The sequence below is a fragment of the Thalassospira sp. MCCC 1A01148 genome, from assembly GCF_001613795.1.
Classification (GTDB): Bacteria; Pseudomonadota; Alphaproteobacteria; order Rhodospirillales; family Thalassospiraceae; genus Thalassospira.
Genome location: NZ_LPVZ01000020.1, coordinates 806,498 through 864,168 on the forward strand (window position 1 = coordinate 806,498; position 57,671 = coordinate 864,168).

The following is a 57,671-nucleotide window of genomic DNA, read 5'->3' on the forward strand; positions in this document are numbered from 1 at the left end:
TAATTTCGAGCTGGACATAGGTCTGGTAAAAGGCGCTGTAGCCTTTTGATCCAATCGAAAACACCAGAACGAACAGGGCCAGAAGCGCGATACCGATCGCAACCAGGCCATACATTTTAAAGCGGCGTTCAGCGGCGTAACGTTTTTTGATTTGACGCGCAATCTTCGGACTATCCCAGTCAACCGGCTTACGCAGATTGTCAGAGATCACCTTGGCCGCAGCTCTGTCTTCCATAAGAGATGCCATATCAGTCATATTTCTCGCGATACTTCTGAACAACCTTAAGGGCAAATACGTTCAAGCCCAAGGTGACAAGGAAAAGAACCAGCCCCAACGCAAAGGCCGAAAGGGTTTTTGCACTGTCAAACTCCTGATCCCCGACCAGAAGGGTCACGATCTGCACGGTAACGGTCGTAACAGCCTGAAGCGGGTTTGCCGTCATGTTTGCCGCAAGACCAGCCGCCATCACCACAATCATGGTTTCACCAATCGCACGAGACACTGCCAGCAGAACCGCACCGACAATACCCGGAAGTGCGGCCGGGAAAATCACGTTGCGGATGGTTTCGGATTTGGTTGCGCCCAAACCGTAAGAACCATCGCGCAGGGATTTCGGCACCTGCGACATGACGTCATCAGACAGTGACGAAACAAACGGAATGATCATCACACCCATGACAAGACCAGCCGCCAACGCGCTTTCGGAGCTGACATCAAGACCAAGGATCGCCCCGTTATCACGCAGGAACGGAGCCACGGTCAGCGCAGCAAAGAAGCCATAAACAACCGTCGGCACACCCGCGAGAATTTCAAGTGCGGGCTTGGCCACCGCGCGGAATTTCGGCGATGCATATTCGCCCATATAAATTGCCGAAAACAGGCCGATCGGAACGGCCACGCACATGGCAATCAGGGTAATCAGAAGCGTGCCGACAAAGAGCGGGATCGCACCAAAGGCCCCCTCAGAGGCAACCTGATCGGCACGAATGGCAGTTTGCGGGCTCCATTCCAGACCAAACAGGAACTCAAGCGGGTTGATCTTGGTAAAGAAGTGCAGTGCTTCGAACAGTAGCGAAAAGACGATGCCGACGGTCGACAGGATCGCAATCGCCGAGCAGGCAATCATCACATAGCGCGCGATGCGTTCGATATTGTTGCGCGCCCGCATGTCTGCGGTGATTTTGCGATATGACAGCGACAGGCCAAGCACAGCGCCGCTCAGCATCACGACGACAAGAGCGGCATTGGCAATCGTCTGAATGTTGGCAAGACGGCGACCGGCATCAACAATTTCCGGTTCGACCGTCAGATGCTGACCATTTCCGTCAGCAATCAGTGAAATAGAGTTAAGCGCAAGCGACAGGCGACCGGAGTCACTGACAATTTCCTGTGGTAGATCTGAAACGATCAGGGCTTCGATCACTGATCCCTGAAAACAATACCAGATCAAAAGCAAAAACAGCGCGGGAAGCCCGCACCAGGCTGCTGTATAGGCCCCGTAGTGAACCGGCAAGGAATGAAGATTGCTGTGTCGGCCGCCCGAGAGCGCTACGGCCCGCTGGCGTCCAAAATAAAAGGACAGCGCGCAAAGTGCGGCAACCGCGAGCAACAGGAAAGACAGGGACATTATATTAGATCCGTTCGCCAGATGAGCCTGCAAAGGTCAGTTCGTGAGGCCAATAGGACAGAAACAATAAACAAATCAAGCAATGATCAGGCTCAGAACCCATGAATTTGGTTTTTATGGTTAACCTGATTTGTGCGGATACGCGGAGCAAAGCCGCAGGAAGATTAATATCTTGCAAGGTTTTACGACAAAGTAGCCCGTGCAAATCAGGTTAATCCGAAGGACAGGCGTTATATTTGCAAACTCCGACGTCAAACCCCTTGGCCGGGATACCAACCCGCCCCGCGGGATTTTCCTTGGATTTTACAAATATAACGTCTGCCATTCAAATCAAATTCATGGGTTCTGAACCTGAAGAAACCGGTGGCAGAAAAGGCTGCCACCGGTTGAAAGATCGCGTTACATGCTCAGCGGCGAAAGGTTCATCGCTACGTTGCGTACGGCTTCACGCTCTGCTGCATCCATCGGGATGAGACCGCGGTCAGCAAGGTAACCTTCGTCACCCCAAGCTTTGTCGGCGGTGAATTCAGCCAGATATTCCTTGATGCCCGGGATGGTGCCAACGTGCGCGTTCTTCACGTAGAAGTACAGCGAACGGGAAACCGGGTAATCACCAGCAGAGATTGCTTCGAAGGTCGGAGCAACACCGGCAATCATGGAGCCCTGGAGCTTGTCGCCGTTCTGGTCAAGGAAGGAGAAGCCGAAGATGCCAAGGGCATCGTGGTTTGCTTCAAGCTTCTGAACGATCAGGTTGTCGTTCTCGCCTGCTTCAACATAACCACCGTCTTCACGAACGCCAGCACAGACAGCTTTGAACTGGTCTTTGTTGGTTTCTTCAAGAGCGGCGATAACCGGGAACTCTTCGCAAGCTTCTTCGAGTACCAGCTCGGTGAAGGCGTCACGGGTACCGGAGGTCGGCGGCGGGCCGAGAACTTCGATTTTAACGTCCGGCAGGCTCGGGTCGATTTCCGACCAGGTGGTGTAGAAGTTGTCTACGAGCGACTTGCCGTCTTTGGACGGAACGGTTTTTGCCAGAGCAAGGAAGATCTGCTCTTTGGTCAGGTCAAGCTGCGGGGCAGCGTTGGAGTTCGACAGAACAATACCGTCGTAACCAACTTTAACTTCGGTAACTTCCGAAATGCCGTTTGCAGCGCATTTTTCAACTTCGGACTTCTTGATGCGACGCGAAGCGTTGGTGATGTCCGGGTGCTGTTCGCCAACACCGGCACAGAACAGCTTCAGACCACCGCCAGAACCGGTCGATTCAATAACCGGCGTCTTGAAAGAGGTGGTTTTACCGAATTCTTCTGCAACCGCAGTTGCAAACGGGAAGACGGTGGACGAACCAACGATACGAATCTGGTCGCGTGCTTCGGCAGCGCCAGCAAAGGCAACGCTCATCAGCGCCGCAACAGCAAGAGTCTTCTTCATCATAAATTCCCCAATGGTTGTTCCACTTCGGAACGGTGCAACGATCTGCGAGGCGGACTCTAACGCTGGGTGCTTACGGTATTGTGTCGCTTTTGTTAACGTTATGTGACAACGTATCAGAGCGGTAAAAACCGACACAAAATTCATTTTAAATCAACGTCTTAACATTAAACAACGTGCGCTTGAAAATACCGAATTTTCGTTCCAACACGGCAAAACACACATTGTTTGCGACAGGCTGTAACAAAAACTGTCACATTTCCCGAAACCATGGCTCGGGGCACGGGTTTTGGCGCTGAATTGGGGGCAATTGCCAGCAAGTCCTTTACATGGCGCCATTTCCACGCAACTGTTGGGCATAAGGGATACATACTTGCCGCGCGCGTGCGCAGCCAAAACAGGAGCAAAACATGAGCAACGCCTCACTCGATGAGATTCAGGAACTGATCCAGAAGTTATCTGGTGAACTCGGAGATATGTCAGAGGCCGCTTCGCGCCATATTGATGATCTGCATATCGCGGTGAACAACGTGGCATCGCATGTTCTCGCCATTGAGGCGGTCCTGTCGCTGGTCGCAAAGAAAGTCGATATCGACGAAGCCGAAGCCCTTAAATGGATTCGTGACAAGACAGCTGCCTATGCCGAAGACGCCAGCGAAAGTTCCGCTGCCGAAGGCATTGCGCAAAGCCTGCTTGGCAAGGAAGAAGAATAAGCGACCATCCCCCGTCATCCGAACGTGGTGGTCAGAAATCAAAAGGACGGCAGAGGGTTTTCCACTGCCGTCCTTTGTGTTTTTTGATCCTGAAGTACCGGGCCTAACCGGCAAGCTCACCCACGGGCATCCGGTCGCGCAGTTTTTCCGGTACCGGGCCGCCCGCCGCCCAATCAAGCAATTGCACAGTGTGCAGAACCTTGAGGTCGTCGGTTTCGATCTGCACCATGCAGCCGATATTACCGGTGGCGACCAGATCAGGCTGGGTCGCACGGATATTGCCGCGTTTGCGCTCCTGAAGCTGGCCTGCGATTTCGGGCTGCAACAGGTTATAAACCCCGGCAGAACCACAGCACAGATGACCTTCGGCAATTTCGGCAACTTCAAAACCGGCCTGTTTAAGAAGATCGCGTGGCGGACGGGTGATCTTCTGGCCATGCTGCATCGAACACGCCGAATGGTAGGCAACACGCGGGTTCCCGTGGCTGGCACCGGCAAAGACCGCGTCATCAATATCAAGGCTTGCCAGATATTCGGTAATATCCTTGGCAAGGGCCGAGACCGTGGCTGCCTTGCCGGCATAGGCCGGGTCATGGCGTAGCATATGGCCGTAATCCTTGATTGTGGTGCCACAGCCCGATGCGGTAATCACGACTGCATCAAGCCCCTCGCCCTCAAGCTCATTGGTCCAGGCATCAATATTGCCCTTGGCCTGGGCATGCGATTGTTCTTCCTTGCCCATGTGATGGACAAGCGATCCGCAACAACCAGCGCCCTTGGCGACCACCACCTCGATCCCAAGACGGGTGAGTAGACGAACCGTCGATTCGTTGATTTCGGTTTCAAGCACCTGCTGCGCACAGCCGATCAGGATTGCAACGCGGCCTTTGCGTTCGCCAATCGCCGGGATCACCTGTGGTTTATCAACCCAGCTTGGCGGTGGCATATGACGTGCCCCCATCTTGACCATGCCCTTGAGCCGACCGGGCATCAAACGTGCAAACGGTGCGGCAAATTTCGCCCCGATCAGCGACATCCGAAACAGGGTCGGGTTGGGCACAACAATCGACAGCAGCTTGCGCAACAAGCGATCACCCAGCGGGCGCTCATAGTTTTCTTCGATATGGGCGCGCGCATTATCGATCAGGTGCATGTAATCAACACCAGATGGACATGTGGTTGTACAGGAAAGACATGACAGGCAGCGATCAAGATGTTTGACCACCTTTTCGGTCGCCGGTTTGTCATTTTCCAGCATGTCCTTGATCAGGTAAATGCGGCCACGCGGGCTATCAAGTTCATCACCCAGGGTCACAAATGTCGGGCAGGTCGCGGTGCAGAAACCGCAATGCACGCATTTGCGCAGGATCTGTTCACTTTCGGCAATCGCCGGATTTTCAAGCTGGGCTGGGGTGAAGTTGGTTTGCATTACACGCCCTCCCCGTTCTGTGAAACGGGTGCTATGCGCCCCGGATTAAGGATGCCATGCGGATCGAAGTTTTCCTTGATCCGGGCATTGATGCGCGCAAGAGCCGGGTTTTCAGGTTGGAAGACTGCGATGCTTTGGCGCATATCGTCTGGTGCACGGACCAGATCGGCCTGCCCGCCCGCCGACGTCACCACATCGCGGATCGTACCGGCCATGCCATCGGGCGCATCAGAACCGGAAAGCTGCAACCAGACCCGGCCACCAGCCCAATCCATCATCGTGCGTCCGCCGGTTTTTTCCATCAGGTCTGCACAGATATTCCCGCCGCTTGCCGGGGGAACCGACACGCGCCAAAGAATACTGCCTGCGTTTTGAGATGCAGCAAACGGAACCACATCGGCAACAACACGCCAGATATTATGGCTGTGACTTTCCGGGACTTCGTGACATTCGCCAAAATCGGCCAATGCACGACACAACGCATCGGCCCGCCAGGCAACAGAGGGATGGGGTCCTTCGATCCGCAACGCCACAAGGCCACTGCCATATTCACCAGCAAGCGGCACATCAAGGTGCGGCGCGTCTTCGGGCGCGATCCAGGCGGCGGCCGAAACTTCGTTTTCACTGCGCATGGCCAGTGTCATGGCCTTACCAGCAGCCCGCGGGTCACTGCACGCAACAATCACAGTGGCCGATGTCTCATCATTTGGCATGACCTTAAGCGTCACGGTATGCATGACGCCAAGGGTGCCAAACGAGCCAGACATCAGTTTCGAAAGATCAAACCCGGTAACGTTTTTCATCACCCGACCGCCGGACTTAAAGTCCTCTGCCCGGCCAGAAACAGCTTCGAAGCCAAGAACATGATCCCGTGCAGAGCCGACCTTGATCCGGCGCGGTCCACCAAGGTTGCAGGCCACCAGTCCGCCGATGGTTCCGGCATTCGGGCCGCTTGCGCCATTAAGCAAGGCAGGAAAATTGCCTGGCTCGAAATGGAATTGCTGGTTCTTTTCGGCAAGGGCGGCCTTGATGTCGGAAAGAGGTGTTCCGGCGCGTGCGGAAATCACCAGTTCTTCGGGCTGATAAAACAGAATGCCCGACAGTTTGGAGCAGTCCAGCACCGCATTGGTCTGAACGCTGTGCCCATAGGCGCGTTTGCTGCCTGATCCGATGATTTCAAGCGGGGTCTCTGATCCAAGCGCCCAACCGACTGCGTCGCGCAGCTGATCCGGCGTGGTGGGGGAAAGTACGTCCACCATAACTCTCTCTTTTCCTCTCCTGAGCCTGATCCATCGGATTTGCGGGAGCCGATTGGCAGGCCTTTGTTTTGTCTTGTTTGCTTCTTTTATTAGTGCGCTGTGCCTAGAAGCGCGGGATATCCGGGAATTTGTCGGCCACCGCCTTGGCATGCAGGGTTTTAAGCTCCCCACAGCCATGCAAGGTCGGGAATACCTTGCCGGGGTTGAGCAACTGGTCCTCGTCAAAGGCCATTTTGATGCGTTCCTGATGCTTCATGTCATCACTTGTGAACATCTCGCCCATCAGGTCACGCTTTTCGACGCCGATGCCATGTTCACCCGACAGCACACCGCCGACCGCGACACAAAGCTTGAGGATGTCGGCCCCGAATGCCTCGGCCTTTTCAAGGTCGCCCGGCTTGTTGGCATCAAACATGATCAGCGGGTGCAAATTGCCGTCACCGGCATGGAAGACATTGGCAACACCAAGCCCATGCTGTCTGGACAGATCCTGCATACCCGTCAGGACTTCGGACAGGCGGCCACGCGGAATGGTGCCATCCATGCACATGTAATCCGGTGAAATGCGGCCAATCGCCGGGAAGGCGTTTTTGCGGCCTGACCAGAACAGCAGGCGCTCTTCTTCGCTTTCGGAAATGCGCGAATAGACCGCCCCGCAATCCTTGGCGATCTTGCCGACCCGATCAATCAGGTAATCGACTTCGACCTGCGGGCCATCAAGTTCGACCAGAAGAAGCGCCTCGACATCAAGTGGATAGCCGGCCTGAACGAATTCCTCGGTCGCCTTGATTGCCGGGGCATCCATCATTTCAAGACCGCCCGGAATGATCCCGGCGGCAATGATGGCGGCAACGCAATTGCCGCCTTCTTCAGATGAATTAAAGCCCAGCAGAAGCGCCCGCGCGGTTTCGGGTTTGCGTAGGATGCGAACGGTTACTTCGGTCACGATACCAAGCAACCCTTCGGACCCGGTAACGATGCCAAGCAGGTCATAGCCCGCCTGATCAAGGCCCTTGCCACCGATGCGCAGGATGTCACCTTCGATGGTGACCATTTCGACACCCAACACATTGTTGGTGGTAAGCCCGTATTTTAGGCAATGCACCCCGCCGGAATTTTCGGCGATATTCCCCCCGATGGAGCACGCGATCTGGCTTGATGGATCGGGAGCGTAATAAAAACCTTCGTGTTCGACCGCGCGCGTGATGCCAAGGTTGGTGACACCGGGCTGCACGACGGCGGCCCGGTTGTCCCAGTCGATATCAAGCACGCGATTGAATTTCATCATACTAATGGTAATCGCATCGGCCATCGGCAACGCTCCACCGGACAAACCGGTACCGGCACCGCGCGGAACGACACGGATCTTATTTGTATGACAATATCTCAGGATGGCTGCGACCTGCGCGGTATTTTCCGGCAGGACAACGATCATCGGCAATTGCCGATAAGCCATCAACCCGTCGCATTCATAGGGCCTGAGCTGATCATCATCGACAATAACCCCGCCCGGTGTCGGGATGATGTCCCGCATGGCCGCGATAATGTCCTTGCGACGTGCAAGAGTGTTCTGATCAGGCTCAGGCATCCTAAGCATCGGTTGTTTACTCCGTCAATTCGACCAGCAAATCCTTGCTGTCGACCTGTGTACCGGCAGGGGCGTGGATTTTGGCCACGGTGCCGTCCTTTTCCGCGTGAACCGCGGTCTCCATTTTCATCGCCTCAAGCGAGCACATGACATCGCCCGCCTTGACCTTCTGGCCTTCGGAAACGTGAACTTCGACCACAAGGCCCGGCATCGGAGCGGGAACATGCAAGCCATTGCCGTCTTCGGCCTTTGGTTTTGCCTTGCCCGACGCTGCCAGAGTCTTATCGGCGACCTTTACCGTGCGCGGCTGACCGTTCAGTTCGAAGAACACGGTACGGTTGCCTTCCTCGTCACCGGCTTCCGAAGTTGTCAGATAGCGGATGACAAGGGTCTTGCCCTTTTCCAGATCGACCGAAATTTCATCGTTCTGGTTCATCCCGTAGAAGAAGACCGGGGTTGGCAGAACCGAAACGTCGGCGTTGTGGCTGCGATGTTCGGCGTAATCAAGGAACACCTTGGGATACATCACATAGGATGCAACCTCGGCATCGCTGATATTGCGATGGGTCTTTTTCTCGATTTCCTTGCGGGTGGCTTCGAAATCAATCGGCGGCAATGACTTGCCCGGACGATCTGTCAGGGCTTCGCCACCTTTAAGCACCTTGCGCTGCAGGGCGGGCGGGAAACCGCCGACCGGCTGACCGATTTCACCACGGAAGAAGGAAATAACACTGTCCGGGAAGGCGATGTCCTTTTTGGGATCAAGAATGTCTTCCTCAGACAAACCGGACGTCACCATCATCAGCGCCATATCACCAACGACCTTGGAGCTTGGCGTGACCTTGACGACATCGCCAAACATCTTGTTGACCGCAGCATACGCCTTGGACACTTCGGGCCAGCGATCCTCGATCCCGAGGGCCCGGGCCTGCTGACGCAGGTTGGTGTACTGGCCACCCGGCATTTCATGGACATAAACGTCCGATGTGCCGCTGCGAATGTCGCTTTCGAAACCGGCATAGTAACGGCGGACCTGTTCCCAATAGGTCGAGACTTCCTTGAGCGCCTCGGTCTTAAGGCCCGGATCGCGCGGCTGACCGATATAGTTATTGGCGATCGAGCCCAGATTTGGCTGCGATGTCAGACCCGACATGGAATCCATGGCCGCATCGACCGCATCAACACCGGCATCAATGGCGGCAATCACGGTTGCCGCCGAGATACCGCTGGTGTCGTGGGTGTGGAAGTGGATCGGGATATTGACCGTGTCCTTGAGTGCGGTCACCAGTTCGGTCGCAGCCGCCGGACGCAAGACACCCGCCATATCCTTAAGACCGAGAATATGGGCACCGGCAGCTTCAAGTTCGCGGGCCATATTCACATAGTAATCAAGGTTATATTTCGGGCGGTCCTTGTCATAGATATCGCCGGTGTAACAGATGGTCGCTTCGCAGAGCTTGTCGGTTTTAAGAACCGACTCCATCGCGACCTTCATGTTTTCAACCCAGTTGAGGCTATCAAACACGCGGAAAACATCCATGCCGTGTTCAGCCGCCTGCTTGACGAAGTAATCCACGGCATTGTCGGGATAGTTGGTATAGCCAACTGCGTTGGAGGCGCGCAGCAGCATCTGGGTCAGGATATTGGGCACACGTTCGCGCAATTTGACCAGACGATCCCACGGGTCTTCCTTAAGGAAGCGCATGGCAACGTCAAAGGTCGCCCCACCCCAGCATTCAAGCGAAAACAGTTCCGGCAGACCATGCGCGTAATAGGGCGCAATTTCGAGCATGTCATAGGTGCGCATGCGGGTCGCCAGCAAGGATTGATGGGCATCACGCATGGTGGTGTCGGTCATCAGGACGCGTTCCTGATCCTTCATCCAGCGCGAGAAACCCTCTGGCCCCAATTGATCAAGCTTTTGCTTGGTGCCCGGGCGAATTTCGCCAAGATCAATCGATTTTGGCATCACCGGATCATGCAGATTGGTCGGAACAACCCGGCCTTCGACTTCGGGGTTGCCATTGACCGCAACCTCGCCGATGAAGCGCAGCAGGCGGGTGGCACGGTCACGACGGCGCACGAACTTGAACAGATCGGGCGTTTCGTCAATGAAACGGGTCGTGTATTCACCGGCCCGGAATTTCGGGTGATTGATCAGGTTTTCAAGGAAGGCAAGGTTGGTCGCAACACCGCGAATACGGAATTCGCGAAGGGCCCTGTCCATGCGATCCACCGCTTCGCGCGGGGTGCTGCCCCATGCGGTGACCTTTTCAAGCATACTGTCATAGAACGGTGTAATCACCGCCCCGGAATAGGCCGTGCCACCATCAAGACGAATGCCAAAGCCGTTGGCACCACGGTAAACCTTGATGATCCCGTAATCGGGGACAAAGTTGTTTTCCGGGTTTTCGGTGGTGATACGGCACTGAAGCGCATGATCACGCAGCTTGATCTTGTCCTGCCAGGGGATACCGGTTTCGGACGGGAAACCGATGCGCCCACCCTGCGCGATCAGGATTTGTGCCTTGACCAAATCAAAGCCGGTCACGCATTCGGTGACGGTATGTTCGACCTGAATGCGGGGATTGACCTCGATGAAATAGAATTTGGATGTATCAACATCCATAAGGAACTCGACCGTCCCGGCATTGACGTAGTTGGCCGCCTTGCCAAGGCGGATCGCTGCATCACAGATTTCCTTGCGCTGATCATCATCGAGATAGGGTGCGGGCGCACGTTCAACGACTTTCTGGTTGCGGCGCTGAACGGAACAGTCACGCTCATAGAGATGAACAAGGGTGCCGTGGGTATCACCAAGAAGCTGAACCTCGACATGGCGGGCACGGCGGATCAGTTTTTCAAAGTAAACTTCACCATTGCCAAAGGCGGCCTCGGCCTCGCGGCGGGCGGCCAGCACCTGCGCTGACAGATCCTTGCCGTTTTCGATAACCCGCATACCACGGCCACCACCGCCCCAGCTGGCTTTCAGCATCAGCGGATAGCCGATATCCTCGGCGATGCGGGTAACTTCGGCCATGTCTTCGGGAAGCGCGCTTGAGGCGGGCATGACCGGCACACCGGCACTTTCGGCCAGATTACGCGCAGAAACCTTGTTGCCCAAGGTGCGCATGACTTCTGAATCCGGACCGATAAACTGAATGCCGGCTTCGGCACAGGCATCGGCGAATTCGGGATTTTCCGACAGGAAGCCATAGCCCGGATGGATCGCATCGACATCGGCATCGCGCGCGACACGCAGGATGTCCTCGATATCGAGATAGGCGCGAATGGGTTTATTACCCTTGCCCACCGTGTAGCTTTCATCAGCCTTGAAACGGTGAAGGGCAAAACGGTCTTCGTCAGAGAAAATCGCAACTGTGCGAATGCCAAGTTCGTTGGCAGCTCGCAAAACACGAATCGCAATTTCGCCACGGTTGGCGACCAGAAGTTTACGGATACGCTTTGGTGCTGAACGCGTCATGGACACCGGGCTCCTAACACATTTTCCTGACAGGAGCGTGCCTGTGCGCGCCTGCCAAAACCAAGTGAAACGCCACGATATGGTCCTTGAATGCGTCGCGGTGCGGGATGCCTGCAACGCCATATCTTTTGTGGCGATACGGGATGCCAGCACGCAGAGATCTTGTGCAATGCATCCAGAGCTTTCGGCGCCCGGTGGGCAGGCGACGGTTCTGGTATATGCGCATTGCCCTCTCCCTGTCAAAGCATGATCTCATGAATTGGTAATACCAATTTTCAGATATCCCGACCAGTTTCTTTTCACCATACGGAACACGCCACTGATCCTCTTCAATCACAGCGACCAGAAAACCGCGATCTTTCAGCGACTTTTGGCGCGAATATGCTATTGTCCGCCCTCGGAAAAACTGGAAATCCCGAAACGGTTATGCCCATGCCGAAGCTCAATCTTCGACTAAAGTTTTTGCTGCTCTCGATCCTGCCGCTGGTTCTTGCAGCTTCTGCAATCTCGTGGCTGGTCTTTGCCCAGGCCGAACGTCTGGCCGAAGCCGAGATCAGGACGTTTGAACGCAACATCCTGCAGGCCCGCAAGGATGAGCTGAAAAGCTATCTTGAGCTGGCGATGGCATCCATTGACCACATCTATTCGGTGGCAAGCCCACTGGATGCGGTATCCAAGGAACGCGTGAAGGCCATCATCGAAGACCTGAGCTATGGCGAGGACGGGTATTTCTTTATCTATGACCGCGATGGCACAGCGCTTGTTGAACCGCCCCAGCCGTGGCGCGTCGGGCGGACCTATTGGAACCTGCGTGATATCAACGGCAACACGGTTATTCAGGGCCTGATCTTCAATGCGGAAAAGGGTGGCGATTTCATGCGCCACGTCTGGGAAAAGCCATCGACTGGGGAGCCGACCGAAAAGATCACCTATTCGCTGATGCTTGATAAATGGGACTGGATGATCGGAACGGGGATTTACATCGACGATATCGCCGAACAGGTCACCGAGATCGAGGCCGAAGTTTCCACCCATATCCGCGAAACCACCATTTCGATCATCGGGGTGACCATTCTGGCGGTGTTACTCGTTGGCATTTCCGGCACGGTTGTCACCCTGTCGGAACGCAAGCTGGCCGACTCAAAGCTTAAGGAACTGACGCATCGGGTTGTTGATGTGCAAGAACAGGAACGCCTTCGGGTATCGCGCGAACTGCATGACGGCATCAGCCAGATACTGGTTTCCGTCAAATATTCGGTTGAAACCGCGATTGCGCGGATTACGCAAAAACGCGACAACGCCATGGAACCGATGGAAAAGGCGGCCAAACGATTACAGGACGCCATTCATGAAGTCCGGCGCATTTCACGCGATCTGCGTCCGGCGGTTCTTGATGACCTTGGCCTGAAACCTGCAATCGAAAGCATGTGCGCGGAGCTGCAAGACCGTTCGGGCATCCTGATCGAAGTAAAGTGTGAAAACATTGATGGGCAGCTTGATATCGGCAAGAAAACCACGCTGTATCGCGTGCTGCAGGAGACACTTACCAATATCGAACGCCATGCCGATGCCACGGTGGTCAAAATCACCATCAAACGCGAAGGCCAAAGCATCGTGATGCGCATTTCCGATAACGGCGTCGGGTTTGAGACCAACCGGTATATCCGAAACCGTGATCCGAGGGCGGGCATTGGTCTGCGCAACATGCGCGAACGCATGGAATTTCATGGCGGCGGGCTTGCGGTGCGCTCTGAACCCGATGATGGCACCAAAATTACTGCATTTATTCCCGCTACCAGCCAGAATGCCCTACCCGATGACGCAATCAGCGGTTAATCTGGCCACAGCAGGGTCATGACCCTACACCCGACAGCCACGCGACAGGAACACGTTCGATCCATGACCAATGTCACCAATGCCAAAGAAGTTTATTCCACAGATCGGCCATTGCGGATTTTGCTTTGTGACGATCACGCGCTTGTAATGGACGGCATCCGGTCGCGTCTGGAATGCTTTGAGCATATCAATATCGTTGGCGAAGCTGGCACCGGTGCGGAAGCATTGACCATGGCGGACGACCTTCACCCCGACATCGTCCTGATGGACATTTCAATGCCGGTGATGAACGGCCTTGAAGCGGCAGAAAAGTTCCGTGAAACCCTGCCGGGCACCAAGGTTGTTATCCTGTCGATGCATGAAAACCCGGAATATCTGCGCACGGCACAACAGGCCGGTGCCAAGGGCTTTATCCTTAAAGACGTGTCATCCAATGACATGGTGCGCGCAATCGAAACCGTGGCCAATGGTGGCGAGGCATTCAGTTCGACATTTGATCGCATCACCGATGGCGAAGATACCGCCAGTGATGGTGTGCCGCTGACGTCGCGCGAACGCACGGTTTTGCGCCTTCTGGCAAAAGGGGCCAGCAACAAACATGTGGCACGCGAACTTGATATCAGTGTTCGGACCGTGGAAACACATCGGCGCAACATAAAACGCAAGCTTGATATTGATAGTTCGGCAGGCCTTGTGCGCTATGCGATTGAAAAAGGTTTGGTGACGCTGGATTCCACCAGCTAAGACCGCCGTTCCGAGCATGCCGTTAAACCGGTCAGGCATCTCTATGCAATGATTTCACATTCTGCTACGGTACATTACGCTAAGGTTTGGATTGATTAAACTTTTCAATGTTTACCGTGGTCGGGTTTGATCCCGCATTCAAGATCAGCCCGTTTTCATGGGTGGAAAGCGTGAACCATACAACAAGCTACACATTCCGACCCGAGCTTGCGCGATGCCGCGAATGCGGTGTGCGGAAGTTTGCCCTGTTCAACAACCTGACGGACGAGGATTTCAAACTTGTCCATATGCCGGTTGAAGACATCGCATTGCCAAGGCGCAACACGCTTTACAATGCCGGTGATCAGGCGCAATCGATCTATACCCTGCGTTCTGGCCTGATCAAACTTGTGCATTACCTGCCTGATGGCAATCAGCGGGTTGTGCGGCTTGTAAAGCCAGGCGGCACCATCGGGCTTGAGGCGCTGGTCAGTGATTGCTTCACCCATCACGCAGAAGCCCTGCAAGAAAGCAAGCTTTGCCGTATTCCAATTGCGGTGATCGAAAAGCTTGATAATGAAAGTCCGCGTTTGCACAAGCAGGTGCTTAATCGCTGGCATCAGGCGGTGATGGAATCGGATAACTGGTTAACCCAGATGTCGACCGGTACAGCGCGCGAACGGGTGGCACGTCTTTGCCTGTTTCTGCATGACGATGTGACGAGTACCTGCACCCTTCCCGGGCGCGAAGATATCGGCGCGATGCTTGGCATCACAACTGAAACAGCCAGCCGAATTATTGCCGATTTCAGGCGTCATGACCTGCTTGAGTTTAAATCCCGCAATATCTTTGTGCTTAACCTGCCTGAATTGCGCGAAGTTGCCGGCGTTGATGGGGCGCACGTATCTGACAGTGCAAACTAAGCTGTCTTTCGGAACTATCGCATCGCGTCCTGCAAGGTCGTTTGAAATGCCGAATTCGGGCCACACGCCAGTGACAGCTTCTTGTATTCGGCCGGGGTGTCGATCCGCTCGTGCAGTTGGCTACTGCGCCGACGAATGTCATTAAGTCGCCTTTTGAAACCCCGACTATATTCCGAAATCAGCCGCCGCATGGCACGCTGCGCATTTTCGGCGGGCATCGGAAACATGGCGCCGACTTTTCTGACAACATCATCAACCAGATCATCAAGCGATGCCCGAATATCGGCCTCCATGCCCTGATTGATTTTGACGTGTTCACCTTCGTGGGCATAGACGACATCATATTCACAGGTGCCGCGTTCCAGTTCGGAGGCGATATAGACAAGATGTTTGACCACATTGACCTTGGGACTGACCCTTACTGGATCAAGGCAATAACGCCCTGCGCCGACTTCGCGCGGTTCAAAGCGCATATCAAATGACGCTTGTACTTCATATTCGGTCAAGCCGGTGACGAGATAGCTAGCATTGCCGCCCGCACGGCTATTTAGCCAGCGCACGGAGCGATGCCGATCAAGCATCGGGTCCATATGGTTGAATTCAAGAAAGGCTTCGGGGGCACTGATCGGCGCACAACTGCCTTGCGCGCGCAAGGAACCTGGAACTGCCAGCACGGCCAGAACGGCCAAAAGCACACACAGGATATGACGGTACTTGATCCGATCATGCTGTTGCCCGAACACTGGCAAACACTTTCTCCCGGTCTCATGAAAACGCTGCGTACAAAACAGATCGCACGCAGCGTCGTTGGTTCCTGTGTTTACGTCTGAAAATCAGACGTGGCTCACATGGTCGGCACAATCAACACAAAGCGGTGTGGTCGGATCGAACTCCAATCGCTTGGCGGCAATTGGTTCGCCGCAATTGTGGCAATGACCGTATTCGTCATCATCCATGCGCTTGAGGGTTTTTTCTATGCGCTCCAACTCGACCGTGCGACGACGTTCCTGTTCAAGGTGCATTTCCTGATTTTGCAGGGCATCCATCCGCGACAGACGACCGACAGCCTGCTGATCAAGTTCGACCGGCTTGCGATAATCTTCTGAATGCGTCGAATGCGACAGAATTTCGGTCCGTCTGTCTTCCAGGCGGGCGCGCAATTTCGCAAGGTCAATGTCTGTTCGATCCGTCATTCGAAACCTCGTTATGGGTTGTTGTTCTTGACTATCAATATGGGTGCAAAAATCCCTGTTTCGCCAATGCATAGATCAAATTATTCAAATATTTTGGCCGATCACGTGCAATTCCCGCAGGCATCAACGAGTTTTTCCAGCGCTGCCTTGGCCTCGTCATCATCCAGACCTTCGGATTTGATCTTTTTCTGGATTTTGCAGCAAAGTGCTGGCCCATCCGGGAACGGCTTGTCGGTCCAGAAGGGCGCGGTTGTGCCAAAATATCCCGCCTGATCAAGGAACGAGACTCCATAGTAATAGGCCGCCCCGACCGAGTTATAAAAAGTGGGATCATCAATAAACCCGCCATCAGGCGTCATGGATTTGGTCAGGCACCAGTGCAGCACCAATGCAATGTCCCTGGACGCCGCATTTTGGGTGGTGCCATCGACCTTTGACCAGCCAAGGTCGAAAATCTTGGTGACGTCATAATTATTGTGATTGTTGAAATCACCGTTGTGCTTCCAGCCAAACGGGTATGCATCATCGCGGATCGCAAGTGTGGTGTCAAAAATCTGGGTCCATAGATCGACCTTGCCGTGCTGATAGGAAATATTGTGAAAGGTCAGACTAAGATCACTGCTTTTGAGAACGCCTTGATCCTTTGTATCAAACCAGCCGCCCCAATAACCGCTTTGATCATCCTGCCAATCATCAAGCCATGTTTTGTAAGCAGAGATGTAATCATCCGTCAGATCAAAACCCTTAACATTGGCTTTGAAGTAATCGCGGATTTCGCTTTTGAAACACATCTGTGACAGAGCGGCCGTAACCGCACCAAGGGCATCACGACGATCAAGGCCATCATCGAAAATTTTTGACGTTTTCTGCCCGTCAAGCCAGGCAACCATTTTGTCGGGCGTTGCAATTGGCGCCATGAATGCAAACGGGTATTCGGGCGCTTGCCCGGCATCGGCCAGGGTATTGACCGCGTCAATCATGGCATCGACTTTCAGGAACCATTGGTCATAACAAGGCCCCCAGGAACCGTCGGTTGCCACCTGTTTTTCGGCCCACGCCTGATCCGGATTTTTCAGGGAACTGGCAAAGTCATCAAGTTTGGAATCAAGCTTTTCCCAGTCGGCGGTGTATTGCAGCAGCCATTTGCATTCGATCATTTTTTGATCGGAGGCCGCCATGCTGTTACCGGTTTTCTGGATCGCGATCAGCTTTTCCTGCAGGGGAGAGAGCTTTGCGGCATAGGCTTTTTGTTGCGCGATATAGGCGGGATCAAAAGTGCAAAACTGTTCTGTAATCAGCTTACTGAAATCTGTCAAAGCCCGCCCCCGGATGCTTACCACTGTGGTTTCTGCACAGAACCATGACAAAAACCACAGGATATCCAAAGCATTATCGACACACCGCCTGGATCGCGGAAACCACCATAGATCGCGCAGACGGATAGAGGGCGCACTGGAAACTAATCATCAAGCAGCCAGTTGCGGATCACGCGCAGCGCCTGATCAGGGTCGGTTTCAACAATTTTCGCCGCCACATTGGCTTTCTTGCGGTCGATCATGCCTTCAATGCCGGCCACACTGAAACCGTCCGCATCAGAAACGACAGGAAGAGCCGCTGCGTCCCGCGCCGTTCCGCGCAACCTTTCACGCAAACCCGGATCCGATCCCGATTCGTAACGCGGGATCGGCGCGGCAGGCTTCGGCCCCGGCAAAAACGATGGCCCATCCTTGGTTTGATCGGGGTTGTCAGAGTGCGTCATTGGCAAAACTTTCGTAGCACATCATCGCGACGCCTATCATACCGCGCTTTGCACTAGGATCAAAAACTCAGTCGTTCGTATATGTTTTATCTCAACACAGGCTTATTATATTAGACTTAAAGAAACTTTGATTAACAGTGACTTGCGTTGTTAGGCTGTAGTTTGAGCAATTCAAAATGAGCAATGCCGGCACCCGGTATCATTCAGTAACCATCACATATTTGACGCGCCGTAATTCGCCAAGAGATACGACATCATATAAGATGGCAGAGGCTTTTCAGCCGTGCAGGGTGTCGCAGAGATACAAAAAATACCTGTTTGCGAATTTTGTACTTTAACAAGTCCTGTTGTCTAACTAATTTGAAAGGCATAACCTACCTCACCTTTCGGGTAGCAAAAACGATACGTTAGAACAAAGCGCACAAAATCACGGGGGCACAGATTTTTGTGAGGCACCATACATTTATATTGATTGTTGCACTGGCCGCGCTGCTGACGAACATCAGCGACACCCACGCTATGGAATTCGGTGAGGCCCCCGAACTTGCCAAGCAAGTTGAAGACGGGACTCTGCCGCCAGTAAAAGACCGTCTGCCGAAAACACCAATGATTGTCACCCCCAATGACCGGGTTGGCACCTATGGCGGAACGTGGCAAATGGCACAGCGCAACAAGCGGGACCATGCCCTTTTGATCCGAAATATCGGATACGAGCCGCTTCTGCGCTGGACCCCGCAATGGTCATCGACCATTCCGAATGTGGCCCTGTCCTTTCAACCAAGCAGCGATGCTACAGAGTTCTTTTTCCGCCTGCGCCCCGGTATGCGCTGGTCTGATGGCGCGCCATTTACCGCAGCCGACATCGTTTTCTGGTATGAAGACATCCTCAACAATCCCGCATTCGCGGATTCTGTTCCGGAATGGCTGACATCTGGTGGCAATACGGTACAGATTGATGCAATTGATCCGCACACCGTCGCGTTTCGGTTCAGCAAGCCATATGGCCTGTTTCCAACTGCACTGGCCCGCCCCGAAGGCGTAGAGCCGGTAAGCTATCCGGCGCATTTTCTCAAACCGCTTTTGCCGAAATACAACCCCAATGCCGACGCCACGGCCAAAGAAATGGGCTATGCCGGGTGGGAAGAACGCTTTGTTGACGTGTTTGGTCAACCCGGCACGATTGACGACCCGTCACGCTGGAACAATCCGGATGTCCCGACCCTGAATGCATGGGTCCTAACCGGCGTCTATGGCAAGGATGATCCGCTGGTCGCCAAACGCAATCCTTACTACTGGAAAATTGATCCGACTGGCCGCCAGCTCCCCTATATCGACAGGGTGTCGATGACGCTTGTGCCGTCAAAAAGTGCTGCAGGCGATGCGGCAATCTCTGGCAAGGTCAACATGCAGGAACGTCATGTCAGCAAACACGCCGATGAGGTGCTTGCACGCAACACGGATTTGCTGCCTTTCACACTGGTGGAAAGTGACATGAACATCATGACCTTGTCGCTCAATCTGAATGACAAGGACCTGGTGCTGCGCAAGATCTTCCAAAGCAAGGATTTCCGTATTGCCCTGTCCCATGCGATAGACCGCTACGCCGTGATTGACCGCTTTGTTCCCGGTGCCCTGCCCCATCAGGCGGCACCACGACCGGAAAGTCCGCAATACCACACGGTTCTGGCACGGCAGTTCATGGCGCACGATGTTGAGCTTGCCCAGCACTTCCTGGCAAAAGCAGGCCTGACAGCCAAAACTGCGGACGGAATTCTGAAGCGTCCGGATGGCAAGCCGCTTTCGTTTACGATTGATACGGAGGGCGCGGAACGATTTGAAATGCTTAATGCGGTTACGCGCTATTGGCGTGACCTTGGGATTGACGTAACCGCGCGGAACCTGCCACGTGACGAGTTCGTCGCCTTGCGCGAACGCAATGAGCATCATGCCAGTGCCTGGGGCGGCGATGGCGGTCTGGACGCGATGGTGATCCCGATCAACTATCTGCCGATTTCTTCCGAATCGTCCTGGTATGCAACCGGCTGGGCAAATTGGTACCTCAATCCGGAAAGTCCCAATGCTGTTACGCCACCAGATGCCGTTCGCACCCAGTTTGACCTGTATGACCAGCTCAAAGCCACAGCAAACGCCGAAAAACAGAATCAACTAATGCGTGATATTCTCGACATCAGTGCCGATCAGTTTTACGTTATGGGAATCGCTTTGCCGCCGAACCGAAAAGGCGTGGTGGCCCGGAACTTCCATAACGTTCCAAAGGTCATGCCTGCTGCCTGGAGTTACGCGACACCAGCGCCCACAAACCCAAGTCAGTATTTTATTCTCGGCGAATAAAATCCGCGCACAAAATGCATCATTCTGAATGGGAGCCGAAATCATTTGAGGACGCTGTTTGACCGATTGATCGGCAGTCTGGTTTTCAAGATCGCACTTGCAATCATCGTTGTGGAAACCATTCTTCTGGGCCTGTTTGGTGGCTACTATGTGCAGTATTTCGGGGCTGAAATTGATCGCCGCATCGCCGAACAGATCAGCACGCCCGGACGGCTTATTCAGCATGAACAACTCAAAGTATCCATTCTGAGCGATCCCGAGCAGATGAAACTTCTGCTGGGTCCGCACCTGCAGCAGGCTTTGGCCGTTGGCTTTGACGGCACAATTTATCATTCTACCGATCCGCTCAAGATCGGCACATCGGTCAGCTCATTGCCGGATTTCCCGGAGGATCAATTAAGTCCGGGCATGACCGAACAGGTCCTGATGACGGTCGATGATCCGACTGGCACCAGCATGGTCAGCATCACGCCGATCTTCAATCTGAATGCCAATCAGCCCTTCATGTATGTCTATCTCAAGGTGTCGACAAAAGGCCTTGAAGAAAGCCAGCGACAGATGCAATCGGTGCTGCTGATCGGGTCGGCACTGTGCCTTTTGCTGACGTCCGGGTTGATTTTCCTGTTTACCCAGCAAACGGTGCTGAAACGTCTGATCACCGCGGCACAATTTGTGAACAAGATCCAGATCGGCAAACTCAGTTCACGGCTGACGCCCATGGGACGTGACGAAATCGGGATTCTCGAACGCGGCCTGAATGCCATGGCCGAAAGCCTTGAACGTCGCACCCAGCAGCATCAAGCCGCCCAGGACGCCCTTCGCGACAGTGAAGAACGGTTTCGTGACTTCACCCTGTCCTCGGCCGACTGGTACTGGGAAATGGACAGCGATTTCAAAATCGCTTTTGCCTCCTATAAGTTTTATCAACTTATCGAAGAGATCAACGGCACCCCGCAGGGGCAGTCCTTTGACAAACTGGGGCTTCAGCCCGAGCACCCTCAAGGCTGGCAACAGCTTAATCAGCACCTGAACAAACATACTGCCTTCTACAACATCGAGTTTTCCTGGATATCGCGAGACGGCGAAAAGCAGTTCGGCCGTATCAATGGTGTTCCGGTCTTTGCCCTGGATGGCAGTTTTAACGGCTATCGCGGGACGGGCAGCAACATCACCGACCAAAAGCGTGCTGCCGAAGAACAGCAGGCGCTGCAACGCCAGCTTGCCACATCGCAGAAACTCGAAGCCGTTGGCCAGATGGCAGGCGGTGTCGCCCATGAATTTAATAACTGCCTTGCCGGGATTTTGAGTTTTGCCGAAGTGGCGCGCGCCAAAATCGATAATCCTGAGCGGGTCAAAGAATATATCGATCACGTCATCTCGTTGGGTGAACGGGCAACCGGGGTTGCCGACCAGCTCTTGATGTTCTCGCGCCGCAGGATCGACCAACCCAAGAACGTTCGTGTCGAAGGCATCTTTTCAGAGATGGAAAAGTTGCTGGTGACCTTACTTGAACATCGGATTGATCTGCAAATCTGGTCAGATGAACCCAATCTTCATACAAGGGTAGACCCGACACAGCTTTCTGCCTGTATCCTCAATCTTGCCATCAATGCACGTGATGCGATGCCGAATGGCGGAACACTTCAGATATCATGCAGCAAGGCAGATGTTCCGCCAATTGCCCAGCGTGGCATTGATGAAGGCGACGACATCTATCCACCCGAGGCAGAAGGACAGTATGTCGTTATCACCATTCAGGATACCGGAACCGGTATCCCCGCAGATGTGATCGACCATATTTTCGAGCCCTTCTTCTCGACCAAGGAACCGGGTAAAGGCACAGGCCTTGGGCTTTCCATCGTCCATAGCTGGGTCGAAGAGGCACATGGCTTTATCAATCTGGAAAGCATCGAGGGCGAAGGCACGACCTTTTCCATCTACCTGCCCCGCTCCGAGCCCGATACTGAACCAGTGCACGAAGTTGCCGAAATCGGTGAATTTCCCGGCAATGGCGAACGTGTTCTGATTGTTGATGACGAACATGCGCTGCGCACAACCGCACAAATCATCCTCGACGATGCGGGGTACAAGACCGAGACCGCCAAGAGCACAGAAGAAGCCTTGACGATTCTTAGCCAAAACGTCGACGACGCACCGTTTGACGTTATTCTGACCGATGTCGTATTGCCCGGACGGAGCGGACCACAGCTGGTTATTGAAGCGCTGCGGCAAAGCCCGCACTATGGCGTGGTTTTTGTGTCGGGTTATCCGGCCCGTTCGCGCATGGAGCTCGAGAACCTTCTTGGCAATTATGTTTTTGTCAAAAAGCCGTTCCGGCCGGGACAACTGCAAAAAGCCATTCAGGATGCGCTTAAGCTGGCATCCAGTCGCGCAAAGACAACCTAACGTGCGGCAATTGTATTCGAGTCCCAACCCTGACGACCGCGAAACGATGCAAATTTCGCCGAAGGGTTAAAAAAATCTTACCCGTCTATATTAGCTAAAATGCTTGCAAAACAGGCGATTGACGAGCTGCGCTTTGCTGTGACACTGGATAGTGTGACAACCGTCACTTATATCACTATCAGATGCTCATACCGTGAGTGACAGACAGATGATAACCATCCCGGCGAAACAAGGGCACAGCCCTTCCGGACAAGTGATGAGGTCAGGATGATCGGCTCAGTTCAAGGTTCAGGACTTGGTTCAGCAGCACAGGCTGTGAATGACGCAATTACGCCCAAAGGTGGTGCAGACCCGTCTCTGCCTTTCGCAGCCGCAGAAGGCGCGATCAACAAGGCAACGGGACTTGCAAAGGTCATCGGTTCGATCGTGACCGAGCATCAGCCGCTTGAAACCAGTGGCAACCGTGGCACCAAAGTTAATATCCTAACGTGATTTTTCCCTCTCGTTAGCTTCCTCCGGGGTGGTCTTGTACGACCACCCTTTTTTCTGTCTGGATCATGCACGCCGCAATTGATTTGGCGAAAACCGCCCTGTTGCCCGATCATGACAAAGGTCGATCCACGTGATAGTGTAAATGTCACTTTCAAATGTGGATGATCACATGGCGACCAACAGAATTGGGACCGGCTCTTCGCAAACAGGCCTACAGGACGCACGCGCGCGTCCGCAAGGTGCCATTGCGTCGCGTGGCCGGGTTGGAACCAATTCCGATCAGCCATCCTCTGACAGCTTCATCGCATCCCAGCTTGCCCGCCTGCGCAACCTGATTGCCACTGATCAGATTGACCACAACGCCCGGCGCGGGACCTATTTGAACATTTTGTTGTAACCGGCAACGCTGCATCGCGTCCCGTCATGTCGGTCCTGTCGGGAACGCATGGGCGTAACGTCGATATTTGCGCGGCATTTCACCCACAAACCCCGCAAAGAAAAAAGCCCCGTACCGAAGTACGGGGCGAGTTCATTTGTCCAGGTGTGTTGGACAAGGGAGCTTGCGCAAAAGCGTGAGGGATCACGCAGTTGCCTGGTTTTCGCTCTCGGAGCGAATGGGGTGTTCCAGCTTGTCGACGATTTCTTTTGGCACGATCTGCCAGAAGTTGCCGCGTTCACGGTCCCAGTTATCGAGGATCGTGCGCGCAAAACCACTTTCGGTTTCGTTCACATGCTCTTCGATCAGAGAACGGCAATGTTCGTCCCAATGCTGGGTTTCAATGCGCTGATACAGAATGGAGCCATCATTAACGACATCGGCAAAAGTGCCTTCGGTGTCATAGATGAACGCCATACCGCCGGTCATGCCGGCACCGAAGTTTTCACCAACGGAACCAAGAATGACAGCCGTGCCGCCGGTCATGTATTCACAACCGTTCGAGCCACAGCCTTCGACCACAACGGTCGCGCCGGAGTTACGCACACAGAAACGTTCACCGGCCTGACCCGCAGCAAACAGCTTGCCCGAGGTCGCACCATACAAAATGGTGTTGCCGATGATGGTATTTTCGTTGGTCTTAAGCGAGCTACTTGGCCGCGGACGCAGAACAATCGTTCCGCCCGACAGCCCCTTGCCGACATAGTCGTTGGCATCGCCCTGTACTTCGATCTTGAGCCCCTGCACGGCAAAGGCACCAAGCGACTGACCAGCTGATCCGCGCAGACGGACATGCAGATGGCCCGGTTTCAGGCCGGTCATGCCGTATTTCTGCGTAATCAGTGACGACATCCGGGTCCCAATCGCGCGCTGGGTGTTCTGGATGTTGTACTGCAGCTGCATCTTTTCGCCGTCTTCAAGAAGCGGACGGGCATCCTTGATCATCTGGGCATCAAGGGTGTCCGGCACTTCGTTGCGGCCTTCGATGGTGCAGAAACGTGCATGGTCACCGGCATCGGCCTGTGCCAGAAGCGGGTTAAGGTCAAGGTCAACAAGGTCTTTGGCGCCACGATGAACCTGATGGAGCAGGTCCGAACGGCCAATGACCTCTTCAAGACGGGTATAGCCAAGCTCGGCCAGAACGTCTTTGACTTCCTCTGCCATGAAGGTGAACAGGTTGACCAGCTTGTCTGCGGTGCCGACAAACTTGGCACGCAGCGCCGGATCCTGGGTACAAACACCGACCGGGCATGTGTTGGAATGGCACTGACGGACCATGATGCAACCAAGCGCAATCAGGGATGCGGTGCCGATACCGAATTCCTCGGCACCAAGCATCGCGCCCATCACGATGTCACGGCCGGTTTTGAAACCACCGTCAACGCGCAGCTTGACCTTGTCACGCAGGTTGTTGAGCGTCAGAACCTGGTTGACTTCCGACAGGCCCATTTCCCATGGCACGCCAGCATATTTGATCGAGGTCTGCGGGCTTGCACCCGTACCGCCGTCATACCCGGAAATCAGGATCACGTCGGCTTTTGCCTTGGCAACGCCAGCAGCAATCGTACCGACACCCGAACGCGATACCAGCTTCACGCAAACACGGCAGCGCGGGTTGATCTGTTTAAGGTCATAGATCAGCTGGGCCAGATCTTCGATCGAGTAAATGTCATGGTGCGGCGGCGGCGAAATCAGGGTCACACCCGGCGTTGCATGACGCAGCTGGGCGATTTCGACCGTGACCTTGAAGCCCGGCAACTGACCGCCCTCGCCCGGTTTTGCACCCTGGGCAACCTTGATCTGGATTTCCTCGCAGTTGTTCAGGTATTCGGCCGTCACACCGAAACGACCGGATGCAACCTGCTTGATCGAGGAACGTGCATTGTCACCGTTCGCACGCGGACGGAAACGTTCACGCGACTCACCACCTTCACCGGAGTTCGATTTCGCGCCGATGCGGTTCATCGCAATCGCAAGCGCTTCGTGTGCCTCGGTCGACAGCGCACCATGGGACATGCCCGGGGTGACGAAACGTTTGCGGATTTCGGTGATGCTTTCGACCTGATCCTGACGCACGCTTTCGCGGTCAGAACGGAAATCAAGCAGATCACGCAGATGCAGCGGTTCACGCGAACGCAGACCTTCGGAGAATTTCTTGAAGGAATGATAGCTGCCCGTCGTGACGGCAGACTGCAACGTATGGATCAGCGGACCGGTCCAGACATGGCGTTCGCCACTGCGGCGGTACTTGTAAAGACCACCGACAGGCAGAACCACAACATTGCCGTTAAAGGCTTCTTTGTGTTGGGCAATGGTACGGCGCTGGATACCCTGAAGGCCAATCCCCGAAATGCGCGATGGCATCCCCGGGAAGAATTCCGCCACAAGGGACCGCGACAGGCCGATACTTTCGAAGTTATAGCCCCCGCGATAGGAGCTGATGATCGAAATACCCATTTTCGACATGATCTTGAGCAGACCGGCATCGATTGCGGCCTTGAAGCGCTGCATGACTTCGGCGGTGCTGTTCACGTTGGGGAACAGGCCGCGTGCATAACGGTCCAGCAGACCTTCCTGCGCAAGATAGGCATTCACCGTGGTTGCACCGACACCGATCAGAACGGCGAAGTAATGCACATCCATGCATTCGGCAGAGCGAACGTTGAGCGAGATATAGGTCCGCAGCGACGTCTTGACGAGGTGGCTGTGAACACCACCAGTCGCAAGGATCATCGGGATCGCCGCACGGGTTTCGGAAATGCCTTCGTCGGTCAGGATGACGTGCAGGGCACCACCGCGCACAGCTTCTTCGGCTTCGCGCTGGATGCGCGAGATTGCTTCGCGCAGCGCCATCTGACCACCATTGATGTCAAAGGTGGTGTCGATTTCAACAGCGCTGTCGCCCATATAGCCGCGCATCGCGTCATATTCGGCGTTGGTCAGAACCGGGCTTTCAAGCTGGAGCAAGTCACACTGGCTTTCATCCTCGTCAAGGATGTTGCCAAGATTGCCCAAACGGGTTTTCAGGCTCATGACGCGCGCTTCACGAAGGCTGTCGATCGGCGGGTTGGTCACCTGCGAGAAGTTCTGACGGAAGAAGTGATGCAGGCCACGATAACGATCCGACAAGATCGCAAGCGGGGTGTCATCGCCCATCGAGCCAATGGCTTCCTTGCCATCCTCACCCATCGGATGGAGGATCAGTTCAAGGTCTTCGTGCGTGAGGCCCATCGACTTCTGCAGACGCAGCAGGCGTTCTTTTTCAAGTTTCACTGGTTCCGCCTGTTCTGGCGAAATCAGATCATCAAGAACCTTGGTGCGACCGACCCACTTTGACCAGTCGCGACGTGCGGCCAGCTGGTCTTTCAGTTCGGCATCATGAAGCAGCTTGCCCTCTTCGAGGTTGACCGCAATCATCTGTCCCGGGCCGAGACGGCCTTTTTCAACACAGGCTTCTTCGTCGATATGAACCATGCCGGCTTCGGAACCGGCAATCAGAAGCCCATTGCCCGTAACGGCATAGCGCAACGGACGCAGACCGTTACGGTCCGTACCACCCATCAGCCATTTGCCGCCATAAGCCGCAAGTGCTGCCGGGCCGTCCCACGGTTCCATTACGGCGTTGCAATAGGCATAAAGGTTCTTGTAGCTGTCTGGCGTGGACGCCTTTTTCGACCAGGCTTCCGGCACCATCATGGTTTTGACCATCGGCAGGTCACGACCAGCACGCACCATCAGTTCGAACACCGCATCCAAAGCCGCCGAGTCCGAAGACCCCGGCTGGATCACCGGCTTTAGGTCATCGATGCTGTCGGCATAGGCATCATGTGCCATGCGCGCTTCGTGGCTTTTCATCCAGTTGACGTTGCCGCGCAGCGTGTTGATTTCGCCGTTATGGGCAAGAACACGGAACGGCTGTGCCAACGGCCAACTCGGGAAGGTGTTGGTGGAGTAACGCTGGTGATAAACGCAGAAGTTCGAAATGAAACGATCATCGCGCAGATCGGGATAGAAGGTATCAACGTCCTCGGCCAGGAACATGCCCTTGTAGATCACCGAACGGCAGGACATCGAGCAGATATAGAAATCCTTGATCGCCTCGGAAAGCACGGCCTTCTCGATGCGACGACGGATGGCATAAAGGTCGATTTCAAACTTTTCTTCGCTGACATCGCTGCGCACGCCAATCAGGACCTGCTCGATTTCCGGGCGGGTCTGGTTGGCTTTTTCACCGATGACCGACACATCAACCGGCACCTGACGCCAGCCAAGAATGCCGTAACCCTGCTTGAGGATTTCGGTTTCGACAATCGCACGGCAACGTTCCTGTGCCGCCATGTCGATGCGCGGCAGGAAGACCTGACCAACAGCGATCAGGCTGTCGGGCGCTTCCTGATTGATGACTTTAAGATAGGCCTTGAAGAAGTCCTGCGGGATCTGAAGGTGGATACCCGCGCCATCACCGGTCTTGCCGTCGGCATCAACAGCACCACGGTGCCAGATGGCCTTAAGGGCTTCGATCCCGGCTTCGACAACTTCACGGCGCGGTTTGCCGTCAATGGCACCGACCAGACCCACACCACAGTTGGCATGTTCTTCTGCCGGATCATACATCCCGCTGGCTTCAAGATGAGCCGCGTTCTTTTCAAAACGGGCGATGTCACTTGCGCCCTTGCTGTGAACGATCTTGTTCATAACTCTTTCTCCTAATGCGGCAGCGGGCTTAAGCGGCAGCTTCTTTGCGCGCCAGCAAATATTCATCAATCCGGTCCGCCGCATCGCGACCATCACGAATTGCCCAGACCACAAGCGATGCACCGCGGGCAATATCGCCAGCAGCAAACACACCATCCAGATTGGTCATCATGGTACGGAAGTCGATTTTGACCGTTCCCCAGCGCGACACACCGAGTTCCGGTGCATCAAACAGGGTCGGCAGGTCTTCGGGTTCGAAGCCAAGCGCCAGAATGACCATATCGGCATCCATGGTGTAGCTCGAACCTTCGATGATTTCCGGGCTCTGGCGGCCACCGGCATCCGGGGCACCAAGGCGCATCTTGACCGCGCGCACACCGGTTACCTTGTCATCGCCGACAAAGGCTTCGGGGTTTGTCAGCCAGACAAACTCGACACCTTCTTCCTCGGCATTGGCCACTTCGCGCTGGGAGCCCGGCATATTTGCACGGTCACGGCGATAAAGACATTTGACCGATTTTGCACCCTGACGGATCGCGGTACGCACACAGTCCATGGCGGTATCACCACCACCAATGACGACCACGTTTTTGTCCTTGGCATTCAGCGTTCCGTCTTCATAGGCCGGAACCTTGTCGCCCAGACCATGACGGTTGGACGTTGTCAGGTATTCAAGTGCAGGATAGACGTTCTCAAGACCGGCCCCCGGCAGTTTCAGTTCGCGGGCCTTGTAAACGCCGGTTGCGATCAGAACGCTGTCGTGTTTTTTGCGCAGGTCTTCAAGGGTGGCATCGCGGCCAACTTCGAATTCGGTGTGCATGACAACACCACCTTCCTCGAGAAGCTTCACGCGGCGTTCAACCACATCCTTTTCAAGCTTGAAGCCCGGGATACCATAAACCAGAAGCCCGCCCATGCGGTCATAACGGTCATAGATATGGACTTCATATCCTTTGAGGCGCAGCTGTTCAGCCGCTGCCATACCGCCCGGGCCACCGCCGATGATACCCACCGACATGCCATTTTCCTTGCCCGGCACCGGGGCCTTGACCCAACCGTTTTCAAACGCGGTATCGGTAATGTATTTTTCGACCGAACCAATGGTGACCGCGCCATGGGTCGATTGTTCGATCACGCAGTTGCCTTCACACAGGCGGTCCTGCGGGCAAATGCGGCCGGTTACTTCCGGCATGTTGTTGGTTGCAGCCGAGATGGCATAAGCCTCCTCAAGGCGACCTTCGGTGGTCAGGCGCAGCCAATCGGGGATGTTATTATAGAGCGGGCAATGTGCCTGGCAGAAGGGCACACCACACTGCGAGCAACGCGCGGACTGGTCCGCGGCACTCTGGTCCTCGAACGGCTCGTAAATTTCATTGAAATCCGTGCGGCGCTCGGACGCTTCTCTTTTGTGCGGATACTTTTGTTCAAGATGAACAAACTTCAGCATCTTTTCTGTCATGACGGCCCTCTGGAAGGGTTTTATGTTGCAGGTTTTGCTCTGTATACGTGTCAAACAGGCAAGAATCCAGTATAAAATATCATTTACGTCAATAATGCTGACGTAAATATCCAGATTATTTTTCCGGTTTTTCGCGAAACCCCATTGAAAACCGCTGTAACATTGTTTCAATAGTACCATAATGGTACTATTTATGCGTTTCGCCAAAATGGGCTAAACTGCTATAAGCGATCAGTTTTTGCAGCGAACAGGCACAGAGGCGGGCGTGACACTACAGCACATAATTCTTCTGGCAGTCGTTCAGGGGATCACCGAATTTCTCCCGATCAGCTCATCTGGCCATCTGGTGCTGGCCCCTGCCATCACCGGCAGCGCGGATCAGGGTTTATTGGTAGACGTCGCCGTCCATGTTGGCACTTTGGCTGCTGTATTGATCTATTTCTGGCGCGATGTGTTCGCCATGATCGGCGGATTCGTTCGGCTGCTTACCGGGCGAATCAATGCCGGTGCCCGCCTCGCCATTCATATTGTGCTCGCCACCATCCCCGTGATTGCTGTTGGATTCTATTTCAAGGTCTCTGGCATCGAGGAACAGCTGCGCTCGATTGAAATCATTGCCTGGACCACGCTTGGCTTTGGCGTGTTGCTTTGGATTGCGGACAAGGTCGGCATGACGATCAACCGCCTTGAGCATATGCGCTGGGGCGGGGCGTTGTTTATTGGCCTTGCACAGGTTCTTGCCCTTGTTCCCGGCACCAGCCGTTCGGGCATTACGATGACTGCGGCCCGCTTCATGGGGTATGAACGCGCAGACGCAGCACAGTTTTCCATGCTGATGTCGATCCCGGTGATCCTTGGTGCCGGTTTGCTGGCAGGGATCGATTTGCATCAGGCCGGTGACATCAACCTGACCGAGGATGTCCTGCTGGCGGCTGGCTTGTCCTTTATCACCGCACTGATCGCCATTGCCCTTCTGATGAGCTGGCTGAAACGTTCAAGCTTCACCCCCTTCGCCATTTATCGCATCTTGCTGGGCGGCGGGCTTCTGGTATGGATTTACGTCTATGGCGGCACACCCCTGCCCTTTCTGAGCTAAGCCAAGCAGCCACCACCCCTTATCCGATCCTTAACCGAAGTGCCTGACATGTATCTGCGCCCCCTTGATCCGATGGCCGATGGCCCGGACCTGCACGTTATTTTTGGTGACGCTGAGTGTTGCCTTTGGCTACCTGATCCCGCCTTCCCCGATCTCGAAACCACCATCGCCAATCTGAAAAACTGGACTGAAGGGTTCGAGGCAACATCCTGGGTTGTGTGCGAAACACCCGATGGACCGGCCCTTGGTCGCATTGCGCTTTATAACACCGGGCGGGAAAAGGATATCTGGGAAGCGGCCTGCATGATCAGCCCCGCCGCCCGCGGGCAGAACTATGCGGCGCGCGGATTGGCTGCGGCGATTGACGATCTGTTTGCCAAAACTTCGGCGCGCCGGGTTTTTGCCGATATCGACCCGGACAATCACGCATCACAAAAGACGTTTGAAAAACTGGGCTTTACCCGCGAAGGCGTTTTGCGTGGCGAATGGGAAACCCATATCGGTATCCGCGATTCCGTGATTTACGGATTGCTGCGCACCGATCCGAGGCCGAACATCGCGAACATGCCAGAACTGCTTGCCCGCCATTAGTCCTGCCAGATCGGGCCGCCGGACAGAACGATTTGCGCGCGCGCAGGGTCTTCGGGGGCGTAATCCGAATCCTCGACAAAGCGCATCAGGAACGGCTCATGCGACAACAGGAATTCAAGAGCACCGAGTTGCACTTCGGTTGATCCGATCCCCGCTTTGAGGTCATCAAGCCCCATACCGGTTTGCGCGATCAGTCCTTGCAACAATTCTTCATCGCCCGCGATATGGGCGATGGCGTTGATGGCCAGTGTTTCGGCTGCGTCCTTGTTCATGGTTTCGAATGCCTGCCTGAATGCATTGTTATTTGAACCACTGGGCCTTGGCCATGGCGCGCCAGATCACAAGACCGGCAATCACAATCACAGCGGCGGCAATCCCGCCAAGACCATTGCCCGCCATCAGGACCAGTCCCCAAAAACCGACTGTGCCAAAGCCAATCGCCAGACTAAGAAAGGCTGATTTGGTCAGGGTGTCCTGATTTTTCTGGGCCATTTCGGCGCGCTTGATTTCATCGACGATCTCATACCAGGCCAGTTGCTGCCAACGGGAGTATTTCAGCCCCTTGCGCGGACCCTTGCGCAGGAACTCATCAAGCTGCTTGACGATATTGGCCGCGCGCTCTTCGGGGGCAACATATTTGCCAATCCGTTCTTTCTTGCGCGGGCCTTCGTCTTCTTCATCTGGTAGCGGCATAGGACGGCCTGACACGTGATTGCGGCGATGCGTTATGGATAGGGGCCATGTGCTTTACATCCGGTAAACACCGGGGGCCAAACTCATGCACATGACCGATCCGGCAACTGGTTTGCACGGGCTACTTTGCCGCAAAGCCACACAAATCGCGGAGACCCGAGCGATTATGTGAATGAATTTGGCCCCTGTGACTTGCGCTTCTGCCAGTGTCGCAGGACCGCCTTTTCGACTTCGACCAGCACAAAGACGCTGAACCCGACCCCAACCGCCAGCGCCCAGCCAAGCGGCGAGATCACAGCACTTTCAAACAGATACTGCATCGGCGGGGCATAAGTGTAGATCAGCTGGAAAACCACAACCAGCGCCACGGCAATCAGCACCGCCCGACTGCCCGTCAGCCCCTGCTTGGTAAGCGCCGATGCAGTCAGGAAGCGCGTATTGAAAAGATAGAACAGTTCAAACATCACAAGCGTGTTGACCGCCAGCGTGCGCGAGACTTCAAGCCCCGCGCCCCGGTTCTGGGACCACACGAACACGCCAAAAACGCCAACCACCAGAATGAGCGAGACAAAAACAGTCCGCCAAATCAAAAAGCCCGAGAGCAAAGGCGCATCCCGTCGACGCGGCTGACGTTTCATGACGTTATTTTCGGCCGGCTCAAACGCAAGAGCCAAGGCCAGCGTCACAGCGGTGATCATATTGACCCACAGAATTTGCGGGGCGGTGATGGGCAACAATTGGCCAAGGGCCATTGCCATAACGATGGTAAGTGCCTCTCCACCGCTGCTGGGCAGGATGAACAGAATCGATTTGACCAGATTGTCGTAAACCGTTCGACCTTCCTCCACCGCGGCGGCGATTGAGGCAAAATTATCATCGACGAGCACCATTTCGGCGGCTTCCTTGGCGGCCTCGTTGCCCTTTTGGCCCATGGCAACCCCGACATCGGCGCGTTTCAGCGCCGGGGCGTCATTAACCCCGTCGCCGGTCATGGCGACGACATGGCCTTCGGCCTGCAGGGCCTTGACCAGTCGCAGTTTATGTTCGGGACTGGTGCGGGCAAAAACATGGGACTGCCGGGCCACGTTTCGCAGCGCCTCATCATCAAGCGCGTCCAGTTCATGGCCACTGACCACGCGTTCACCATCACCAAGGCCCAGTTGCCGGGCAATGGCACCGGCAGTGATCGCATGGTCGCCCGTGATCATTTTAACAGTGATCCCGGCAGCACGGCATTTGGCAACGGCAGCGATGGCTTCTTCGCGCGGCGGATCGACCAGACCATAAAGGCCGATCAACACCAGATCCTGTTTGACGTCGTCAAACACCAGCTGGTGATGGTGGTTGAGGGTCGGGCGGAACGCCAGTGCAAGAACCCGTTGGCCATTTTCGGCCATTTCCTGCATGCGGTCTTCCCAATAGGGGCGGTCACGGGCCTCCTGATGATTCGGTCCGCCCTGAGAGTTGCACATGGCAAGAATACGTTCCGGCGCCCCTTTGACATAGATAAAGCCATGGCCTTCGGCATAGTGATGCAGGGTCGCCATGAAACGATGTTCGGATTCAAACGGGATGACGTCGTGGCGCGGCAATTGACGGTTTTCGGCACCGGGTTCGAGTTCGGCCTTCATGGCAAGGGCAACCAGCGCGCCTTCGGTCGGATCGCCATCAACTACCCACTGACCATCATCCTCATGCAGACCGGCATCACTGCAAAGCAATGCCCCGCGCGCCATTTCGGTCAGCCCCGGATGATCATCAAGTGTGACCGGTTTGCCATCGAGTTCAAAACCGCCTTCGGGGCGATAGCCAGTGCCAGTCACGGCATAAAGATGCTTGCCGGTAGCAAGGGACTGCACCGTCATTTCATTGCGGGTAAGCGTGCCGGTCTTGTCCGAACAAATCACACTGACCGATCCCAATGCCTCTACGACGGGCAGCCGACGAATGATCGCGCGCCGCGACGCCATGCGTTGCACGCCGGTGGCAAGCGCGATGGTCATGATCGCGGGCAGGCCTTCGGGGATGGCGGCAACGGCCAGTGCGACAGCCCCCACAAACATGTCGGCCGCCGCCCGTCCATGCACCCAGACACCGATGGCAAAGGTGACACAGGCCACCGCCATGATCGCCGCGCTCAGCTTGCGCCCGAAGGCCGACATTTGCCGCAGAAGCGGTGTGGTAAGGGTACTGACTTCGGACAAAAGCGCACTGATGCGGCCAATTTCGGTTTTGGCCCCGGTGGCCACAACCACGCCACCTCCCTGCCCGTGGGTAACCATGGTGCCGGAATAGGCCATGGAAAAACGATCACCAAGGGCTGCGTCCTTGGCCACGGGGGAAACGGCCTTGTCGACCGGGACAGATTCGCCCGTCAGGATGGCTTCCTGAATTTGCAGGCCCTTGACCCGGATCAGGCGCAAGTCGGCCGGGACCTTGTCCCCTGATTGCAGATGGATGATATCGCCGGGCACGACATCTTCGGCGGGGATTTCAGTTTTGCGGCCATCACGCTCGACGATGGCGGCAAGCGAAAGCATATTGCGGATCGCCTCGAGCGCGCTTTCCGCCCGGCCTTCCTGAACAAAGCCGATGATGGCATTGACCACCACCACCGCCAGAATGACGGACGTATCCACCCAATGCGCCAAGGCCGCTGTGACAAGGGCTGCCAGCAGCAGGACATAAATCAGCACATTGTTAAACTGTGAAAGAAACCGGATCAGCGGCCCGCGCCGACGTGGCGGGTCCAGCCGATTGGGCCCGTATTGCACCAGACGCTTCGATGCTTCTTGCGGATCAAGTCCTTGGGAGCTTGTTTGGAAATCATCAAGCGTCTGCTCGGCGGGCAAAGCATGCCATGCCCCGTCTGCTTGCACCGGGTCCGTTGAAATCTCAGCGGGTTTGGCGACGACTTTGTTCATGGCAATGCGAGCCTTTTGATTGCGCATTCAGCGCATCGCAGATCGTATCGCACCGCAGCATTGCTTACAAGAAGTCACCACGGGGAAATTAATTATCTCCGTGTCTTTGCGGGAAACGAATTTATATCAATGACTTCTGATGGATATTCCTTTCGCCCGGTTCTTTGTGCGCTGAACAAACCTAAAAACCAGCAGAGAGGCACCACACATGCTATTATGATTGCTCACAAGCCGGAAATTCAGATGTCGCGCAGATTAAGATTTTTGGGATTTGTTCTGTGTGTATTGCCATTGATATCATCAACGGCAAGCGCATCTGACGACGACAGCACCGAAATCGTCGCTGCCTGCAGTCCGTGGCCACCCTATGTTGTCGATGGGAAGCTTCCAGGTGGTATTCTTGTCGATTATGTCCAAGAGCTCATGACATCATTCGGCTATGAAGTCAGGATAGAGGTCTTTCCATGGAAGCGCGCAATTGATGCCGCACGCAATGGCGACGTCGATGTCATATTCTGCGCCGAATCCGGTCAGGCGATAAATTATGGGCTAAACTACGAGTTCCCAATTCTGGTCAGTGACACCATTTTACTGTCCCACCGCGAGTATCCGCTGGAGGCTAACGAACTGTGGAACCACCGCATCGCTGTTGGCGCTGGCTATTGGTATGGTGACGTTTTTGAAAGCCGCCGTGACGATGTTGACACCATCGAAGTCGTAGATGACTTAACCATCTTGCGGATGATCGCCAAGAAGCGGGCTGATGGCGGATTGATGGAGAAGGCAGTGGCCGATACCTTGCTTAATACCTATCCGGAATTGGGGGATATGGTTCACATAAGCAAAATGCCCGTCGCGACACAGACATTTTACTTTGCGACATCACCAAATTCAAAAATCGACATGCGTATTTTGCGCCGCCATTTAACCCAGAGAGATCCTTCTCCGATCATACAGCAGGTTGAACCCACCACAAATTGAAGCCGGTCACGCTTAGCTGACAGCGAGAACGGCGGCTGCAATCACGCCAAAAGCAATCAAGTGGACCATCATCATTCTCCTCGTTTGTAGAACCACACAGGCGCCTAGAGCAGACCTGCGCGTGGAACTTTGAATGATGCATCTCAAAGCAGGGGATTTGATGACCGGATTTCGGCAATTTCGTGCCGAGCGCACAAACCGCATTCCGGGTTAAAGATGCGATGGTGCGGGCGGCCGGACTTGAACCGGCAAAGCCTAAGGGCTGACGGATTTTAAGTCCGCTGCGTTTACCAATTTCGCCACGCCCGCGACGCGCGATGGACCGGCCAGAGCCGATGCAAAGCGTTCTAGCGCGGCTTGGTTTTTGACGCAACATTCTATTGGCTCTTGTTGTCTGCTTTCCCTGTCTTTGACTGATCAGGCATCAATGGGGCAGAACTGCCCGTCTTTCTCCATATTCCCTGCATTTTCGTCTGTCACGCTAGATAACTGGCCCGAACCGAGATGTTTAACGTCAGATGCACAGGCGCTTTCAAACTGCCGTGATTGCCACGGCCTGTCTGGCGGCCATCTATGCCCTGTACCGCGAGACACGCCAGCCCCCTATCATAGCGCAGGCCTTTGCCCGCGATGATGCTGCACGGCCAGATGCACCGGTCCTGCGGAACAAGACAACCACGCGCACAGAAAACCAGCGTCGGCATATGAACCGGCTTTACGACAAAATGGACGATGACCTTTATGACAGCAGGCTCGCCCCGCTTTTGTCTGAAAGCTTTCTTTCCCCACCGCAACAGGCGACCGAGAACCTGCAATTTGGCATGGGCACACCGACACCAAGCGAGATCCTTGCCGGTCGCGCCGCGCTGTCATCGCTTGCGCGCAGGATTGATTTTGACAGTGCTGCCGGCACCTTTCCCACCCAATCACGCAATGTGCGCGTCCCGATTAGCATCTGGCTTGCGGGCAATCATTCCGCGCTTGAGAACCGCATCACCGGTTCAGGATATGATCCGGGTTTAAGCGGCGACACCATATCGCTTGATAGCGGGGTTGATTATCTTGTTGATGACGGACTCGTGCTTGGCATGGGGATCGGCTGGGGCAGTACTGTTGGGGAATCAAGCACCAGACAGTTGCGCTATCGCGAAAACAATCTTGCTCTGTCACCTTATTTTGTGTCGCGCATAACAGACTGGTTTAACCTGCGCGGCAGTATCAGCCTTGGTCAAAGCACCATTTCGCAGTCCCCGACTGGCTTGGTTCCAGACAATCTCGACTATGCCGAAACACTTGATAGTACAAGCATTTCAAACAGTATCGGGTTCGGTACCGATTATGAATTTGGTGCCGTGCCGCTTCGCATCCAGCTTGAAGGCGACATGGTCACAGCCCGTGAATATATTGATGCCGCGCGCGCCACTGACGGTGGCCTTGTGCCGGGGAATATCGCCACCACCCGGCTTTTTGATACCTCGGTTGAGGCCCGCTATCGGCTTGGCTTTGGCGATCATGAAATCATTCCGTTTGCTGGACAGGAACAGACAATATCACTGCTGAACCAGGATTACGGACGCAGCGGATCAAGGCGGTATTATGCCGGTTCGGATTATGCCTATGATCCGTTGAACTTTGATCTGAGCGTTCAGGGCTTTCGCGATATTGCCACCGGACAGCAAGACATCACCGGCATTCGGACGGAGTTTTCACTGACCCATGATGTTGCGCGCTCATCGATGATGCTTGAACCATTTGTCAGCATTGAAAGCACCAATCTGTATCTTGATACCGGCGGCGGCATCACCCAGCAATGGAGCCGCTTTCCCGCCAGCGTCAGCTTTGAGCTGCGGCGCAAACTGACCTATGAAGTTCAGCACGGAGACTACACCGGCCTTCTGAGCATTGATGTGCCATTCTAGGACCTGCCGGTCGGTTGTAGTGGAAATAATGCCGGTGGCTGGCGCTTTAGCCCATCTTGCTATTGGCGATAACGGCGCTGACAGGTAGGGTGCAAAACCATTGAACGTTACCCCGCATTTCATCAGGGCCGCGCCATGACAAAACCAGATCAAGTTGCCGCAAACAGCGACCAGGAAACGGACCTGACACCGCCGGTTTTTGACCATGCCTTTCAAAAGCAGTTCATTGACCTTTTGCTGTGGCGTCGCGATGTCCGGCGTTTTCGCACAGACGCGATCCCGCAAGAAGATATCGACGATCTGATCAAGGAAGCGTGTCTGGCGCCATCCGTCGGCAATTGTCAGCCATGGCGTTTTGTAAAGGTCAATGATCCTGAACGCCGCAAATCAATCCGCGACAGTTTCGAGCGTGCCAATAACGAAGCACTCAATGACTATCACGGCGAGCGCGCAAAGCTTTATGCGTCGCTTAAGCTTCAGGGCATGGATCAGGCCCCGGTACAGCTGGCTGTGTTTGCCGACGAAGAAACCGAGGCCGGCATGGGACTGGGTCGCAAGACCATGCCCGAGATGCTTGATTATTCCGCCGTGGCAGCGGTGCAGCTGCTGTGGCTGGCCGCGCGTGTGAAAGGCATCGGGGTTGGCTGGGTTTCGATCCTTGAGCCCGATGTGGTTGGCAAGACACTTGATGTGCCAGACCACTGGCGCCTGATTGCCTATCTGTGCATTGGCTATCCGGAACAGGATCACGTTGTGCCCGAACTGGTGCGCGAAGGCTGGCAGGAACGCATTGATCCCGATGCGCTTACGCTTGAACGCTGATCGCCAAAGCCTATTTCAGAACGCAAGGAATGAAGAATGTCTGGCGACGAAAGCCAATCAAACAATCCCGAACCGCCATCAGAAAAAAAGAGACTGTCGAACGGGGTCTATTTCAAGATTGCGGGCTATGTGCTGACCGCAGGTTGGATCGGCTTTATTCTGGCGGCGTCTGGCGGGGATTCAAGCCATCCGTTGTTTGATTACATTTTCATCGTGCCGCTGGCGGGCTGGATCATCGGCATGCTGATCGCGCGCATGGTCGCCAAAAAGTCTGGTGCGGACCCGCAATAAGCCAAGGTCTTTGTCACCCGGGAAAGGCGCCAAGGGTTGGCGCCTTTTTAGTTTCTGTCATCTGAATTGCGGTTGCGCGTGCGTTCATCGCGGTAGCGATCATCATCGGAAAACCCGCCCATGGTCATGATCCCGATGCCAAGACTGATCCCGCCAAAGGTCACGAACAGGCCAAAGAACAGCAAAAAGATAAAGATCGGCGCATCACGCGATGACATCGCCAACGTGTAAATCCCGCCAATATCAAAAAACAGCACCAGCGCCCCGAAGACCAGCGCGCCAAAGCCGCCATAGGCGGTGTGTTCGATCATGAATTTTATAATCGAACGCGCTTCGCGGGCAGCCTGACTGTTGCGTACATCATCGTGCGGCTCCTGGTTCTGGTCGGTCATGTTCTCTTCCCGTCAATAGGTCAGAACAATTCTAGACAGTGCGCCTGACGGTTACCTTGACCAAACGCAATACGCCGCCAACCGAGATGCGCGATCAAACTTTGCGCTGAATCAGACCGTGCCGGTATCTTCGATCACGTCCTTGCCGCCTTCGATGATGGCAAGGCGAATACGTTCTGCTGCCTGATTGACATCATCTGGATTTTCGCCGCGCACCACCAATGTGGTGCCAAGCTTTCCTTCGCGCAGGAACGGATAGGAGCCGATATCGGTTGCAGGGAAATCACCCTGAATTTCAGCCAGCACCTTGGCTATCGTGCCTTCGGGGATATAGCCGCCAACAGAACGCGACACCATTGGTTTACCGCCGATCAGCTGGTGCTTGATGCCCTGGAACATCGCCTGCATGATCATCGGTACACCGGCCATGACATAGACATTTTCCATCCGGAAACCCGGTGCCTTCGAGATCGGGTTCTGGATCAGTTCTGCGCCGACCGGAATGCGCGCCATGCGCAGGCGCGCCTCATTGAGGTCTGCGGGGTTGTCATAGTGGCTTTTAAGCAAGTCATGCGCGTCGGCGTTCAGTTCAATCGCCACCCCGAAGGCCTTGGCAACGCATTCCGATGTGATGTCATCGTGCGTCGGGCCAATGCCGCCAGTGGTAAACACGTAGTCGAACTTTGCCCGGCATTCATTGAGCGTCTCGATGATGGTGTCTTCGATATCGGGAATGACGCGGGTCTCGACCAGTCGCACACCAAGCGTGTTCAGCTCCTCTGCCAGATAGGGCAGGTTCTTGTCATGGGTGCGGCCAGACAGGATTTCATTGCCGATAATAATCAGACAGGCACGGACCGGATCAGACATCATATCCCCACAACATCATTCAAATTCTTTTGCCCTGAACCATACGCCGCGAAAGGGCGGATGGCTCACAGGAAATCGCGCAGCATCGCAACAAGCGGCAAATCGGCCGGCGGCATCGGATAATCACCCAGACGCACCGGACGCACCCATTTGACCTGCTGACCTTCCATCGGCGTGATGTCGCCTTTCCACACACGGCACAGATAAAGCGGCATCATCAGATGGAAATCATCATAGGTGAAAGACGCAAAGGTGAAGGGTGCCAGACAGCTTTCGGTGATATCAATTCCAAGCTCTTCCTTGAGCTCACGCACCAGTGCCATTTCGGGGGTTTCACCCGCCTCGACCTTGCCGCCGGGGAACTCCCACAGACCTGCCATGGATTTGCCTTCCGGGCGCTGTGCAATCAGCACACGGTGATCGATATCCACCAGTGCTACCGCACTGACGAATACTGTTTTCTCGGGAATTTTCCCCTGGCGCAGGTCAACCGACATGCAGCCTTTATCTGGTTGTTGTATTGTCATGGCACTGTTTTATCGCGCCATCAAATCTTCGCCAAGAGCAGAAAACAATCAGCCCCGATCAAACCCGGCCAAATCAATGTCATCGGGGGCCTGATCTTCCAGATAATGGTCATATGCCGCGTCAAATCCGGCTTCAAGAGCTCGGGTATATCGTTTGGTATCAAACAAGGGACAGGTCCTGATTTGATCTTTCACCTTGGCTTTCAGCGCCTTGGTCTTGGCAGGGTGAAGGGCAAGTTCCAGGGCAATGGCCTCGTATTCCTGTTCGGTTTTCGCCACCAGTTCCGGAAGGTTTGCGGCATGCAGGACACTGGCTGCTACGCGTGCAGCGAATTGCTTGCCGGGCAGCGTCACCAGCGGCAAGCCTGCCCAGAGTGCATCACTTGCGGTCGTGTGTGCATTCACATTGAAAGTATCAAGGAACAGATCGGCGTGCTTATGACGGGCCAGGTGTTCTTCCTCTGGCAGCATTTCTGCGAAGACAAGGCGATTTGGGTCAACACCACGGGTCTCTGCTTCCTTGCGCAGGTTCGCGACGGCATCGTCGTTGCCCTGAAAAAGCCAAAGGACAGAACCTTCTACCTGATCAAGCAACCGCATCCAGATATCGAATTCACGCGGTGAAATCTTGTAACAGGCATTGAACGAACAAAAGACAAACCCGTCTTCCGGCAGTCCGAGATCGGTACGTGTTTGTGTGTTTTCAGGAAATGACCGCGCGCCATCATTTGGCTGGTAGCAATGCGGCATGTAGATGATTTTCTCTGTGTAGGCATCTCTGTATTCGTCGGGAATGACCGTGTGATCGGCGACAAGATAATCAATGCAGCCTGTCCCTAATGTCCCGGGATAACCAACATAATTCATCTGGATCGGCGCCATGCGACGCGCAAACAGGCGCGGTCGCGCAAACTGGGTATAGCCCTTGAGATCAATGGCGATATCAATGCCATGTTCGCGCGCATGCTGAACAATTTCGTCATCCGAGGCGTTCTGTACATCCCAATTCTTGTCGATAATCTGTTGAAGCTGACTGCGTCGCCAACCATCTGTGACATCGCCGTAGCTATAGGCATGGATTTCGAAACGATCTTTGTCATGCTCACCAAGCACCCCCATCATCAAAGACAGGGTCGCATGATTATGAAAATCAGCTGAGAAATAGCCAATCTTAAGCTTCTCGGGGCGTGACGGAGGGCGCTGGAAAGCGGGCGGATCGGTCGGGACCGCGTAACTTAATGCGCGGATCTCAGATCGTTTTCGCTGTGCAAACGGATCATCTTCGAAATGCAGCATCGAAAATGGCGAGATCGAATTTCCCGGCTGTCCCATTGGTTTGGTGTTCAGGAGTTCGGGCGGCAATGGGGTCCAGTCACAAATTTGCGCTCGCACATAAAGATACTCACCAAGTGCCGCCATATTGTCCGGGTTAAGTTGCACAGCCTTTTCGAATGCCTGCTTTGCTGCAGCACGTTTACGCCTGCGATAGAAGATGATGGCAAGATTGTTATATGCGCCGCTCATATCGGGTTGTTTCTGGATGGCGCGCACACAGAATGGCTCTGCCTCATCAAGGCGTCGCAATGAAATCAGAATACCCGCAATGCTATTGAGCAGCTCGCCATTCTCTGGATCAAGATGACTGGCATTCTGAAAGGCTTTCAGCGCCAGCTCCAACCTGTTCTGAGTATAAAAAAGGGTTGCAAGATTGACCCAAGCCACGCCGAAATTTTTGTCAATTTCAATCGCTTTTCGCAGATGCCGCTCCGACTCAAGCGGCCTGTTATTCTGAAAGTAGGCCATCCCCAAAAGGTTCCAAACCGGGGCATTGTCTGGCATTTCGGCAACAATCTTTTGGGCAATGGCGATGCCCTTTGCATATTCGCCCCGTTCGATCAGTTTTCGGGCCGTTGTATAGGCGTCTTGTGTCGCGTCCGTGTTCATTGTCAGGGATAACTGCAGCTTTTCAAGAGCCGCCTTTGCACGTGTGTTTTTCGGAAAATCCTGAAGAAACACCTCGTACAGTTTTATGGCTTCGCCAATCTGGCCATTAGTTTCCAGTTTTTTCGCTCGTCTGGACACCTGATCGAATGAGGACACCTTACCCAACTTTGTTGCTTTACCGTTTGGTCAACAAGTTTAGTGGGCCGGGAATTAAGGAGCAATAAACGTCCGGATCAACAGTCGTGGACGATGTTTCCTCTTTTCAAAAACATCACGAAGGCAGGTCAGTATTCGAACAGAACACAGAAACAAAGGATTTTTAAACGGAGCAGCAAAAGATAACGTATCAATTCCTGATGCTTATTTCCCGTATTCGGAAACCATATGCTTCCCAGAAAATTCCTGACCGTCACGTCCAATTCACTTCTCGCGATCATGCTGCTTGCTGGTTGCGACAAGCTGGGTGCCTATAACCACTGGCAGGCGGGTGACTTGAAGCCGGATGTCGCAGATCTTTCCTATGGTCCGGACAAGCGGCAGGTTCTCGATCTTTACTTGCCCGATGTATCAGCCCGGCCAGCACCGCTTGTGATCTGGTTTTATGGCGGATCATGGGCTTCTGGTGATCGTGCCAAATATGCCTTTGTCGCCAAGCGATTTACCGAGCTTGGATATGCCGTGGCCATTCCAGATTACCGACTGGTGCCAGATATACATTTCCCGGCCTTTATCGAGGACGGCGCGTCGACGATTGCGTTTATGGATCGATATGCAAAACAGAACCCCAAGCTGCTAGCCGACACCCCTGTGATGCTGGCCGGGCATTCCGCCGGAGCCTATAACGCCGTTCAGGTGGTTGCCGATAAACGATATTTAGACGCTGTTGACCTTGATAGCAGCGCCATTGCCGGGATTATCGGGCTGTCTGGCCCGTATGATTTTTATCCCTATGATGTTGCGGCCACACAAAATGCGTTTGGCAACACACCAGCCGATGAAAGCCAACCCGTGGAGATGGATCTGGCGCATATGCCGCCATTGTTGCTGGTGACCGGCACACGTGATCATACCGTTTTCCCAAGAAATTCCCGCCGACTGGCTGAATTGGCACCAACGGCCGAACTTGTCGAAGTCCCTGACACCGGCCATGCGGGGACGCTGATTGCCCTTGGGTTTTATCTGACGACCGATGAACAGGTTCTGGCCCCTGTCAGACAGTTCCTGCAAGGCATCCTGCCAACGACACAGAAATAAAAAAGGCGCGCAACCGTTGGGCGCGCGCCTTTTTTGATGATGTTGCCGGGTTCGATCAGTTCAGCTGACCATGGCAATGTTTGTATTTTTTCCCGGATCCGCATGGGCAGGCCTGGTTGCGTGCAACCCGCCCCCAAGTTGATGGATCGTTGGGATCGAAATTGCCCGGCTGACGCGACTGCACGGTTGCGGTATCCACACCCTGCTCGGTTGCTTCAAGTTCGTCGCGATTTTCGCGCATTTCCTGCTGTGGACGGCGTGATGCCTCGAGGTCTTCGGGGCGCGGGGTCGATTGCAGTTCGACATGCGACAGCATCTGGGTCACGCGTTCGCGCAAGGAAACCAGCATGGCTTCGAACATGTTGAACGCTTCGCGTTTGAATTCATTGAGCGGATCACGCTGACCATAGGCACGCAGACCAATGCCCTGACGCAGGTGATCAAGGGCAAGAAGGTGCTCTTTCCACGACTGGTCAAGCAACTGCAGGACAAGGCTTTTTTCAACCTGGCGCATGATGTCCGCACCATAGTTGGCAACCTTGGCCGCCATTTTTTCATCCGCGGCCTTTTCAATGCGTTCGCGCATGACTTCCTGATCAATGCCTTCTTCCTTGACCCAATCTGCAATCGGCAGATCAATCCCCAGAAGACGGGTAACTTCTTCGTGCAGGCTGGTGGTTTCCCACTGCTCTGGATAAACCTTGGCCGGGCAATATTTGTCGACCATGTCTTCGATGACTTCGGCGCGCATGTCAGCAACGTCTTCGGCCACATTTTTGGCCTGCATCAGGTCACGGCGCTGTTCGTAAACGACCTTACGCTGGTCATTCATGACATCATCAAACTTCAGAACGTTCTTACGAATGTCGAAGTTGCGCGCCTCGACCTTCTGCTGGGCTTTCTCAAGCGCCTTGTTGATCCACGGATGGTAAATCGCTTCACCTTCCTGCAGACCAAGTTTCTGAAGCATGCTGTCCATCCGCTCGGACCCGAAGATGCGCATCAGGTCATCTTCAAGCGACAGATAGAATTTCGAACCACCCGGGTCACCCTGACGGCCGGAACGACCACGCAGCTGGTTATCCACGCGGCGTGATTCATGGCGTTCGGTACCGATCACAAACAAACCGCCAGCCGCCAGAACCTTTTCCTGGTCGGCTTTGACCTCTTCCTTGATTTTCTCGATCGCAGCCGCACGTTTGGCTTCGTCGGTGACATTGGCCAATTCGTGTTCGACCCGCATTTCAACGTTGCCGCCAAGTTTGATGTCAGTACCACGACCGGCCATGTTGGTGGCAATCGTGATGGCACCCGGCGCACCAGCCTGTGCGACGATCGATGCTTCGCGCTCGTGCTGCTTGGCGTTGAGAACTTCGTGCGGGATTTTCTTCTTTTTCAGAAGGTCAGACAGGATTTCCGACTTTTCGATCGAAACAGTCCCGACCAGAGCCGGTTGGCCACGTTTGTGGCAGTCTTCGAGCTGTTCAGAGATCGCCACCCATTTTTCCTTGGCGGTCCGGTAAATCTCGTCATCGGCATCAATGCGGGCAATCGGGCGATGGGTCGGGATTTCGACAACCTGAAGGTTGTAGATTTCCTCGAATTCCTCGGCCTCGGTCATTGCCGTACCGGTCATGCCAGCCAAAGTCGGATAAAGGCGGAAATAGTTCTGGAAGGTGATCGATGCCAGAGTCTGGTTTTCGTTCTGGATCTTGACCTTTTCCTTGGCTTCAAGCGCCTGATGAAGACCATCGGAATAGCGGCGGCCTTCCATCATACGACCGGTGAATTCGTCAATGATGACGACCTTGTCGTCCTTGACGATGTAGTCGGTATCTTTCTGGAACAGCTTGTGCGCACGCAGCGCCTGATTGACGTGATGGACCAGATGAACGTTGGCAACGTCATAAAGCGTGCCTTCGGTCAGGATTTCCATTTCCATCAGAAGCTGTTCGGCGTGTTCGGTACCCTCTTCGGTCAAGGTTACCGCACGTGCCTTTTCATCTTTTTCGTAGTCTTCCTCGACCAGTTTCGGGATCAAGGCATCAATCGCGCGATACAGTTCCGAACTGTCTTCGGCCGGACCGGAAATGATCAGCGGGGTACGGGCTTCGTCAATCAGGATCGAATCGACTTCATCGACGATGGCAAAGTTGAACGGACGCTGGACCATGTCTTCGAGGCGGAACTTCATATTATCGCGCAGATAATCAAAGCCGAGCTCGTTATTCGTCGCATAGGTAATGTCGCAGGCATAGGCTTCGCGGCGCTGATCGTCGGTCATGCCATGCATGATCACGCCCACGGTCAAACCAAGGAAGCCATAGACCTCGCCCATCCATTCCGCATCACGGCTTGCCAGATAGTCGTTCACAGTCACAACATGAACACCCTTGCCTTCAAGCGCGTTCAGATAGACCGGAAGGGTCGAAACCAGGGTTTTACCCTCACCGGTTTTCATCTCGGCGATTTTGCCCGATGTCAGAACCATGCCGCCCAGAAGCTGCACGTCATAATGACGTTCGCCACGTACACGTCTGGAGGCTTCGCGGATGGTGGCAAAGGTATCAGGAAGAATATCTGTCAGAGTCTCGCCATTCTTCAGACGATCGCGCAGCCAATCGGTACGGGCGCGCAGTTCGTCATCTGAAAGCTTCTCGACTTCGGGTTCCAGGGCATTGATTTGCTCGACCGTGGCCCGCAGGGCTTTGACTTCACGATCGTTAGCTGAACCGAAAATTTTCCGGGCAATAGCGCCGAGCATTAATACGTTCCTGAACAAATAAATTAAGACACAATGAACCCCGGCAGAAAGCGGAGCCCGATCACAGATAGAACCCTGCCTGCCATCTGTCAACGGAACGAACCAATATCGGGAATGAAGAGCGGGAAATTACCTGTTATCGCACCAGATTGCTGGCAAATCCGCGCCTCTTCACGTTTTCGTTTGGCGCGCTTGAAGCCTTCTTGCTTGAGAAACACGAAGAATGGTCGTATTATTCACCTATTAGTTTTACACCCTAACAGAGCATGTAGCTCGTTTTGGCGCTCAGGGACGATCCTTAAACGCTGCCAATTCAAGTCCTCAGGAGGAGGATTATGGTCGATTTTTCCGCGCTTAATCCGTTTCGTCAGGGGCAGTCTGCCCTGCAAGACGCGCGTCAGCCCCATGCCAAAACCGATTCAAATGCTGGCGAAAGCGCAGCACAGGCCCGCCCTGATGAGCGCACCCGTATTGACCCGGTAGCCCTTTCTGATGATGCGCTTGCCGCACATAACGACAGCCAGAAGCTTGTACCGGCCAACGGAAAGTCTCTTTCGTCCGAACCGCTGACAACCGATGAATTGTTTGAGCGTGCGCTTGATGCATCGCTTGAACTGATCCGCGGCAGTGTTGAGGAAATGTTTGCACTTTCGGGCATGTCAGAAGAAGACGCTATTGCCGCAACCGATGCGATGTTCAATGGCATTCGCGATGCCGCAAGCGGTCAGGACCAGTTCGAATTTTCCTTTGATCAGGCCATCGCCAGCCACAGCAAGACTGCCATTTCCTATGCCGGGGCAAATGGCGCAGCGGTTGGCGTATCCGAATCAGCCATGATGGCGGTCCAGTCGCTTGATATCAGCATCAACAACGAAACCGGTGAGTTTTCGTTTAACTACGAGGCCGCCAAGGTTGAGGTTGTCCGCACCGAAGCCATCGCAATTGGCAACAGCATGGGGGCGGCCCTTGGCGCCCTTGGCAATGTCATGGATGGACTGGGTGGCGGATCGCTGGTTGATGCATTGGGCAACCCGGCCAGTGCCGAGGATGGGGGGCTTCTGTTCGATATCAATGACAACGGAGTCGCCGAATTCATCCGTGAACTGATGAATGCAACGGTTGGCACCGATGATACATCCGCAGAGGGCGAAGGTGGTGCCACCAATGGTGCGGCACAAACCAACGGCCAGGCGCTTGCCGCAGAACGCATGGCAGCACTGAATGCCCAGATCACCGAACAGTTCATGGAGCAGGCAACCCTGATTGTACGCAGTATCAATCAGCCTGCACCAGAAGCCGGTGAAGGCACTGGCCCGCTTCAGCTGACGGTTGATATGATGATGCCGATGGGCCGTTTTGGTCAGGACGATGGCAATGCCACCTTCACCTTCCCGAATGGTGAAACCGTGCCCGTAATTGACCCGACACAGGAACAGGATGTTCTGATTTAACAGCCACGGGATGCCGTAATCAGCATCCCGCAGCCCTTCAGGAAGGAGGCGCTGAATGTTTGAGCACACAACATTTTCCAAACCCACCGCAGCGGATAATGCCGCCGGAATTGCCACGTTGCGCGCCACCTCCAACAGCGCGGTGACTGCAAGCAGTGCGGATACCGGGGCGGATGGGAAAAGCCAAACCGAAACGGCATTGGCAAGGCAGCGCACGATTTCCGATCAGATTGATCTCAGCATCGAAGCCAATGAGCGCATCGAAAATGCCCTTGGCGAGTTCCAGCGTCCGGTGTTTGAAATCAACACTGCCCCGCTTGAAGCTTTTAATGCGCTGAAACCCGCATTGGACGAGGCGCAGGCAAGGATGAATCGCGATGCTTTCATCATCCTTTCGATGATGGGTGTTCCGCCCGCCAAGGCACGTGCCATCGCCAATGCGATGACCGGTGGTGACCCGGCCGAGCTCAAGACTGTTGGTGCGAATGGCGTCAAGGGGGCGATTTCAACTCAGGAACTCTCGATCAACATCGCTCAAGGTAACAGCGCGGTCAATCTGGGTCAGGTTTCCGTAAATTCGCGCAGCGTCGAGATTGATTTCAGCGCCATTGAGACCCGCTTTTCAAGCCTGGCAGGGTCAGCCGATATCTCGATCTCTGAATTTCACGCCCATATCGAATTAATCCGTATCGAGATCTCTCAGATGTTTCAGCAAGACCCGTTGATCCTTGATCTGGATGGCAATGGTTTCGACATCACCAGTGTGATGGCTGGAACGCGATTTGACATTGATGGCGATGGCACGCTTGATCAAACCGCCTGGGTCAGTGGCGCGGATGCACTGCTTGCGCTTGATCGCAACGGAGATGGCAAAATCAACGATGGCACTGAACTGTTTGGCGACCAAAATGGCGCAAAAGACGGCTTTGCCGAGCTGGCCAAATATGACGACAACCATGATGGCCAGATTGACGAAAACGATGCTGTTTTCAGTTCGCTTGTGTTGCTGCGCGCAGACGGGAGCCAGTCCGATCTGGCAAGCGAGGGCATCAAATCGATCTCGCTTTCGATGATCACACCATTGGATGAACGCCTGATTGGCGGCGATCTGGTGGCCAAATCAGGTTTCACCCGTGCCGATGGTTCTCACGGGATGGTCGGTGAAGTCCTGTTTGATGTTAAGGCCTGATCCGTATCCTCGGCCCTGTCAAAATTTCATATTACTGTCGCTCAGCCATCGCCCGCCTCGCAGTCGATACGTGCGGCACATCCGCGGGCGGGCGCACAGATACAAAACACAACATGCTGACAAGCAAATTTAGCTTCTTCACATTTTAGACAGATTGCTTTGTCAAAAGGTGCATCATCCACGGCAAAGCCTTGTGCAGGCACCACTTATGTGTTTTACCCGTGGGCAGAGGCATCGGGCAAAAGCCCGTCTGAAATCAAAGTCTGGAGAAACTATGCTGCGCAAATCCCTTCTTGCTGCGTCCCTGGCAACCGTCATTTTTGCATCCCCTGCCATGGCACAGGACGCTGCACCGGCAGAAGACCCGGTGCTGGCGACGGTGAACGGTGAGGAAATCCTTGAATCCGAAGTCCGCGCAACCCAGCAGGGCCTGCCGCAACAGTACCGCCAGCTTCCGTTTGAAATGCTCAAGGCGGACCTTCTGACCCGTGAGATCAACCAGCGTCTGCTGATGAATGCCGGGAGCGAAGCCGGTCTGGCCGATGACGAAGAAGTCAAAGAACAGATCGCAGCCCTTGAGCGCCGCCTGATCGCGGAAACCTATCTGGATCGTGCGCTCAATGACGCGATCACCGAAGACGCGATCAACGCGAAATACGAAGAATTCATCGCGACCAACGAGCCAGAGCCGCAGGTTCACGCCCGCCACATCCTGCTTGAAAGCGAAGAAGACGCAAAAGCCGTCATCGCCGAACTCGACGATGGTGCTGACTTTGTCGAACTCGCCAAGGAAAAATCGACTGGCCCGTCCGGCCCGAATGGCGGTGATCTTGGCTTCTTTAACCGTGCAGACATGGTCGCACCGTTCGCGGAAGCTGCCTTTGCAATGGAAGCAGGCACCTATTCAAGCGAACCGGTTCAGACCCAGTTTGGCTGGCATGTGATCAAGGTCGAAGAGAAAAAAGAAGGCGCCCAGCCGTCGCTTGACGAAGTCCGTCAGCAGCTGGTGGCCGAAATCAGCCGTGACGCGTTCAACGCGCTGGTCGAAGACCTGCGTGCCACCGCCGATATCGTCAACAATGTCGAAATCGAAGCGGAGAAAGCAGCAGAAGAAGCTGCCAAGGAAGCACCGTCTGAATAATTCGGAAAACAGGATCATCCGTCTGCATTGACGGCCCCTGTCTTTCCAACATCATCAAACGGGGTGCGGCCATTGGCTTCGCCCCGTTTTTTGTCGATCAGTTTGATCGCGCAAACTCATTCTGTCGCTTGCTTTTCGCCACCATTGCGGCAGGATGGGCCTACTTGTCCAATAAAGGAAATTGCACAGATGGTTGCGACTGCCATTTCACCGCTTGCCCCCGCGGCATTCCCCGATCTTCCGGCCATTGCCGGTGTCAAATTACACACCGCGACCCTTGGCATTCGCTATAAGGGGCGCCCGGATGTCCTGTTGGCTGAACTTGAGCCCGGCACCCAGGTTGCCGGTGTGTTCACAAAGTCAACTACAGCATCGGCAGCGGTGCGCTGGGGACGCGAGGCGCTTAAGGGTGGCACCGCACGTGCATTTTTCGTCAATGCGGGTAACTCGGTCGCCTTTACCGGCAAGGCTGGCGAAAAGTTCGTCGCCGATAAGGTCGACGCCGCGGCCAAGGCACTTGGCTGCGCCAAGACCGAGATTTTCACCGCATCAACCGGTGTGATTGGCGAGCCGACCACGGCAAACCGCATTACCGATGCGATGGATGACATCCTCGCCGATGATGCCAGCTGGCTGGATGCGGCCAAGGCAATCATGACGACTGATACCTTCCCCAAGGGGGCCTCAGCCACTTCGACCATCAACGGCACCGAAGTGACCATTGCCGGCTTTGCCAAGGGATCTGGCATGATCGAGCCGAACATGGCGACCATGCTGGGCTTTGTCTTTACTGATGCCGCCCTGCCGCACAGTGTTTTGCAGGCGCTGTTGACCGACTGCAACAATCGCAGCTTTAACGCGATTACGGTCGATAGCGATACCTCGACCTCGGATACCGTCCTGCTGGCGGCGACCGGCAAGGCTGGCAATGATGCTATTTCCGATGCGAATGATCCCGCTTTGGCATCGTTCAAAACGGCACTGGAAGACGTTCTGCGTGATCTGGCCCATCAGGTCGTGCGTGACGGCGAAGGCGCAAGCAAGTTCATCACCGTCAATGTGACCGGTGCCGTGAACGAGAAAGAAGCCAAGATTGCCGCCAAGGCGATTGCCAACTCCCCGCTGGTCAAAACCGCGATTGCTGGTGAAGACGCCAACTGGGGGCGTATTGTCATGGCGGTCGGCAAATGCGGTGTCACCGCCGACCCGAACAAGCTGACCATTTCGATCGGTGGCATTGTGCTGGCCAAGAATGGCGAGCGGGTCGAGGATTATGACGAAGCCCCGGTCGAAGCGCACATCAAGGGTCAGTATATCGACATTGATGCTGATCTTGGCTTTGGTGATGGTGCGGCCACGGTCTGGACCTGCGATCTGACACATGGCTATATCTCGATCAACGCCGATTATCGCAGCTAGGCGACAAACCGCCCGCGCACAATCAAAAACGCCGCCTTCAATGAGGGCGGCGTTTTTCATTTAACCTGAATGTTGGGCGGTGATTATTTTTTGCGGGGGATATAGCCGTTCAAAATCAAACCGACATTGGCCCCTTCGAGTTCGGTTTCGCTAAGATCGGTCGCACCAAAGGCAACACCGGCAACATTCGCCTTGGTCAGGTTTGCGCCCTTCATCTTGGCTTCGTGGAAGACCGAGTTGCGCAAGTCGGACTGTTCGAAATTCACATCCGACAGATCCGCGTTCCAGACGACGCCGGTCTTCTCGCCCTTCTTGTCGCGCTGATCGACACCGCCGAAATGAACGCCCTGGAACACCCCCTCCGAACAATCAGATCCCGCCATGCGCACACCATCAAGCACCGCACCGTTCATGCGGATCTTTTGCATGTCGGCTTCGCGCATCGAACACATGGCAAGAATGGTATCGACAAACAGGGTGCCGCGCATAATGCATTTGTCAAAGACTGCCCCTGACAAATCCATGCCGGAAAAGTCCATGCCCGACAAATCACGCCCGGCTGCAATCATCGGCATCCCGGATTTGCCACCTGTTGACAGCCATTCGCTGTGACCGTTGACCAATGCGCGAATATCTTCGACCAGCGGGGCGCTGGGGGCTTCACCGCCGATGGAATAGGACGTGTTGGCCTGCGTGAGGTCGACATCTTGCAGGTCGACATTGCGCAGGTTCGCACCACTCAGGTCCGCGCCAACAAGTTCAGTACCAGAAAGCTTGGCCCCCTTGAGGTTGGCATTGCGCAGCTTCGCGCCATTCAACTTGCACCCCGTCAGGTCCGCCCCTTCGAGGTTGACAGCAAACATGTTGGCGTCACTCATGTCGGTGTTGGCAAGACGTGCGCCCGACATGTTGCTGCCAGCCATATTCGCGCCCCACATCATCGCGCCCTCAAGGTCGGCGTTTGTCATGTCGGTTTCACGTTTGACCGTGCGTTCACGCGCACCTTCGAGAACCACCATGATACCCGCACGCAAATCAATGCCGTTCAGGTTGGCGTTGCGCAACTTTGTGCGCGCCATGTTCGCACCACGCAGATCGGCACGTTCAAACGTGGATCCTTCAAGATCGGCTTCAACAAAGTTCGCGCCAAACAAATCACAGAAATCAAAGCAGACATCGCGGGCAGATGCCTGAATGAAGTTCGCCCCCGGCAGGACGGCCTCTTTCAGGCTGATCTTGTTCATCTTGATGCGCGACAGGTTGCCATTGCGCAATTGCATGCGCTGACCGCCCGGTTTTTGATTGAGGTAAAGTTGATGCTTCTTGATTGCATCAATCAATTCCGAACGCGATGACATAAAGCGAATAGCCCCCGACTCTAAATCAGTTTTTTATTATTCAGCATTATAGAATGCAGCACTTAGCCTGCAACGCAACAAGTTTAACTTCTTGCGTATCGGCACTGCCCAGCAAGTCGGTTATTTCGCTGAAATCCTATCCGAATGCTCAGGAGGCTTCGGGGAATTTTTATATCGGGGTTAAACCTGTTCGGGAATGGTCCCACTCAGAATCGAACCGATATTGGCACCATCAAGATCGACTTCGCTTAAATCCGTATCGCCGAATGCAACACCGGCAATATTCGCCTTGCGCAGCGAGGCCCCCTTCATGCGGGGCTGATCAAAGACCGAGTTTCGCAGGTCAGTATTGGAAAAATCTGCTGATTGCAGATCAGCCCGCCACACCTCGCCCGTCTTTTGTCCCTTGGCATCACGTTGTTCCAATCCGCCAAACTTGACCCCCTGAAGCACAGCCTTGGAACAGTTGGCATAAGACATCCTCACCCCGTTCATGATCGAACCGCTCAGGCGGGCGCGGGCCAGATCGGCATTTCGCATGGATGCCATCACAAGGATGGTATCAACCAGCAACGCGCCACGCAGGATACAATCATCAAAGCACGCTGCCGAAAGATCAAAGCCGGTAAAATCAAGCTCGGTCAGATCACGGCCAGTAACATCAAGTCGTGCGCCTGCTGCCCCGCCACTTGTCAGCCACTCCGTATGGGCGTTTAACAAAATGCGGATATCTTCGGGCAAGGGCGCTCCCGACTTGCTGCCGATCGAATTTGAAGTATTGGCCTGTGACAGATCGACATTGGACAAATCGACATTGCGCAGATTGGCACCCGACAGGTCCGTGCCCAGCAACAATGTATCCTTGAGCTTGGCCCCCTTCAGGTTCGCATTCTTGAGCTTCGCCCCCGAAAGGTTGCACCCTGAAAGATCTGCCCCGGCAAGATTGACGGCAAACATGTTGGCATCGCTCAGATCCGCGTCCGCAAGTCGGGCACCGGACATGTTGCTTTCCGCCAGGTTGGCACCAGACATCATCGAGCCTTGCAGATCGGCATTGGCCAGATCCGTGTTGCGCTTGACCTTTTTTTCGCGTCCGGCATCGACGATCACCATCACGCCGGATCGAAGATCAGCCCCCTTAAGGTTGGCATTGCGCAATTTTGCGCGCGCCATGTTCGCACCGCGCAGATCAGCCCGCATGAAGCTTGATCCTTCAAGATCAGCTTCAACGAAGTTGGTTCCAAACAGGTCACAGAAATCGAATTTGACGTCTCGGATTACGGCCTGAATAAAGTTGGCACCGGGCAAAACCGCATCCTCAAGACTGATCTTGCTCATTTTGATGCGCGAAAGGTTGCCATTGCGCAACTGCAATCGCTTGCCACCCGGTTGCTTCATCACATAGAGCTGATGCTTTTTAATGGCATCAATCAGTTCCGTGCGCGTTGTCATTTATGAGATCGCACTCCCCGTCGATCATGAAAAGCATTTATGCGCGTCAAATTTACAATCATTGAAAGTGTACCCACGGTTGGCACTATACATTCTGACAAAATATGACAATCGCGCCGGACCGAGGATGACATCAGTATATCATCACACAATACCTATACTTTTGTATTATTTTAATGCTTTTGGTTTCGGGAATGTTTCCCGTTTTTTCCGCATGAGACGTCCGGCTTGGTGAATCTTATCATCTTTATGACCCGATTCGCTTTGCCCGATGACTTGTCATTTCGCGATCTTGTAAGGGCCAAAAGGCAACCCCATCTGCAATATGTCCTTGAAAAGTATCGGTTCCAATGCACCAGATCTTGTTTGTAGATGACGATGCCAACATCCTGAACGGATTGCGCCGACGCTTGCGCGGCGCGCGGCCACAATGGAACCTGCATTTTGCCAATAGCGGGGCAGAAGCACTTGAGCTTGCTGAAAAACAGGATTTCGATGTGATCGTATCGGACATCCAGATGCCGGGCATGGATGGCGTTACCTTGCTTGAAACCATGCAGAAAACCCAACCCGATGCTGTACGCATCATTCTGACCGGTCATGCCGACAATGCATCCTATCTGCGCACCATCGGTCCGGCGCACCAGTTCCTGAGCAAGCCTTGCGATAACGAAACCCTGATCGAAAGCATTGAAAACGCCCTTGGCCTGCGCCAGTTGTTGCGCAGTCCGGAACTTAGAACCCTTGTGGCGGACTCCAAAAGCCTGGCATCCCCGCCAGACACCTATATGCGCCTCGAAACAGCCTTTGCCGATCCCAATTACTCGCTTGATACCATCAGTAAAATTGTCGAGTCCGACATTGCGTTAACGACCGAAGTCCTGAAGCTGACCAATTCGTCCTATTTTGCGGTCACCCAGAATGTGTCCTCCGTTGGCCATGCGGTTCGCATGCTGGGCATGGAAACGCTTAAGGCGCTTGCACTGTTTGTCGGGCTGTATCGCGGGTTTGACGGCCCGGCCAGTCAGGCGGCCAACCTTAAGCGACTGTGCCATCGGTCTCAGCAAATCGGGGTTACCGCCGCGCTGATTGCAGAATATGAACGTCTCCCGCGTGAGATTTGTCATGCTGTACCGTCAATCGGGATGCTCAGCCATATCGGGACGCTTATCCTTTACACCAACCGGTCGGACGAAATGCAGGCGGTTGTCGAACGGGTGGAAAAAGAAGGCATTTCCATCGATCGGGCTGAAAACGAACAGTTTGGGGCAGGACACGCCGAGATCGGGGCCTATTTGCTTGGATTGTGGGGGTTCCCTGCCCCGGTCATTCAGGCGGTTGCCTATCACCACCGCCCGATGGACCTTCCACATCAGGAAATGACGGCGCTGACCGCCATATATGTTGCGCAGCACCTGACCCGCGAAGTCGCCGACCGTGACGCGGGCGTAAGCATCGAAAGCAGCATTGATATGGACTATCTCGCACGGATCGGAAAGCATGGCCGTCTGGAGGAATGGGCCAATATTGCTGCAATTGTTTCCGAGAAATACCGCGAACTTACCGATAGCTGATGGCCCCACGCACCACACCCTTTGATTCCAAGAACGACTAAAAAGTTCATTACCCTCCGCAAATGCGGACTATCAAAGACGCCCTTCTCGCCCCATGTATTGAACATGGAACACACGCATGAGATGAAAATGAGCGTCATCCTGTTCGTAGACGATGACAAGAATATTCTGGATGGGTTGCGTCGAAGATTGCGATCCGTTCATCCGGAATGGCAGCTGCATTTCGCGCATGACGCGGAAAGCGCGCTGCTCAAGGCTGACGAGATCGATCCGGATGTTGTGATTTCAGACATGCGCATGCCCGGAACTGATGGCGCGGCACTTTTGACCATCATGCAGGAAAAACACCCGCATTCCGCGCGGATCATTTTGTCCGGTTTTGCCGAAGAAGAAGCGATCCTGCGCACGGTCGGACCAGCGCATCAATATCTGGCCAAACCCTGCGACGACAAGATGCTGATCGAAACCATCGAAAATGCACTTGATCTGCGCCATCTTCTGACCAATCCGGACTTGCGGGCCCTTGTTGGCGGGATTGACGCGCTTGCCTCGCCTCCGACGACCTATACCAACCTTGTCAAAGCACTTGAAAACCCGCTTGTCGGCAACGAGCAGCTTACGGCCATCGTTGAATCAGACATCGCACTCACCGCAGAAATTCTAAAGCTGACCAATTCAGCCTATTTTGCGATCAGCCAGAAGATCACCACGATCTCGCAGGCCATCCGGATGATTGGCATCGACACGCTCAAGGCGCTTGCCTTGTTTGTTGGCCTGTTTCGCAGCTTCGATGGCCCGAAATCCGCGGTCACCCAAATGATGCAGCTTTGTAAACGCAGTCAGCAGCTTGGGGTGATCGCGACCCTGATTGCCGAACAGGAAGACCTGCCCAAAGAAGTGGTCAATGTTCTGGCCGCAGTTGGCATGCTGAGCCACATTGGCAGCCTTATCCTGTATGCCTATCGCGCCGATGAAATGGCCGACGTTGTCAAACGGGTCGAAACCGAAGACGTTCCGATTTATGTCGCCGAGCGCGATCAGTTCGGTGCTGCTCATCCGGAAATCGGTGCCTATCTTCTTGGATTGTGGGGATTTCCCAGTGCCATGGTGCAAACTGTTGCCTATCACCATCGCCCCCAAAAGACCCCGCATGCCGAAATGAACGCACTCACGGCGATCTATGTTGCGCAGCATCTGGCACGTGAAATTGCCA

At 54.6% G+C, this 57,671-nt stretch carries 44 protein-coding genes and 1 tRNA gene (2 of these 45 running past the window's edge); 21 read left to right on the forward strand and 24 right to left on the reverse strand.

Annotated elements, in window-relative coordinates:
- The 3 genes from pstA to AUQ43_RS13275 form a co-directional block, all read right to left on the reverse strand.
- Window positions 1-256, reverse strand: partial view of a phosphate ABC transporter permease PstA gene (gene pstA / locus AUQ43_RS13265; RefSeq protein WP_062956716.1) — the 5' end (the start) only. The gene continues 1,094 nt to the left of window position 1, outside the view; 256 of the gene's 1,350 nt are visible here — the first part of the coding sequence; the start codon lies at window positions 254-256; its stop codon lies beyond the left edge, outside the window.
- Window positions 249-1,628, reverse strand: coding sequence for a phosphate ABC transporter permease subunit PstC (pstC, locus tag AUQ43_RS13270; RefSeq protein ID WP_062956717.1), 1,380 nt, complete (start codon window positions 1,626-1,628; stop codon window positions 249-251). Before pstC ends, pstA begins: the two co-directional genes overlap by 8 nt.
- 399 nt (window positions 1,629-2,027) lie before the next feature.
- Window positions 2,028-3,062: a PstS family phosphate ABC transporter substrate-binding protein gene (locus tag AUQ43_RS13275; RefSeq protein WP_062956718.1), complete on the reverse strand. Its 1,035-nt coding sequence runs from the start codon at window positions 3,060-3,062 to the stop codon at window positions 2,028-2,030.
- A 407-nt stretch (window positions 3,063-3,469) separates the two neighbouring features.
- Here AUQ43_RS13275 and AUQ43_RS13280 point away from each other — a divergent pair, with 407 nt between their 5' ends.
- Window positions 3,470-3,772 (forward strand): hypothetical protein, encoded by a 303-nt coding sequence (locus AUQ43_RS13280; protein ID WP_062956719.1) that lies wholly within the window; start codon window positions 3,470-3,472, stop codon window positions 3,770-3,772.
- A gap of 103 nt (window positions 3,773-3,875) precedes the next feature.
- Here the strand turns inward: AUQ43_RS13280 and glcF are convergent, their stop codons facing one another.
- The 4 genes from glcF to AUQ43_RS13300 all read right to left on the reverse strand — a co-directional run bounded on the left by glcF (window position 3,876) and on the right by AUQ43_RS13300 (window position 11,532).
- Entirely contained in the window at window positions 3,876-5,201 is a 1,326-nt protein-coding gene (gene glcF, locus AUQ43_RS13285; RefSeq protein WP_062956720.1) for a glycolate oxidase subunit GlcF, read from the reverse strand.
- Window positions 5,201-6,460 carry a glycolate oxidase subunit GlcE gene (gene glcE, locus AUQ43_RS13290; protein ID WP_062956721.1) on the reverse strand — a complete coding sequence of 420 codons (1,260 nt, stop codon included), beginning with the start codon at window positions 6,458-6,460 and terminating at the stop codon, window positions 5,201-5,203. Before glcE ends, glcF begins: the two co-directional genes overlap by 1 nt.
- Before the next feature lie 103 nt (window positions 6,461-6,563).
- Window positions 6,564-8,048: an FAD-linked oxidase C-terminal domain-containing protein gene (locus AUQ43_RS13295; protein ID WP_062956722.1), complete on the reverse strand. Its 1,485-nt coding sequence runs from the start codon at window positions 8,046-8,048 to the stop codon at window positions 6,564-6,566.
- A 16-nt stretch (window positions 8,049-8,064) separates the two neighbouring features.
- On the reverse strand, window positions 8,065-11,532 hold the full coding sequence (locus tag AUQ43_RS13300; protein ID WP_062956723.1) for a pyruvate carboxylase: 3,468 nt from the start codon (window positions 11,530-11,532) through the stop codon (window positions 8,065-8,067).
- 432 nt (window positions 11,533-11,964) lie between these two features.
- Between AUQ43_RS13300 and AUQ43_RS13305 the strand changes: the two genes are divergently transcribed.
- The 3 genes from AUQ43_RS13305 (at window position 11,965) to AUQ43_RS13315 (ending at window position 15,014) form a co-directional block, all read left to right on the forward strand.
- Window positions 11,965-13,368 (forward strand): cache domain-containing protein, encoded by a 1,404-nt coding sequence (locus AUQ43_RS13305; protein WP_062957305.1) that lies wholly within the window; start codon window positions 11,965-11,967, stop codon window positions 13,366-13,368.
- A 63-nt stretch (window positions 13,369-13,431) separates the two neighbouring features.
- Window positions 13,432-14,112: a response regulator transcription factor gene (locus tag AUQ43_RS13310; RefSeq protein ID WP_062956724.1), complete on the forward strand. Its 681-nt coding sequence runs from the start codon at window positions 13,432-13,434 to the stop codon at window positions 14,110-14,112.
- Window positions 14,113-14,282: 170 nt separating this feature from the next.
- Complete coding sequence (locus AUQ43_RS13315; protein WP_062957306.1) at window positions 14,283-15,014, forward strand: Crp/Fnr family transcriptional regulator; 732 nt, start codon at window positions 14,283-14,285, stop codon at window positions 15,012-15,014.
- Between the two features lie 14 nt (window positions 15,015-15,028).
- Here the strand turns inward: AUQ43_RS13315 and AUQ43_RS13320 are convergent, their stop codons facing one another.
- The 4 genes from AUQ43_RS13320 to AUQ43_RS13335 all read right to left on the reverse strand — a co-directional run bounded on the left by AUQ43_RS13320 (window position 15,029) and on the right by AUQ43_RS13335 (window position 17,966).
- Window positions 15,029-15,757, reverse strand: a complete 729-nt coding sequence (locus AUQ43_RS13320; protein WP_062956725.1) for a hypothetical protein — start codon at window positions 15,755-15,757, stop codon at window positions 15,029-15,031.
- Between the two features lie 90 nt (window positions 15,758-15,847).
- The gene (locus AUQ43_RS13325) at window positions 15,848-16,207 is read right to left on the reverse strand and encodes a TraR/DksA family transcriptional regulator (RefSeq protein WP_062956726.1); all 360 of its coding nucleotides are present in this window, start codon (window positions 16,205-16,207) and stop codon (window positions 15,848-15,850) included.
- A gap of 101 nt (window positions 16,208-16,308) precedes the next feature.
- A complete protein-coding gene (locus AUQ43_RS13330; RefSeq protein WP_062957307.1) occupies window positions 16,309-17,523 on the reverse strand; it encodes a hypothetical protein in 1,215 nt (404 codons plus the stop codon).
- A 143-nt stretch (window positions 17,524-17,666) separates the two neighbouring features.
- The gene (locus AUQ43_RS13335) at window positions 17,667-17,966 is read right to left on the reverse strand and encodes a hypothetical protein (protein WP_062956727.1); all 300 of its coding nucleotides are present in this window, start codon (window positions 17,964-17,966) and stop codon (window positions 17,667-17,669) included.
- Window positions 17,967-18,434: 468 nt separating this feature from the next.
- Between AUQ43_RS13335 and AUQ43_RS13340 the strand changes: the two genes are divergently transcribed.
- From AUQ43_RS13340 to AUQ43_RS13355, 4 genes are all read left to right on the forward strand, one after another.
- On the forward strand, window positions 18,435-20,318 hold the full coding sequence (locus tag AUQ43_RS13340) for an ABC transporter substrate-binding protein (protein WP_232310673.1): 1,884 nt from the start codon (window positions 18,435-18,437) through the stop codon (window positions 20,316-20,318).
- Between the two features lie 45 nt (window positions 20,319-20,363).
- Window positions 20,364-22,724: an ATP-binding protein gene (locus AUQ43_RS13345; RefSeq protein WP_062956729.1), complete on the forward strand. Its 2,361-nt coding sequence runs from the start codon at window positions 20,364-20,366 to the stop codon at window positions 22,722-22,724.
- A gap of 267 nt (window positions 22,725-22,991) precedes the next feature.
- Window positions 22,992-23,216 (forward strand): hypothetical protein, encoded by a 225-nt coding sequence (locus AUQ43_RS13350; RefSeq protein WP_062956730.1) that lies wholly within the window; start codon window positions 22,992-22,994, stop codon window positions 23,214-23,216.
- Window positions 23,217-23,385: 169 nt separating this feature from the next.
- A complete protein-coding gene (locus tag AUQ43_RS13355) occupies window positions 23,386-23,613 on the forward strand; it encodes a hypothetical protein (protein ID WP_062957308.1) in 228 nt (75 codons plus the stop codon).
- A gap of 183 nt (window positions 23,614-23,796) precedes the next feature.
- Here the strand turns inward: AUQ43_RS13355 and gltB are convergent, their stop codons facing one another.
- Both gltB and AUQ43_RS13365 read right to left on the reverse strand, forming a co-directional pair.
- Window positions 23,797-28,347, reverse strand: a complete 4,551-nt coding sequence (gene gltB, locus AUQ43_RS13360; RefSeq protein WP_062956731.1) for a glutamate synthase large subunit — start codon at window positions 28,345-28,347, stop codon at window positions 23,797-23,799.
- Window positions 28,348-28,375: 28 nt separating this feature from the next.
- Entirely contained in the window at window positions 28,376-29,806 is a 1,431-nt protein-coding gene (locus AUQ43_RS13365; protein ID WP_062956732.1) for an NAD(P)-dependent oxidoreductase, read from the reverse strand.
- A gap of 265 nt (window positions 29,807-30,071) precedes the next feature.
- Here AUQ43_RS13365 and AUQ43_RS13370 point away from each other — a divergent pair, with 265 nt between their 5' ends.
- Together AUQ43_RS13370 and AUQ43_RS13375 are read left to right on the forward strand one after the other, a co-directional pair.
- The gene (locus AUQ43_RS13370; protein WP_062956733.1) at window positions 30,072-30,902 is read left to right on the forward strand and encodes an undecaprenyl-diphosphate phosphatase; all 831 of its coding nucleotides are present in this window, start codon (window positions 30,072-30,074) and stop codon (window positions 30,900-30,902) included.
- A gap of 48 nt (window positions 30,903-30,950) precedes the next feature.
- Window positions 30,951-31,493: a GNAT family N-acetyltransferase gene (locus tag AUQ43_RS13375; RefSeq protein ID WP_062956734.1), complete on the forward strand. Its 543-nt coding sequence runs from the start codon at window positions 30,951-30,953 to the stop codon at window positions 31,491-31,493.
- On the opposite strand, the gene AUQ43_RS13380 is transcribed toward AUQ43_RS13375, so the two are convergent.
- The 3 genes from AUQ43_RS13380 to AUQ43_RS13390 all read right to left on the reverse strand — a co-directional run bounded on the left by AUQ43_RS13380 (window position 31,490) and on the right by AUQ43_RS13390 (window position 35,137).
- Window positions 31,490-31,765, reverse strand: coding sequence for a DUF3572 domain-containing protein (locus tag AUQ43_RS13380; RefSeq protein ID WP_062956735.1), 276 nt, complete (start codon window positions 31,763-31,765; stop codon window positions 31,490-31,492). The genes AUQ43_RS13375 and AUQ43_RS13380 overlap by 4 nt on opposite strands.
- A gap of 28 nt (window positions 31,766-31,793) precedes the next feature.
- The gene (locus AUQ43_RS13385; RefSeq protein WP_062956736.1) at window positions 31,794-32,186 is read right to left on the reverse strand and encodes a hypothetical protein; all 393 of its coding nucleotides are present in this window, start codon (window positions 32,184-32,186) and stop codon (window positions 31,794-31,796) included.
- 164 nt (window positions 32,187-32,350) lie between these two features.
- Window positions 32,351-35,137 (reverse strand): cation-transporting P-type ATPase, encoded by a 2,787-nt coding sequence (locus AUQ43_RS13390; protein ID WP_232310674.1) that lies wholly within the window; start codon window positions 35,135-35,137, stop codon window positions 32,351-32,353.
- 102 nt (window positions 35,138-35,239) lie between these two features.
- On the opposite strand from AUQ43_RS13390, the gene AUQ43_RS13395 reads away from it, so the two are divergent.
- Complete coding sequence (locus AUQ43_RS13395; protein WP_084272104.1) at window positions 35,240-36,091, forward strand: ABC transporter substrate-binding protein; 852 nt, start codon at window positions 35,240-35,242, stop codon at window positions 36,089-36,091.
- A gap of 222 nt (window positions 36,092-36,313) precedes the next feature.
- Here the strand turns inward: AUQ43_RS13395 and AUQ43_RS13400 are convergent.
- Window positions 36,314-36,400 (reverse strand) — tRNA-Leu (locus AUQ43_RS13400).
- A gap of 209 nt (window positions 36,401-36,609) precedes the next feature.
- Here AUQ43_RS13400 and AUQ43_RS13405 point away from each other — a divergent pair.
- From AUQ43_RS13405 to AUQ43_RS13415, 3 genes are all read left to right on the forward strand, one after another.
- Window positions 36,610-38,010 (forward strand): autotransporter outer membrane beta-barrel domain-containing protein, encoded by a 1,401-nt coding sequence (locus AUQ43_RS13405; protein ID WP_232310675.1) that lies wholly within the window; start codon window positions 36,610-36,612, stop codon window positions 38,008-38,010.
- Between the two features lie 135 nt (window positions 38,011-38,145).
- Window positions 38,146-38,832 (forward strand): 5,6-dimethylbenzimidazole synthase, encoded by a 687-nt coding sequence (gene bluB, locus AUQ43_RS13410; RefSeq protein ID WP_084272105.1) that lies wholly within the window; start codon window positions 38,146-38,148, stop codon window positions 38,830-38,832.
- Window positions 38,833-38,868: 36 nt separating this feature from the next.
- Window positions 38,869-39,123: a hypothetical protein gene (locus AUQ43_RS13415; RefSeq protein WP_062956738.1), complete on the forward strand. Its 255-nt coding sequence runs from the start codon at window positions 38,869-38,871 to the stop codon at window positions 39,121-39,123.
- Between the two features lie 47 nt (window positions 39,124-39,170).
- Here the strand turns inward: AUQ43_RS13415 and AUQ43_RS13420 are convergent, their stop codons facing one another.
- From AUQ43_RS13420 to AUQ43_RS13435, 4 genes are all read right to left on the reverse strand, one after another.
- Window positions 39,171-39,515 carry a hypothetical protein gene (locus AUQ43_RS13420; RefSeq protein ID WP_062956739.1) on the reverse strand — a complete coding sequence of 115 codons (345 nt, stop codon included), beginning with the start codon at window positions 39,513-39,515 and terminating at the stop codon, window positions 39,171-39,173.
- A gap of 111 nt (window positions 39,516-39,626) precedes the next feature.
- Entirely contained in the window at window positions 39,627-40,388 is a 762-nt protein-coding gene (locus AUQ43_RS13425; RefSeq protein ID WP_084272106.1) for a molybdopterin-binding protein, read from the reverse strand.
- Window positions 40,389-40,450: 62 nt separating this feature from the next.
- Window positions 40,451-40,882: an 8-oxo-dGTP diphosphatase MutT gene (mutT, locus tag AUQ43_RS13430; RefSeq protein ID WP_062957313.1), complete on the reverse strand. Its 432-nt coding sequence runs from the start codon at window positions 40,880-40,882 to the stop codon at window positions 40,451-40,453.
- Window positions 40,883-40,960: 78 nt separating this feature from the next.
- The gene (locus AUQ43_RS13435) at window positions 40,961-43,012 is read right to left on the reverse strand and encodes a tetratricopeptide repeat protein (RefSeq protein ID WP_147250423.1); all 2,052 of its coding nucleotides are present in this window, start codon (window positions 43,010-43,012) and stop codon (window positions 40,961-40,963) included.
- Between the two features lie 228 nt (window positions 43,013-43,240).
- Between AUQ43_RS13435 and AUQ43_RS13440 the strand changes: the two genes are divergently transcribed.
- The gene (locus AUQ43_RS13440) at window positions 43,241-44,110 is read left to right on the forward strand and encodes an alpha/beta hydrolase (RefSeq protein WP_062956741.1); all 870 of its coding nucleotides are present in this window, start codon (window positions 43,241-43,243) and stop codon (window positions 44,108-44,110) included.
- Window positions 44,111-44,165: 55 nt separating this feature from the next.
- Here AUQ43_RS13440 and secA read toward each other — a convergent pair whose 3' ends face one another.
- On the reverse strand, window positions 44,166-46,874 hold the full coding sequence (gene secA, locus AUQ43_RS13445; protein ID WP_062956742.1) for a preprotein translocase subunit SecA: 2,709 nt from the start codon (window positions 46,872-46,874) through the stop codon (window positions 44,166-44,168).
- 335 nt (window positions 46,875-47,209) lie between these two features.
- On the opposite strand from secA, the gene AUQ43_RS13450 reads away from it, so the two are divergent.
- The 4 genes from AUQ43_RS13450 (at window position 47,210) to argJ (ending at window position 52,074) form a co-directional block, all read left to right on the forward strand.
- Complete coding sequence (locus AUQ43_RS13450; RefSeq protein WP_062956743.1) at window positions 47,210-48,325, forward strand: hypothetical protein; 1,116 nt, start codon at window positions 47,210-47,212, stop codon at window positions 48,323-48,325.
- A 55-nt stretch (window positions 48,326-48,380) separates the two neighbouring features.
- Window positions 48,381-49,514, forward strand: a complete 1,134-nt coding sequence (locus AUQ43_RS13455; RefSeq protein WP_062956744.1) for a hypothetical protein — start codon at window positions 48,381-48,383, stop codon at window positions 49,512-49,514.
- A gap of 274 nt (window positions 49,515-49,788) precedes the next feature.
- Window positions 49,789-50,655 (forward strand): peptidylprolyl isomerase, encoded by an 867-nt coding sequence (locus AUQ43_RS13460; RefSeq protein WP_062956745.1) that lies wholly within the window; start codon window positions 49,789-49,791, stop codon window positions 50,653-50,655.
- Window positions 50,656-50,844: 189 nt separating this feature from the next.
- Window positions 50,845-52,074, forward strand: coding sequence for a bifunctional glutamate N-acetyltransferase/amino-acid acetyltransferase ArgJ (gene argJ / locus AUQ43_RS13465; protein ID WP_062956746.1), 1,230 nt, complete (start codon window positions 50,845-50,847; stop codon window positions 52,072-52,074).
- Between the two features lie 83 nt (window positions 52,075-52,157).
- On the opposite strand, the gene AUQ43_RS13470 is transcribed toward argJ, so the two are convergent.
- Together AUQ43_RS13470 and AUQ43_RS13475 are read right to left on the reverse strand one after the other, a co-directional pair.
- Window positions 52,158-53,432: a pentapeptide repeat-containing protein gene (locus AUQ43_RS13470; protein ID WP_062956747.1), complete on the reverse strand. Its 1,275-nt coding sequence runs from the start codon at window positions 53,430-53,432 to the stop codon at window positions 52,158-52,160.
- A gap of 180 nt (window positions 53,433-53,612) precedes the next feature.
- Complete coding sequence (locus tag AUQ43_RS13475) at window positions 53,613-54,884, reverse strand: pentapeptide repeat-containing protein (protein ID WP_062956748.1); 1,272 nt, start codon at window positions 54,882-54,884, stop codon at window positions 53,613-53,615.
- Window positions 54,885-55,234: 350 nt separating this feature from the next.
- On the opposite strand from AUQ43_RS13475, the gene AUQ43_RS13480 reads away from it, so the two are divergent.
- Window positions 55,235-56,458 carry a response regulator gene (locus AUQ43_RS13480; RefSeq protein WP_062956749.1) on the forward strand — a complete coding sequence of 408 codons (1,224 nt, stop codon included), beginning with the start codon at window positions 55,235-55,237 and terminating at the stop codon, window positions 56,456-56,458.
- A 129-nt stretch (window positions 56,459-56,587) separates the two neighbouring features.
- Window positions 56,588-57,671, forward strand: partial view of a response regulator gene (locus AUQ43_RS13485; protein ID WP_062957314.1) — the 5' portion only. It continues 140 nt past the right edge of the window; 1,084 of the gene's 1,224 nt are visible here — the first part of the coding sequence; it begins with the start codon at window positions 56,588-56,590; the stop codon falls past the right edge of the window.

What these genes read in the sequence shown, in the direction of transcription:
- pstC (WP_062956717.1), bottom strand. Translation starts at nt 1,628, where the DNA reads ATGTCCCTGTCTTTCCTGTTGCTCGCGGTTGCCGCACTTTGCGCGCTG.
- AUQ43_RS13275 (WP_062956718.1), bottom strand. Translation starts at nt 3,062, where the DNA reads ATGATGAAGAAGACTCTTGCTGTTGCGGCGCTGATGAGCGTTGCCTTT.
- AUQ43_RS13280 (WP_062956719.1), top strand. Translation starts at nt 3,470, where the DNA reads ATGAGCAACGCCTCACTCGATGAGATTCAGGAACTGATCCAGAAGTTA.
- glcF (WP_062956720.1), bottom strand. Translation starts at nt 5,201, where the DNA reads ATGCAAACCAACTTCACCCCAGCCCAGCTTGAAAATCCGGCGATTGCC.
- glcE (WP_062956721.1), bottom strand. Translation starts at nt 6,460, where the DNA reads ATGGTGGACGTACTTTCCCCCACCACGCCGGATCAGCTGCGCGACGCA.
- AUQ43_RS13295 (WP_062956722.1), bottom strand. Translation starts at nt 8,048, where the DNA reads ATGCCTGAGCCTGATCAGAACACTCTTGCACGTCGCAAGGACATTATC.
- AUQ43_RS13300 (WP_062956723.1), bottom strand. Translation starts at nt 11,532, where the DNA reads ATGACGCGTTCAGCACCAAAGCGTATCCGTAAACTTCTGGTCGCCAAC.
- AUQ43_RS13305 (WP_062957305.1), top strand. Translation starts at nt 11,965, where the DNA reads ATGCCGAAGCTCAATCTTCGACTAAAGTTTTTGCTGCTCTCGATCCTG.
- AUQ43_RS13310 (WP_062956724.1), top strand. Translation starts at nt 13,432, where the DNA reads ATGACCAATGTCACCAATGCCAAAGAAGTTTATTCCACAGATCGGCCA.
- AUQ43_RS13325 (WP_062956726.1), bottom strand. Translation starts at nt 16,207, where the DNA reads ATGACGGATCGAACAGACATTGACCTTGCGAAATTGCGCGCCCGCCTG.
- AUQ43_RS13335 (WP_062956727.1), bottom strand. Translation starts at nt 17,966, where the DNA reads ATGACGCACTCTGACAACCCCGATCAAACCAAGGATGGGCCATCGTTT.
- AUQ43_RS13350 (WP_062956730.1), top strand. Translation starts at nt 22,992, where the DNA reads ATGATCGGCTCAGTTCAAGGTTCAGGACTTGGTTCAGCAGCACAGGCT.
- AUQ43_RS13355 (WP_062957308.1), top strand. Translation starts at nt 23,386, where the DNA reads ATGGCGACCAACAGAATTGGGACCGGCTCTTCGCAAACAGGCCTACAG.
- gltB (WP_062956731.1), bottom strand. Translation starts at nt 28,347, where the DNA reads ATGAACAAGATCGTTCACAGCAAGGGCGCAAGTGACATCGCCCGTTTT.
- AUQ43_RS13365 (WP_062956732.1), bottom strand. Translation starts at nt 29,806, where the DNA reads ATGACAGAAAAGATGCTGAAGTTTGTTCATCTTGAACAAAAGTATCCG.
- AUQ43_RS13375 (WP_062956734.1), top strand. Translation starts at nt 30,951, where the DNA reads ATGTATCTGCGCCCCCTTGATCCGATGGCCGATGGCCCGGACCTGCAC.
- AUQ43_RS13380 (WP_062956735.1), bottom strand. Translation starts at nt 31,765, where the DNA reads ATGAACAAGGACGCAGCCGAAACACTGGCCATCAACGCCATCGCCCAT.
- AUQ43_RS13385 (WP_062956736.1), bottom strand. Translation starts at nt 32,186, where the DNA reads ATGCCGCTACCAGATGAAGAAGACGAAGGCCCGCGCAAGAAAGAACGG.
- AUQ43_RS13390 (WP_232310674.1), bottom strand. Translation starts at nt 35,137, where the DNA reads ATGCGCAATCAAAAGGCTCGCATTGCCATGAACAAAGTCGTCGCCAAA.
- AUQ43_RS13395 (WP_084272104.1), top strand. Translation starts at nt 35,240, where the DNA reads ATGACTTCTGATGGATATTCCTTTCGCCCGGTTCTTTGTGCGCTGAAC.
- AUQ43_RS13405 (WP_232310675.1), top strand. Translation starts at nt 36,610, where the DNA reads ATGCACAGGCGCTTTCAAACTGCCGTGATTGCCACGGCCTGTCTGGCG.
- bluB (WP_084272105.1), top strand. Translation starts at nt 38,146, where the DNA reads ATGACAAAACCAGATCAAGTTGCCGCAAACAGCGACCAGGAAACGGAC.
- AUQ43_RS13415 (WP_062956738.1), top strand. Translation starts at nt 38,869, where the DNA reads ATGTCTGGCGACGAAAGCCAATCAAACAATCCCGAACCGCCATCAGAA.
- AUQ43_RS13420 (WP_062956739.1), bottom strand. Translation starts at nt 39,515, where the DNA reads ATGACCGACCAGAACCAGGAGCCGCACGATGATGTACGCAACAGTCAG.
- AUQ43_RS13425 (WP_084272106.1), bottom strand. Translation starts at nt 40,388, where the DNA reads ATGATGTCTGATCCGGTCCGTGCCTGTCTGATTATTATCGGCAATGAA.
- mutT (WP_062957313.1), bottom strand. Translation starts at nt 40,882, where the DNA reads ATGTCGGTTGACCTGCGCCAGGGGAAAATTCCCGAGAAAACAGTATTC.
- AUQ43_RS13440 (WP_062956741.1), top strand. Translation starts at nt 43,241, where the DNA reads ATGCTTCCCAGAAAATTCCTGACCGTCACGTCCAATTCACTTCTCGCG.
- secA (WP_062956742.1), bottom strand. Translation starts at nt 46,874, where the DNA reads ATGCTCGGCGCTATTGCCCGGAAAATTTTCGGTTCAGCTAACGATCGT.
- AUQ43_RS13450 (WP_062956743.1), top strand. Translation starts at nt 47,210, where the DNA reads ATGGTCGATTTTTCCGCGCTTAATCCGTTTCGTCAGGGGCAGTCTGCC.
- AUQ43_RS13455 (WP_062956744.1), top strand. Translation starts at nt 48,381, where the DNA reads ATGTTTGAGCACACAACATTTTCCAAACCCACCGCAGCGGATAATGCC.
- AUQ43_RS13460 (WP_062956745.1), top strand. Translation starts at nt 49,789, where the DNA reads ATGCTGCGCAAATCCCTTCTTGCTGCGTCCCTGGCAACCGTCATTTTT.
- argJ (WP_062956746.1), top strand. Translation starts at nt 50,845, where the DNA reads ATGGTTGCGACTGCCATTTCACCGCTTGCCCCCGCGGCATTCCCCGAT.
- AUQ43_RS13470 (WP_062956747.1), bottom strand. Translation starts at nt 53,432, where the DNA reads ATGTCATCGCGTTCGGAATTGATTGATGCAATCAAGAAGCATCAACTT.
- AUQ43_RS13475 (WP_062956748.1), bottom strand. Translation starts at nt 54,884, where the DNA reads ATGACAACGCGCACGGAACTGATTGATGCCATTAAAAAGCATCAGCTC.
- AUQ43_RS13480 (WP_062956749.1), top strand. Translation starts at nt 55,235, where the DNA reads ATGCACCAGATCTTGTTTGTAGATGACGATGCCAACATCCTGAACGGA.